Source organism: Salibaculum sp. (genome assembly GCF_035270045.1).
Taxonomy (GTDB): Bacteria; Pseudomonadota; Alphaproteobacteria; order Rhodobacterales; family Rhodobacteraceae; genus Salibaculum.
Map to the genome: position 1 here is coordinate 1 of NZ_DATFIP010000084.1, position 45,955 is coordinate 45,955.

Below are 45,955 nucleotides of genomic sequence, written 5' to 3' on the forward strand. Positions count from 1 at the left end.
CCGCCCACTGCCCGCTTGGGCATTTGCCCATGGCGTGCCGCGCTTCTAGGCGCGGGCCCGGGCATCGTCAAGCGCGAATAGCCGGCTTTGCGGAGGTTTTTGCACGCCGTGCCGGGTGCCCGTGCATCCGCCCATTCTGACGCGGCAGCGGGACCTGTTCATCCCCCTCGTCGCGCGGCAAACGAAAGCACCCCCTGCGTCCCGTGGACGGGCCGCCCAGCTCGCGGCGCAGCCAGATGGTAAGGTCGGGTCCGGGCTCGCTCCCAAGCCCGGCCAAACGGGGGCGCGCAGTCCAACCGGATAGTCCGGCCGACAGCCTGCCCTGATATCCGAGCGGCTTGTTCCGGGGGGGAGAAATTGGTGGGTCGTGAGAGGTTCGAACTCCCGACATCTTCGGTGTAAACGAAGCGCTCTACCAGCTGAGCTAACGACCCGGTCGTGCGGCATTTACCGGCCCCGCAGGGTCATGGCAAGAGCCGAGAGCCGAACCGCACGCAAGGGATCGCGGCGGGCACACCTGTGCGGCTTCCGGTCTCGACCCGCAGGAAGAGGCTTGGTGGGTGATAGAAGATTCGAACTTCTGACATCTTCGATGTGAACGAAGCGCTCTACCACTGAGCTAATCACCCTATCCGGGGGCTGCTTTAGCCCTACTCGGCGGCGTCCGCAAGGGGGTCTTTGTCCTCGGGTGCGCGGGCCTTCGGCTGGCGCACCTTGGTGACGATGACCTTGGCCTTGGACAGGTCCTTGGTGCGATTGATCATGACCTTGCCCAGGGGAGGCAGATTCATTTCCTCGCCATTGGCCAGTCCCAGCCCGAGGACGTTGAGCATGGACTCGACCACCGGCTTGACGTCCTTCTTCTTCATGCCGGTCTCGGCGATGACGCGGTCGATCAGCTCGGGCTTCTTGAGCACCGGGCCCGCGACGGCAGGCTTGCTTTCCTCGACCACGGTGGGTTCGGGCGCCGGGGTAGCGGCGGGCGCCGGGGCGCTTTCAGCCGCCGCCGGTGCCGCCGCGGTGGCCGGTGTCGGTGCGGGTTTCGCTGTGGCGGCCCGCGGTGTCGCGGCCTTGCGTTTCGTTGAAGTCGCGGTCTTGCGGCTCCTGGTCGACTTGCTGCTCGGCATTTTCGCCTCCGATCGTTTCGTATCCGCGCACAGTCTAGCAGGTTTGGCGCGTAGCGCAGGGGGAAAGAAACAATTATTTCAAGACCTGGCCCGCCGCCGCCGGCTTTGGGCGAGACGCACCTCTGACCGCACGGACAAGGGCCCTGAAACGCCGGACTTGACCAGTGACCTGTAAATCGCGGACCCTATCGGGACATCAAAAACAAAGGGTCAGGATCATGAAAACCTTTATCTGCGCGGCGAGCATCGCCACCCTCACGGCCACGACCACCCTCGCCGGTGGCATGGCCCCCGCCATCGAGATGGAACCCGTCGAGGTCGTCGAGGAAACCGGCGGGTCGTCCGCCAACCTGATCGTGCCGCTGATCCTCATCGCGCTGATCGCGGCGGCGTCATCATCTTCGGACTCGGGCCTGCCGCCGGCGGCCAGCGACATGCGGCTCAAGGACAACATCACGCCGGTGGGCACCGCCGCGAACGGGCTTCCGCTTTACCAGTTCACCTATCGCGGCTCCGACATCGTGTTCGAGGGCGTCATGGCGCAGGATGTCCTGAGCCATCGCCCCGAGGCGGTAACGACCCTGCCCGGCGGGGTGATGGCCGTGGACTATGGCCTGCTGGGGATTGAAATGAAACGGGTCAACTGACCGGAAGAAAGGAAGCAGACCATGAAGATCACACTCGCAGCAGCTGCCATCGCCGGGGTCGCCGCAACCTCTGCCGGCGCGGGCGGCATGGCCCCCGCCATCGAGATGGAACCGGACGAGATCGTCGCGCAGACCGGCAGCTCCAGTGCCAACCTGATCATTCCGCTGATCCTGATCGCCCTGATCGCGGCGGCGGCAGGCAGCAGCAGCAATCACGACGCCTAGAGCATAACCCGGTTACAAAAAGGGCGCCCTTTCACGGGGCGCCCTTCTTTCTTGTTGCAGACACGCTCAGTGCGCGACGGTCGCGCTGCCCTCTTCTCCACCCTTGCGCAGGGCGGCCTCGACGGCCGCGGCCTCTTCGGCCTCCTGGTCCCACTCGATGGGCTCGGGCTGACGCACCAGCGCGTGCTTGAGCACCTCTGAAACGTGGCTGACCGGGATGATCTCAAGCCCCTCTTTCACGTTGTCGGGGATCTCGGGCAGGTCCTTCTGATTCTCCTCGGGTATCAGCACCGTGGTGATGCCGCCCCGAAGGGCCGCCAGAAGTTTCTCCTTCAATCCGCCGATGGCCGAGGCATTGCCGCGCAGCGTGACCTCGCCGGTCATGGCGATGTCCTTGCGCACCGGGATGCCCGTCAGGACCGACACGATGGCCGTCACCATGGCCAAGCCGGCCGATGGCCCATCCTTCGGGGTCGCCCCGTCGGGGACGTGAACGTGGATGTCCAGCTTGTCGAAGCGCGGCGGCTTGATACCCAGCTGCGGGCTGACCGACCGGACATAGGAATTGGCCGCGTCGATGCTTTCCTTCATGACATCGCCAAGCGTGCCGGTTGTCTTCATCCGGCCCTTGCCCGGCAGGCGCACCGCCTCGATGTTGAGCAACTCGCCCCCGACGCTGGTGTAGGCCAGCCCCGTGACTACGCCGATCTGGTCCTCTTCCTCGGCCAGGCCATAGCGATGCTTGCGCACGCCAAGGTAGTCGGCCAGGTTGTCCTCGGTCACCTCGACGCGGCTGACCTCCTTCTTGATCAGCTTGGTCACCGCCTTGCGGCAGACCTTGGCGATCTCGCGCTCCATGTTCCGGACGCCGGCCTCGCGGGTGTAGTGGCGGATGATCCCCGTCAGGGCGCTGTCATCGAGCGAGAACTCGGCCGCCTTGAGGCCGTGGTTCTTCATCTGCTTGGCCAGCAGGTGCTGCTTTGCAATCTCGCGTTTCTCGTCCTCGGTGTAGCCCGACAGCGGGATGATCTCCATCCGGTCAAGCAAAGGATCGGGCATGTTGTAGCTGTTCGAGGTGGTCAGGAACATCACGTTACTGAGGTCGTATTCGACCTCGAGATAGTGGTCCACGAAGGTCGAGTTCTGCTCGGGGTCGAGCACCTCCAGCATGGCCGAGGCAGGGTCGCCACGGAAATCCTGACCCATCTTGTCGATCTCGTCGAGCAGGATCAGCGGGTTCGTGGTCTTGGCCTTCTTCAGCGCCTGGATGATCTTGCCCGGCATCGACCCGATGTAGGTCCGGCGATGACCGCGGATCTCGGATTCATCACGCACGCCACCCAGGCTGATGCGGATGAACTCGCGTCCCGTCGCACGGGCCACGGACTTGCCCAGCGATGTCTTGCCGACGCCCGGCGGGCCGACAAGGCACATGATCGGGCCTTTCAGCTTCTTGCTGCGCTGCTGCACGGCCAGGTGTTCAACGATGCGTTCCTTGACCTTTTCCAGCCCGTGATGGTCGTCGTCGAGGATCTTCTCGGCACGGCCCAGGTCCTTCTTGACGCGAGATTTCTTGCCCCAGGGGATCGACAGCATCCAGTCGAGGTAATTGCGCACCACCGTGGCCTCCGCCGACATGGGCGACATGTTTTTGAGCTTTTTAAGCTCGGCCTCGGCCTTTTCGCGCGCCTCCTTCGACAGCTTCGTCGCGGCGATCTTCTCTTCCAGTTCGGCGATCTCGCCTTCGCCGTCCTCGCCGTCGCCCAGCTCCTTCTGAATGGCCTTCATCTGTTCATTCAGGTAGTATTCGCGCTGGGTCTTCTCCATCTGGGACTTGACGCGGGTCTTGATCTTCTTCTCGACCTGCAGCACGGACATTTCGCCCTGCATCAGGCCATAGACCTTTTCCAGTCGCTCGCTGATCGAGAGCGTTTCCAGAAGCTCCTGCTTCTGGTCCACCTCGATGCCGAGGTGCCCGGCCACGAGGTCGGCCAGCTTGGCGGGCGCATCGGCCTCGTCCACCGCCGCCAGCGCCTCTTCGGGTATGTTCTTCTTGACCTTGGCGTATTTCTCGAACTCCTGGCCGACCGAGCGTGACAGCGCCTCTATGGCGGTCATGTCGCCGGGCATCTCGGTCAGGTCCTCGCAGGCGGCTTCGAAGTAGGCCTCGTTCTCGAGGAACTCGGTGATGCGCACGCGCGTCTTGCCCTCGACCAGCACCTTGACGGTGCCGTCGGGCAGTTTCAGCAGTTGCAGCACGTTGGCCAGGACACCGACACGGTAAATGCCGTCGCTGTCAGGGTCATCGACGCCGGGGTCGACCTGGCTCGACAACAGGATCTGCTTGTCATCGGCCATCACCGCTTCGAGCGCCTTGACCGATTTCTCGCGGCCGACGAAGAGCGGCACGATCATGTGGGGGAAGACCACGATGTCGCGCAGCGGCAGAATGGGGTAGGAATTGCTCAGAGGCTCTTGCATGCTCTTTCCTTGGTTCTTGGCAAGACAGCGGGTCCCAGTCTTAGGCAACGCCGCCGTCTCCTGTCATTGATAACAACAGTTGGGTCTTGGCCCCCTGTTTTCAACCACGGCCGTTCACGCGTCCGTGTTACTTTTGTGCCCGCGCTTCGCCGCGCCTGCAAGGCACGGGGCGATCTTTATTACTTTATTAGGGAAAACCTGCGACGCGATCGGCCGGATCACAGCGGCGCGATATCACCAGCCGCCCGGGTCGCATGGAAATCGGCCTCCCACGCCGCGAAGCGCCCCTCGGCAATGGCCGCACGCATCCCGGCCATGATCTGCTGGTAATAGTGCAGGTTGTGCCAGGTCAGCAGCATGCCGGAAATCATCTCGCCCGCACGCATCACGTGATGCAGGTAGGCGCGCGAATAACCGCGACAGGCGGGACAGGTGCAGTCCTCGTCCAGCGGGCGCGGGTCGTCCGCGTGGCGCGCGTTCTTGAGGTTGACCTGCCCGCGGCGCGTCCAGGCCTGCCCGGTCCGGCCTGACCGGGACGGCAGCACGCAGTCCATCATGTCCACCCCGCGCTTGACCGCGCCGACGATATCGTCGGGTTTGCCCACGCCCATCAGGTAGCGCGGCTTGTCTGCGGGCAGCATCCCCGGCGCATAGTCCAGCACGCCGAACATGGCCGCCTGCCCCTCGCCCACGGCAAGGCCCCCGATGGCGTAACCGTCGAACCCGATGGATGTCAGCGCGTCGGCGCTTTGCGCGCGCAGATCGCGCGTCACCCCGCCCTGCATGATCCCGAAGAGCGCGTGGCCGGGCCTGTCCCCGAAGGCGTCGCGCGAGCGCTGCGCCCAGCGCATCGACAGGCGCATGCTTTCGGCAACGGTGGTCTCTTCGGCGGGCAACGCGGGACATTCGTCGAAACACATCACGATGTCCGACCCCAGCAAACGCTGGATCTCCATCGACCGCTCCGGCGTCAGTTCATGGCGCGACCCGTCGATATGGCTGCGGAAAGTCACCCCCTTTTCCGTCAACTTGCGCAGCCCGGCCAGCGACATGACCTGGAACCCGCCGGAGTCCGTCAGGATCGGTCCCGGCCAGTTCATGAACTCGTGCAGGCCGCCCAGCCCGGCGATCCGCTCGGCCCCGGGCCGCAACATCAGGTGGTAGGTGTTGCCCAGCAGTATGTCGGCGCCGGTGGCGGCCACGCTCTCGGGCAGCATGGCCTTGACCGTCGCCACCGTCCCCACCGGCATGAAGGCGGGTGTCCGGATTGTGCCGCGCGGGGTCGAGATGACACCGGTGCGCGCGCCCCCGTCGGTGGCCATCAATTCGAAAGCGACCCTCTGCGTCATCGGGCAGTCCTTTGCAATTGCGCCGGGCCTTGATACCCATATGAGACAAAAAGAAAAGGAGTCCCCATGTCCGAGACCGACACGCCCCCCGAGCCGATCCGCCTGGGATGGGAGGAATGGCTGGGTATGCCGGACCTCGGATTGCCCACCCTGCGCGCCAAGGTGGACACCGGCGCGCGCACCTCGGCCCTGCACGCCTTCGAGATCGAGACCTTCGGGTCGGCCCGTGCGCCAAAGGTGCGTTTTGACATCCACCCGATCCCCGGGCGCGACGATATCTCGATCACCTGTTCGGCACCTGTCGTGGACCGCCGCGAGGTGACCTCGTCCAACGGCGAGATCGAGATGCGCTATGTCATCGAGACGCTGCTGGACGTGGGCGAGGGCCAGTCCTGGCCCATCGAGGTGACGCTGACGGACCGCGCCACCATGGCCAGCCGGATGCTGCTTGGCCGCCAGGGCCTGCGCGAGGACGTGATCGTCCAGCCCACGGAACGGTTTCTGCGTCCAGAACGCGGCTTCGAGGTCTATACCACGCGCCGCATCAAGCAGGTCGCCCCGCGCCGGGCGCTGCGCATCGCCGTGCTCAGCCGCGAGGCCAACAACTACTCCACCAAGCGCCTGGTCCACGAGGGCGAGGAGCGCGGCCATACCGTCGAAATCATCGACACGGCGCGCTGCTACATGGCGATCAACGCGCTGGCCCCCGAAGTGCACTACGACGGCAAGCGCCTGCCCCGTTACGATGCGGTGATCCCCCGCATCGGCGCCTCGATCACGCCCTACGGAACCGCGGTGGTGCGCCAGTTCGAGAACCTGGGCACCTATTGCCTGAACAGCAGCGCGGGGATCTCGGCGAGTCGTGACAAGCTGCACGCCCACCAGGTGTTGGCCGGGCAGAAGGTGGGCATGCCCACCACGGCCTTTGCCGCAAGCCCCAAGGACACCAACAACCTGATCGGGCTGGTCGGCTCGGCACCGCTGATCGTCAAGCTGCTGGAAAGCACGCAGGGCAAGGGCGTGGTGCTGGCCGAAACCAAGAAGGCCGCCGAATCCGTGATCGACGCCTTCCGCGGACTCAAGGCCAATTTCCTGGTCCAGCAATTCGTCAAGGAGGCCGCGGGCGAGGACATTCGCTGTTTCGTGATCGCGGGCAAGGTCGTGGCCTCGATGAAGCGCACCTCGGGCGGCGAGGATTTCCGCTCGAACCTGCACCGGGGCGGAACGGCGGCGGCCGTGCGCATCACCCCCGCCGAGCGGCGCGTCGCGGTCAAGGCGGCCAAGGCCTTCGGGCTGGGCATGGCGGGCGTCGACCTGCTGCGGTCCGAGGATGGACCCAAGGTGCTGGAGGTGAATTCCTCGCCCGGGCTGGAAGGCATCGAGAAGGCCAGCCGCAAGAACCTTGCCGCTCGGCTGTTCGACCACGTCGAGGAAAAGGTCCGCCCCACCCCCGCACGGCGCAGCACCGCCAGGAAGGCCGCGACCAAAAAATAGGTGACCGACGCCCCTTTTTGGTTGCCGGCTTCGTGACCGGATTACGCCACCGGCGGAAAATCCGCCCGTGGGTGTCTTGATCTTTCTTCTAGCTGAGCACTTTCAGTACTAATATTACCTTCAGTCAACCAAAGCGCGGTGCTTGGATGATTTTTGTTGGGGAAAACGATGGGACGCTACTTATTTTCAACGACCGCCCTGGCACTTTTGGCCACGGGTGCGCATGCGCAGGATGCCGGGCATGACTGGAACGGCTGGTTCGCGGGTGTGCAGCTCGGTTTCAACCAGCATACCGCCACATTCGAGGATCCGGATTACGACTGGTATGGATCGACGCAGGATTTTGTCACGCCGGGCGGCAATCTCGGGGTGCAGTTGGGCTACAACATGGTGCGCGACAATGTCCTGACCGGGTTTGTCGCCGACATCAGCGCGATGTCCAACGACGGTTACGAAATATACGCAAACGACAACCAGGTGCCCAACAAGGTCGGTTATCTGGCCACACTGCGCGGCCGCCAGGGCCTGGCCGTGGATGACACCATGGTTTACGGCACCGCCGGTCTGGCCTTCGCCGATTTCGAGCGGTCATGGACGGAATACAACGATGTCTCCGACACCTGGCCGGACTTGGGGGCGACCAAGACCGGTGTTGCGCTGGGCTTCGGTGTTGAACACGCCGTGGGCGGCGGCTGGTCGGTCAGCGCAGAATACCTCGCCAGCATCTTCGGAGAGAACATCAGCATCAATGGCGACGATTATCCCCTGCGCATCAACGACACGATCCACAGCATCAACCTGGCCATGAATTACCAGTTCGGCGGCGACCCGGGAACAGCCGCGGGCGGCTACGGCACGCCCGCCGACTTCAGCGGCGCCTACGTTGGCGCAATGCTGGGCTATGGTGCCTCCGAGATCGCGCGCAGCGATATCGAGTTCGACAACATGGGCGGCACCTACGATGTTGGCGCCGATGGTGGGATTGTCGGCCTTGCCGGGGGCTACAATTGGCAAAGCGGCGCCATGGTTTACGGGGTCGAGGCGCGCCTGGATGCCACAAAAATGTCGGCCCGCTACGATGCCGATTACGGCGAAATCGACGTGTCGGTCGACCAGAGCTTCAGCCTGCGCGGCCGGACCGGCGTCGCGGTCAATGACGCGCTCATGTATGTTCTGGGTGGCGTGACCCTGGCCAACGTGACCAACAGCTACGGCAGCGAAGAAGACCTCGGCGGCCGCTACGGTGGCCTGACCGTCGGCTTCGGTGTCGAACGGATGGTGTCGGATACACTGTCCTGGAATGTCGAGGCCAGCTATACTCGCCTCGACGGAATCGGAGAGTCGGACAACGCCGAAGAAGGCCATGCCGACTACGCCCAGGTGACCGCAGCCCTGAACTACCATATCGGTGGAACGGGCAGTGGCGGAACCGGGGCCCTTGCCCCCGGTCGGGATTGGTCCGGCGGCTTCTACGGCGCCGATGTCGCCCTTCTGGCCAACAAGGCCTCGATCTGGGATCAGGACTACGACGACTATGGTGGCACCTTCGACGTCACGTCGATGGGCGCCGGGATCGGTGGCCATGCCGGCTACAACTGGCAGAGCGGCAGCTTCGTCTACGGTGTGCTGGGCGACCTTGCGCTGTATTCCAACAACGCGACCCGCACGGCGGATGGCTATCGCGAGATCGAATCGCGGCTCAAGTCCATGGCGACGGTGCGCGGGCGAGCGGGTATCGCCACCGGTGACAGCATCTTCTATGCAACCGGCGGCCTGGCCCTGGCCCAGTCGGACCTGACCGCATCGTCCCTCCCCGCCTCGTCCTCCGATTTCGACCTGAGCGATACCCGGGTCGGGGCCGTGGTCGGCCTGGGCGTGGAACATGCCATGTCCGAGACGACCAGCTTCAAGGTCGAGGCGCTGATGACGCGCTTCGACGACAAGAGCTACTTCAACGGCGAGGACTGCAGCGGCCCAGTCGGCTTCAGCGGCGAGGACTGCAACATGGATGGCTGGGACGACAACATCCAGATCAAGGCCGGCCTGTCCTGGGCCTTCTGATCGCCACGCTCCCGGGCGGAAGCACTGCCGCCCGGGCGACCCGCCGACCCCTGTCCTGACCGCCTGCCTTTGCTCCGGCGAGGATCAACTCGGGTTTGTCGCCCCTTTACCCGACCCCCTGAATTCTTATATGAATGCTCAGGAATAATTCGGGATATGTGCAATGACCGACCAGAGCCAGCCCTTGGAAGGCGCCCCGCTGATCAAGCCATCAACCACCGAGCACGCGCTTTACGATCCCATCGTCCAGGCGTGCCAGTCGGTCTATGACCCTGAAATCCCGGTCAACATTTACGATCTGGGACTCATTTACACGATCGACATAACGGAGGCCGGCGAGGTTCACGTCATCATGACCTTGACCGCCCCGGGCTGTCCCGTCGCCGGCGAGATGCCCGGCTGGGTCCACGATGCCGTGTCTGCCGTACCCGGCGTCCAAATGGCCGACGTGGAACTGACCTGGGACCCGCCCTGGGGCATGGACATGATGTCCGACGAGGCGCGGCTGGAACTGGGCTTCATGTAGCGCGACGCGACACGGGGACACTTTCACGAGGGGACAGTTTCGAGGCTGCCGCGGCTCCGCTCTGACCCACCATGGCCGCGCAGGCCCCTTGAGATAAGCGTCCTGACCGCCTAGGTTTTATCACAGAGTATCAACAGGAGCCTCCCATGTTCGGCATCCCCGGAAAACAGGCCGTCACCCTGACAGCGAAGGCGACGGCCCAGATTGTCAGCCTGATGGAGCGGGACGGTCACCAAGGCCTTCGCATCGGCGTCAAGAAGGGCGGCTGCGCGGGCATGGAATACACCATGGACTATGCCGAGGCGATCGACCCCAATGACGAGGTGGTCGAACAGGACGGCGCACGGGTGATGATCGCCCCCATGGCGCAAATGTTCCTGTTCGGCACGGAAATCGACTACGAGGTCGGCCTGCTGGAAGCGGGCTTCAAGTTCCGCAATCCCAACGTGGAAGATGCCTGCGGCTGCGGTGAATCGATCAAGTTCAAGGATGTCGAGGAACTCTCGGCGGAGCAAGGCCACGGCTGATGGGCGTCTCGGCCGCCGAGATCGCCTATGCCAAGGACCTCTTTTCAGACCTCCCGGGCGAGATAACGACCCGCAGGATGATGGGCGGGTTGTGCCTTTATCACGATGGCAGGATCTTCGCGATCCTCCATCCCGAACACGGGCTGATGATCAAGGGGGCGGGCGCATTCCAGGACCACCTCGAGGCCAAGGGCTGCACCCGCTGGGTCCATGACCGGGCCGACGGCACGACCAGCGCCATGCCCTACTGGACCCTGCCCGACGCCGCCCGCGAGGACCCCTCCGAGGCCGGCGCGCTGGCCCGGGAAGCGCTCAGGTTTCTTTGACCTGATCCGCGGCCGGGCGAACGATCTGCCGCGATGACGCCGCGACCCGGATCACACTGCCTTGGCCTTTAAATGCACATAGGTTTCGTCGAACCGCTTTTGCAGGTGATCGGTGGCCCGGATGACCCGCCCCGACCCCATGGGTGCGACGTTCGTGTCGTGGTTCGGGTTGAAGAACAAGGGCACCGATATGCGGTCCTGCGCGCTTCCCTTGACCCGGTGCGGCGTGGCCACCACGCGTCGGGCCGTCCACAATTCGAGCATCTCGCCGAAATTGACGATGAATTCGCCCGGCGCGGCCGTCACCTCTGCCCAGCCGCCGCCCCGCTTGCGCACCTCCAGCCCCGGTGTGCCATCGGTGGCCAGCAGGGTCAGGCAGCCGTAATCGGTATGCGTGGCGATGCCGAAATCGCGGTCGCCGGCCCAGTCGGGGCGCCTAGGGTAATAGTTGCCCCGCAGCAGCGCCATGGGCCGGTCGAACTTGTCGGCGAAATAGGACTTGTCTTCTCCGATGGCCCCGGCGATCGCCCCCAGCAAGTCCAGCGAGAAGGCGCAGGCGTCGCGGTAGTAGCTCTCGATCGTTTCGCGAAACCCCTCGGGCCGATCCGGCCAGAGGTTGGGCGCATAGGTGGCAAGGCCCGTCTCGGGGGCCTCGTAACCGCAATCGAAGACTTGCTTGTAATCGGGGTTGGCCTGCGGGTCGACCTGTTCGGATCGCGCGCCGCCCCAGCCCCTGCTGGCCCCGGTGCGCGCCATGTCCACGGCCGCCTTGTCTGCCTCGGGCCGCTGGAAGAACGCCCGGTAGGCCGCGATCACCTCGCGCACCTGGCGCTCGGGGATGGGCGTGTTGTGCAGCGTCAGGAACCCCACCCGCGCTGCGCCCGCACGCACCGCCTCGACGGCCTTGTCCTCGCCCGCCAAAAGCGCCTGTGCATCCAGTCTCGGAATCATTTTCGTCCCCTTGTCACTTGCATTCATCCCCGAATGCCGTGATCCCTAACACAACCCAAGCCGAAACCCACACGACAGGAGGACGCCCGATGCGCCGCAAACTCGCCGCCGGAAACTGGAAGATGAACGGGCTGGCCGCCGACCTGGCCGAGTTGGAAAAGATGGCCGCGGCCAAGCCCTCCCCCTCGGTCGATACCGCGATCTGCGGGCCTGCCACGCTGGTGCACCGCATGGCGGCCCTTGGCTGGCCAGTGGGGGGCGAGGACTGCCACGCCGCCGCGAGCGGTGCCCATACCGGCGATATCTCGGCCGAGATGCTGGCCGATGCGGGCGCAACCTATGTCATCACAGGCCATTCCGAGCGCCGCGCCGACCACGGCGAAACCGATGCCGACGTCAACGCCAAGACCCAGGCCGCCTGGCGCGCCGGGCTGACCGCGATCCTGTGCATCGGCGAGACCGAGGCGGAATATCGGGCGGGCGACACGCTGGACGTGCTGCACCGGCAGATGGCCGGGTCAATGCCCGAGGGCTGCACCGGCGCGAACACGGTGCTGGCCTATGAACCGGTCTGGGCCATCGGCACCGGGCTGACACCCACCAGTGACGAGATCGGCGCGGTCCACAACGCCCTGCGCGACGCGCTGATCGAACGGTTCGGCACCGAAGCGGGGCTGGCCATCCGCATTCTCTACGGCGGGTCGGTCAAGGCGTCCAATGCCGCCGAGATCTTCGGCATCGCGGACGTGGACGGGGCACTGGTCGGGGGCGCCTCGCTGAAGGCCGTCGATTTCCTGCCCATCGTGGACGCGCTGGAAGCCGCCGACTGATCCCGATGCTGCGCTTGCACCAATCCCCCACCGATCCCGATTTCGTCCAGAACCCCTACCCCTTCTATGACCAGGCCCGCGCCGGGGGGCAGCTTTTCTGGTGGGAGGATTACGGCGCGGTCTGCGCGACTTCCTACGCTGCGGTCATGGCCCTGCTAAAGGACCGGCGCCTGGGCCGCGAGGTGCCAGAGGGGCATACCGACCCGATCCCGGACCGGCTGCGCCCCTTCTACGACATCGAGGCCCATTCCATGCTGGAACTGGAGCCGCCGCGCCATACCCGGCTGCGGTCGCTGGTGCTGCGGGCCTTCACCTCGCGCCGGATCATGGGGATGCGAGCAGAGGTCGAGGCGCTGGCCCATGACCTGGTCGACGATTTCCCGGAGGGCGATTTCGACCTGCTGCCCGCCTATTGCCAGCGCATTCCCGTCATCGTCATCTGCCGCCTTCTGGGCGTGCCCGAGACCATGGCTGGCCAGCTTCTGGACTGGTCCACCGCCATGGTCGCCATGTACCAGGCCGGGCGCACGCGCGAGGTCGAGGCCCGCGCCATGGCAGCCTCGACCGACTTTTCCGAATTCCTGCGCGGCTATATCGAGGAGCGGCGCAGCCGCCCCGGCGAAGACCTGATCACCCAGTTGATCGCCGCCGAGGAAGAGGGCGAGAAACTGACCACCGACGAGTTGATCAGCACTTGTATCCTGTTGCTGAACGCGGGCCACGAGGCAACGGTCCATGCCATGGGCAACGCGGTGAAACTGCTGGTCGAACAGGACCACCGGCAGGTGGACGAGGACGTGGTCGAGGAATGCCTTCGCCTTGATCCGCCGCTGCACATCTTCGACCGCTGGGTCTACGAGGACCTGGCGCTTTTCGGCCATGGCTTCCGGCGCGGCGACCGGGTGAAATGCATCCTGGGCGCGGCCAACCGCTGCCCCGACACCTTCGAGGACGCGGCCCGGTTCGACCCGAACCGCGACGGCGTGCTGTCCACCAGTTTCGGCGGCGGCATCCATTTCTGCGTCGGCGCTCCGCTGGCGCGAATGGAACTGCTGCTGGGGCTGCGCGTGCTGTTCGAGCGCTGCCCGGACCTGACCCTTGTCACGCCACCGCGCTACGCGGACGTTTACCATTTCCACGGGCTTGAGCGCCTGATGGTCTCATGTCGCACACCCTAGCCGAGCTGACCCGCGTCTTCGGGCGGATCGGCCTTTTGTCCTTTGGCGGACCGGCGGCACAAATCGCCCTTATGCACCGGGAGCTTGTCGAAGAGCGCCCCTGGCTGACCGAGGCGCAGTTCCTGCGCGCCCTGTCGTTTTGCATGTTGCTGCCCGGGCCCGAGGCGATGCAGCTGGCCACCTATGCCGGCTGGCGGCTGCGCGGGGTCCCGGGCGGGCTGATCGCGGGCGGGCTCTTCGTGCTGCCGGGGGCCGTGGTCATCGCGGCGCTGGCCCTGGCCTATGGCGCGCTGGCCGACCTGCCGCTGGTGCAGGCGGGGTTTCTCGGGATCAAGGCCACGGTGGTCGTCATCGTCATCCAGGCCATCCTGCGATTGTCGGCCAAGGCACTGGCCGGGCGTGAGCACATGCTGCTGGCAGGGCTGTCGTTCCTGGCGCTGTTCCTGTTCAACCTGCCCTTCCCGCTGGTCATCGCCTTGGCCGCGGCCTGGGGCGGTTGGCGGTTCAGCGGGCCGATACCGCCGGGCGGCACACGCCCCCAAACGCGCCGCAGCCTGCGCCCGCTACTGATCGGCGGGGCGCTCTGGGCCGTGCCCGTCGCGGGGGCCGCACTGGCCGGGGCCGACCTGCTGCTGGCCATCGGCCTGTTCTTTTCCAAGCTGTCCGTGGTGACCTTTGGCGGGGCCTATGCGGTTCTGGCCTACATGACACAAGAGGTGGTGACCGCCCGAGGCTGGATCAGCGCCGGGCAGATGCTGGATGCTCTCGGCCTGGCCGAGACCACCCCCGGCCCGCTGATCCTGGTGACGCAATTCGTCGGTATCACCGCGGGGATGAATGCCGGCGGCGCCGGGCTTGGCCTGCTGGCGGGGGGAATGACGCTCTGGGTGACGTTCGTGCCCTGCTTCATCTGGATCTTCGCGGGCGCGCCCTTGATCGACTGGTTGGAACACCGCCCGCGGATCAACGCGGCGCTATCGGCCGTGACCGCCGCCGTGGTCGGGGTCATCGCCAACCTGTCGGTCTGGTTCGCGGTGCACGTCCTGTTTGCGTCGGTGGACCGTCTGCGCGCAGGCCCCCTGCATCTGCTGGCCCCCGACCGGGCCAGCTTCCAGCCCGCGGCCCTGGCGCTGGTGCTGCTGGCGGCCATGCTACTGCTGTGGCGAAAATGGCCATTGTTGCAAGGCCTTGGCACGGTCACCCTCGCCGGTGTCGGGATCGGATTGCTCTAGCCCCTTTTCCTCCGGTTCGAATCCCGTATGCTAACCCCCACTGATCAAAGGACGGACCCCGTGACCAGCACCATCGACTACGGCAACCTGATGCACGCAGCCATGCGCGGCCTGATCCGAAAGGTTTTGACCCGTGTCGAACAGGAGGGACTGCCGGGCCAGCATCATTTCTTCATCACACTGGATACCCTGCACCCCGACGTCGAAATCGCCGACTGGCTGTCCGACCGCTACCCGGGTGAGATGACGATCGTCATCCAGCACTGGTTCGACAACCTGACCGTGGGCGAGGACGGCTTTGCCATCACCCTGAACTTCGGCGACGCGCCCGAACCGCTTTACATCCCCTACGATGCGATCAAGACCTTCGTGGACCCCTCGGTGGAGTTTGGCCTGCGCTTCGAGACCCAGGAAGAGGAAGAAACCGGCGCCGAGGACGAGGGTGCCCCCATGGACGAGATGGCCGAGCCGGGCGCCGAGGACGACGCGCACACGGAGGCCGAGGTCGTCAGCCTCGACAAGTTCCGCAAGTAACCCCGGCCGGCCCGCGCGGCATTCTGACAGTTGCGGTCACGATGTCGGGGCGGTATCTGGCATACAACGGCATACCGCAAGGACATCCCCATGACCCAGACCCGCCCAGAGACCCGCACCGAATCCGACAGCTTTGGCCCGCTGGAAGTGCCGGCAGATCGTTACTGGGGCGCCCAGACCCAGCGCAGCCTGATGAATTTTCCCATCGGTTGGGAAAAGCAGCCGGTCGCCATCGTCCGCGCGCTTGGCGTGATCAAGCAGGCCTGCGCCATGGCCAACCGCGACAGCGGCAAGCTGGACCCGAAACTGGCCGACGCCATGATCGCGGCGGCCGCCGAGGTCGTGGCCGGCAAGCTGGACGATCACTTCCCCCTGGTGGTCTGGCAGACGGGTTCGGGTACGCAATCGAACATGAACGCCAACGAAGTCATTTCCAACCGCGCCATCGAGATCCTGGGCGGTCAGATCGGATCGAAGGACCCGGTGCACCCGAACGATCATTGCAACATGGGGCAGTCCTCGAACGACACCTTCCCGACGGCGATGCACATCGCCTGCGCCATGACGGTGCATGATACCCTGCTGCCAGGGCTGGAAAAGCTGCTGGCCGGGCTGCGCGCCAAGTCTGATGAATTCAGCGACATCATCAAGATCGGCCGCACTCATACGCAGGACGCCACCCCGCTGACCCTGGGACAGGAATTTTCGGGCTATGCCCAGCAGGTCGAGAACGGGATCGAACGGATCAAGCAGGCCCTGCCCAAGATCCACGAACTGGCCCAAGGCGGCACCGCCGTCGGCACCGGTCTGAACACCGCCCCGGGCTGGGACACCACCGTCGCCCGGCACATGGCCGAGATCGCCGGTCTGCCCTTCGTCACCGCCCCCAACAAGTTCGAGGCGCTGGCCGCTCATGACGCCATGGTCTTCATGTCCGGCGCGGTCAAGACCACCGCCATGGCCTGCTACAAGATTGCCAACGACATCCGGTTCCTCGGGTCGGGTCCCAGGTCGGGTCTCGGCGAACTGATCCTGCCGGAAAACGAACCGGGCAGCTCGATCATGCCGGGCAAGGTGAACCCGACACAGGCCGAGGCGCTGACGCAGGTCTGCGCCCATGTCCTTGGCAACGACGCGGCGATCTCCTTTGCCGGCAGCCAGGGCCATTTCGAACTGAACGTCTACAACCCGATGATGGCCTACAACCTGTTGCAATCCATGCAGTTGCTGGGCGATGCCGCCGACAGTTTCACCGAAAGGATGCTGACGGGAATCCGCGCCAACGAAGAGCGCATCGAGAAGCTGATGACCGAATCCCTGATGCTGGTCACGGCGCTGGCCCCGACCATCGGATATGACAATGCCACCACCGTGGCCAAGACCGCACACAAGAACGGCACCACGCTGCGCGAAGAGGCGGTCAAGCTGGGTTTTGTCGATGAAGAGACCTTCGACCGTGTCGTGCGGCCCGAGGACATGATCGGCCCGAAATGAGCGTCGTGAACCTGGGCAAGCATCGCAAGACCAAGGCGCGGGCGGAACGGAAGGCCCGCGCGGACGAGAACGCGATCAAGCACGGCCGCACCAAGGCACAGAAACTGCTGGACACGGCGCGCGATGAAAAGGCCCGTCGGCACCTCGATCAACAGCGGTTCGAGGACGAGTGACCGGCCGACCCGTCAAGCACTCGCTCACGCTGCGCGGGCACCGGACGAGCGTTTCGCTGGAAGAGGGTTTCTGGCGCGAATTCCGCCGCATCGCGGCGCAACGCGGACAGTCGATCAACGGCTTGGCCATCGAGATCGACGAGTCGCGCGGCGACGTCGGCCTGGCTTCGGCGATCCGCGTCTTCGTGCTGGACGCCCTCAAGGCCGAGGCGGACCCCGGCGCCTGAGGCCACCGCGTGGTCAGTCGTCGCGCGCCTCCAGCGTCAGCCAGATGCCGTCGCGCGATCGCACGGTCAGATGCGCCACGGGCACGGGCGCGCGCCCCTCGACGGGGCGCAACCGATACCGCCGCACCAGCATCGACAGCAGCAACGGCCCCTCGACCATGGCGAAGCCCGCCCCGGTGCAAACGCGCGGCCCCGCCGAGAAGGGGATATAGGCGTCACGTTGACAGGTCTTGCCGTTCTCGGTCGCCCATCGGGCGGGGTCGAAACCGTCAGGATTGTCCCAGAGCCTGGTATGCCGGTGCAGGTGCCAGGGAGACAGCACCACCTGGCTGCCTTTGGGCGCCACGCGGTCGCGCATCTGTTCCGCCTGGCACGTCTCGCGCACCATCATCGGCACCGGGGGGTAAAGCCGCAACGCCTCGCGGAAGACGTCGCGGCTGATCTTCAACTGCGACATCACCTTGAAATCACAGCCCCCATCCAGCGCGCGGGCCTCTTCGGCGACTTTTTCCTGCCACTCGGGGTAAAGCGCCATCAGGTAGAGCGTCCAGGCCAGCGCGCTGGCGCTGGTCTCGTGACCGGCAAGAAAGAAGATCGCGACCTGATCGACCATTTCCGCGGTATCGAAGCGGTCGCCGGTCTGCGGGTCGGCGGTGGTCATGATCTTGGTGGCCAGGTCGTCCGGCGCGGTCCCTGCCGTGATCTGCGCCATTCGGTCGGCAGTCAGGCGGGTGATCAGGGCGCGGATGTCGCGCGCGGTGCTCTTGGTTTGCCGCCTGAAGAACCGCGGCATCCAGCGCGGCCCGCGCAGGAACGCCGCCAGGTTCAGGATCGGCTGCGTGCGCTGGTGAGCGCGGAACGCCTCGAAGACCTGCCGCGCGGTCTCGTGCTCGATCGGGATGGAAAACAGCGTGCGAAAGATCACGTCGGCAGCGGCATGGCTGGTCTCGGGTTCCACGTCGAAGGGGCCGGACCCGCCAACCTCTCCAAGGCGGGCGACCGCCGCCTCACCTGCCGCCCACATGGCCGGGAAGGTATCGCGCAGCCGCCCCCCCTCGAAGGCCGGGTCGATGATGCGGCGCTGGCGTTTCCAGGTCGCGCCGTTGGTCAGAAAGACGCTCTCGCCCAGCAACGGCCTCAGCCCCGCACCGATCCGGTCGGACTTCGGAAAATCGTCGGGCCGTTCCTTGAGAACCCGCCGCACCAGCGCCGGATCGTTGGCCAGGTAGGACCGGAAGAAGGGCGTGCGGAACTCGGCCATCCAGGCACGGTAGAGCTTGGCAGGTTGCGCCGACAGGATGTCCGCGCGAAACAGCCGCATATAGCGCCAGAGCGAGACCCGCTCAGGCCGAGAGGGCGGTTTCGGGGGGATCGGCATCATGGCACATGCTTGTGTATTTCGAGGCCGGAAGGTCAATGCGCGATTTCGACGGCGCGCGGGCCTCGAAACGGCGTGCAAGGGTGCGAGGCCCGGCGGTGATCCGGAAATAATCGTAATCGCCCGGCCGGTCAAAGGCGCAGAGATACTGGAAATGCAGCCGGAAGAACCGCCAGCGCAACTCTTTCCAGCGCGCGGGTGACAGCGTCTGCGTGAAGGCTGCGGACAGCACCAGCGGCCAGCGTTTGCCAGTCTCGGGTGCCACGCCAGAGACTGCCACCGGATCGCACAGCGCAAACGCGCAGCCGTCGCCGGGGGCGGTCACGTCCACCCAGGTCAGTTCAGTGCGCTGGCTCAGGTAATGCAGGTCGGCGCGCAGCCGGCCGGCGCGGGGCAGGAAAGACACCATTGGCACCACCTGCCCAAGGCTGAGAAAGGCCAGTTCGGGGCCGTCCTCGGGCACCTCTCCGGCGCGGATCAGGTCGGCCAATACCGAAACGGCGAGATGCGCGCCCGAGGAATGGCCAACCACCAGAACCTCGTCCACGGGGTCTTGCAGCGCGCGGGCGATGGTGGCGCGGAAATCGGACATGCGCTTTTCCAGTTCGGGCGGGTTGGCGCCCATCCAGCGCGCCGAGAAGGCATAGTCGTGCATGAGGTAATAGGCGAAAAAACGGCCATCCTGGTGCTTGAACCAGGTCAGCATCCGCCAGCACACCAGCCCCCCTAGCGCCCACATCAGCACGGTCCGGGCCACGGCATAGACGGTGTAATCCACCGGCGGCGTGCCGGCCGGAACCGGGTAACGTGCATCAAGCCAGCCGGTTATGGCCTCGAAGCCGCCTGTGAGGCCCCAGCCAAGGGCCCGGGCGGCGAGGACGGCAACCAGCAGCGCCATGAGCGCCTGCGCGATCAGCATCCCCACAGGATAGAGCGCGGCGATCACCGGCCCCTTGCGCAGCCGCATGAGCCGCCAGAGCGCCCCGGTGCCGATATAGACCCAGGAGGTCTGCACAAGCTGGCGATAGGTGGCCGGGATGGATTTGCCCATCGAACGGCGCACGATGTCCGACCAGACAAGCACGTCGATGCGCGCCTTGGTCCGCTTGCCGTCGATCCGGCCTTCGGCGGTCCAGCCGAAGGTCTTGCCGCCCGGTTTGGGCGCCATGGTAACCTCGTAATCGGAAATCGCCGCCTGCGCGTTGGACTCCTTGCGATAAAGCTCGCGGTAACGGCGCGGGTGAATCGGGTCATAGCCGGGGATGTAGAACACCCGGCGCCGCGCCACGTCACGATGGGTTTCACTGGTCATGGATCACGCCCGAAACTGCCTGTCCCGCAGTCTAGCCGCGATTTCTGGCGAAAATAAGGGTGCCCGGCATCGGGCCTCAGCCCAGGGTGGCCAGTGCCGGGAACGCCTCGAGCAGCCAGTAGCTGAAGGCCGTGAACTGCCCGGTAACCATCATCAGCCCCACCAGCACCAGCAGCGCGCCCGAGGTCTTCTCGATGGCGCCCATGTGGCGCTTCATCCAGGCCATCACCCCGGTCAGGCTGGGAAAGAAGGCCGCGACCAGCAGGAACGGTATACCCAGCCCGACGGCGTAGGCGGCCAGCATGGCAACACCACGCCCGATATCGGCCTCGGTCGCCGCCAGCCCCAGGATCGCGCCCAGGATCGGGCCAAGGCAGGGCGTCCAGCCGAACGCGAAAGCCAGCCCCAGCACGTAGGCCCCAAGCGCGGTGCCACCCCGGTCGCCGGCGTCCACGCGCATTTCACGATCCAAGAAGGCGACGCGGTAAAGCCCGAGGAAATGCAGCCCGAAGCCCATGATCACGACACCCGCGCCGATCAGCATCCAGTCCTGGTAGGCCAGCAGCATCCGCCCCAGCCCCGAGGCTGCCGCCCCCAGCAGCAGGAAGATGGTCGAAAGCCCCAACACGAAGAAGAGCGCCGCTCCCACGGCCTTGCGCCGCGATGCCGCGTCGCCCTCGCCCATGTCCGAGAGGCTGACCCCGCCCATGTAGGCCAGGTAAGGCGGCACGATCGGCAGCACGCAGGGGCTGAGAAACGACAACACCCCGGCGGAGATGGCAATCAGCACCGCGGGCAGCAGCGAGGCATCGAGAAAGGTTTCAGCGGCGAACATGGCACCCTCTTGGTCATTTACCCCCAGATAGCGACTGCGAGGGCCGGGGTCACGCCACTCTTTGTCACAGGGCTGTTAGTGGCCTGCAACTGGACAAGCCGGGCCGTTTCGCGCATGGGCAGCGCATGAGCACGGAAACACCCCTTGATGCCCGCGGGTTGAAGTGTCCCCTGCCCGTCCTGCGCGCCGGCAGGGTCTTGCGCGGGATGCCGCCGGGCGCACGGTTGCGGGTGCTGGCGGACGATCCCGTCGCGGTGATCGACATCCCGCATTTCTGCCACGAGGCCGGTCATCGGCTGCTGGACCAGCGCGAGGACGACGGCCACCAGATCTACCTGATCGAGCGCGGCCCGCACCCCTGATCCCCGAACGCGAACCGCCGCGCCCCGGGGGGCACGGCGGTTGTCGGTCTCTGTCGGCGCGCTACCGGCCCAGGGCCCACCAACCGCGCCGCTTGGACTTGGCAGGTTTCTTGGACGCGGTGTCGGCCGTCTCCGGTGCTGCTTCGGCCTTGGCGGACGGCTCTGGCGCGGGCTCGGCCGCGACCGGCTCCGGCGCAGGCGCGGGGCTCGGCTCGGGTGCCTTGGTTTCCGCGGCGTCGGGTGCCGGTGCGGGCGCTGGGTCCGCGTCAGGCGCCGGGGCGCTGTCCTCGGGCGCCGCCTCGACCTTCTTCTTGCGGGTCCGCGTCCGCTTGGGCTTGGGCTTTTCCGCCTCGGCCCCGGGGGTCGCCTCGGGGGTGTCGGGCTGGGCGGGCCCGGCCTCGGGGGCCGCCTCCTCTGCGGGGGCCTCGACCTTCTTCTTTCGGGTGCGGGTCCGCTTCGGCTTTGGCTTCTCCACGGACTCTGCACCGGCTTCCGGCGCAGCTTCCGCATCGGGTGCGGCTGCGCTGTCTGCGGTCTCCGGGACGACCTCTTCGGCGGCCGGGGCCGGGGCGTCCGCCTTTTTACGGCGGCTTCTGGTGCGCTTGGGCTTGGGCTTGGGCGCGTCCTCAGAGGTTTCAGGGGCGATTTCGGCGGGGGCATCATCCGATGGCGCCGCAGCGGGCGTCTCGTCCGCGGCCTGTCCATTGGCCTGATCGGCGGACTGAGCATCGGGGGTTTGGCCCTCGCCGGTGCCACTGCCCTTGCGCCGCCGGCGCCGACGCCGGCGTTTCTTCTTGGGCTGTTCCTCGCTCTCTGCGGCCGGGGCGGCGGCCACGGGGGCCGGTTCCGGTGCAGCCTCGGGCTCGTCCTCGGGTTCGGCCATCACGGCGGTCTCCGACGATATGACGGCACTGTCCACTTCCGCCACGGCCCGGCTGGCCTGCTTGAATTTCTCGATCTGGAAATCAGGCGAGACCAACGCGACATCCGCCTCGAGCCGGACGGACAACCCGTAACGAGCCTCGATCTGGGCGATGTGTTCCCGCTTGCGGTTCATCAGGTAGTTGACGATCCCCACGGGCGCCTTGACCAGCACCTCGCGGGTGCGGCCGCGCACGCCCTCTTCCTCGATCTGACGCAGGATTCCCAGCGCCACGTTGTCGTCCGACCGCAGCAACCCCGTGCCGTGGCAATGCGGACAGGGCTGGGTCGTCGCTTCGAGCATGCCCGGGCGCAGACGCTGGCGCGACATCTCCATCAGGCCAAAGCCCGAGATGCGCCCAACCTGGATCCGGGCGCGGTCTGTCTTGAGCCGGTCCTTCATGCGTTTTTCGACGGCCGCGTTGTTCTTTCGCTCGTCCATGTCGATGAAGTCGATGACGATCAGCCCGGCCAGGTCACGCAGGCGTAGCTGGCGGGCAACCTCGTCGGCGGCTTCCAGGTTGGTCTTGGTCGCCGTCTGCTCGATCGAGCCTTCCTTGGTGGCCTTGCCCGAGTTCACGTCGATGGCCACCAGCGCCTCGGTCACGCCGATCACGATGTAGCCGCCCGAGGGCAACTGCACCGTGGGGTTGAACATGCTGCCCAGATAACCCTCGACCTGGTAGCGCGCGAACAGCGGCAGGCCTTCGGTGTAGTGCTTCACGTTGCGCGCGTGGGACGGCATGATCATCTTCATGAAGTCCTTGGCCGTGCGATAGCCCGCGTCGCCTTCGACCAGCACCTCGTCGATCTCCTTGTTATAGAGATCGCGGATCGAGCGCTTGATAAGGTTGCCCTCTTCGTAGATCGGCGCAGGAGCGATGGACTTCAGGGTGAGTTCGCGGATCTGCTCCCACAGGCGCTGAAGATACTCGTAATCGCGCTTGATCTCGGTCTTGGTGCGCTGGGACCCGGCGGTGCGTATGATGAGCCCGGCCCCCTGCGGCACGTCCATTTCCGTGGCGATCGCCTTGAGTTTCTTGCGGTCGGCGGCATTGGTGATCTTGCGCGAAATGCCGCCACCCCGGGCGGTATTCGGCATGAGAACGCAATAGCGGCCCGCGAGGGACAGGTAGGTGGTCAGCGCGGCGCCCTTGTTGCCGCGCTCTTCCTTGACGACCTGCACGAGCATGATCTGGCGGACCTTCACCACTTCCTGGATCTTGTAGCGGCGCGGGCGCGGCTTGCGCACCAGGCGCACCTCTTCGCTGTCGTCCTCGTCGGCGACGCTCTCGATGCTGTCATCGCGGGCGCTGGCATTTCCCGCGACCGTGGCGCCGTCGCCATCGTCGTCCGTGGCCGCGGGGGTCTCGACCGGGGTCTCGGCCACGGTTTCCATGGGCGAGCTGCCCTCGTCTGGCCCGGCGTCGATCACGCCGCCGTCGAGCACCTGCATGCCCTCGATGTCGCCCGAGATCTCTTCCTCGGGCCTGTCCTGTGTCGGCTCCTGCGCGTCGACTGGGGCGGTGCTGGTCACGGCATCGCTGCCCTCGGTCGCGGCGGCCTTGGGCTTGGCGCGCGAGCGGCGGCGTTTGGGCTTGGGGTCGTCCTCGGCCTCTGCCTCGGCCTTCATGGCCTCGGCATAGGCGCGTTCCTCAGCCAGCAGAGCCTCGCGGTCGGCGGTGGGTATCTGGTAGTAGTCGGGGTGAATTTCCGAAAACGCCAGGAACCCGTGCCGGTTGCCGCCGTAATCGACGAAGGCCGCTTGCAACGAGGGTTCGACCCGCGTGACCTTGGCAAGGTAGATATTGCCCGCTAGCTGGCGGCGGGACTGTGTTTCGAAGTCGAATTCCTCGACCTTGTTTCCGTCAACCACCACGACGCGGGTTTCTTCCGCGTGGGTGGCGTCGATGAGCATTTTCTTGGCCATGTTTTCCGTTCCCACAACGCGAAAGAACGCACCCCGGGGGGCGCGTCCCTGTCAGCGTCATGTCCAATTCTGGCGATGCGCGCGGCGGCGACAGGTGCGGGCCCTTGGGCCGCGCCTGTCCTGCTTGTCCTGCTCGCGCCGTGCATCGCGTTTCTTCTCCGACGGCCGGAGCCGTCAACTCAGTGGCCCGGCGCGATGATCCTGTCAGGGTCCGCGCCCGCGGGCTGTTCCAATGGCCTGCCGGAGCAAGGCCATATCCATCGTCCGTGAAGGTCGGGTCTTTCTCCGCGATGCCTTGACGGAAAATCCATCGGGAGCCGGGGGCAGGATCATCTCCTGACAACGGCCCGTCTCCCTACATAAGGGAGGCGCGAGGCAAATTACAATGTGAAACTGACGCCGGCCCGGATTCAGCCCGGAAGATCGAAGAGCGCCAGCCCCGCGGCAAGGTTCACGCTGACATGCTGGCCCAGGGCGGGAAGGGGCTGCCCCGCCGGGCGCAGGTCGGGAATCTGCACCGTGGTGCAACCCGCGCGCACCGCGGCCCGCGTGCCGGTGTCGCTGTCTTCGAAGGCCAGTGCCTCACCGGGGGCGCAGCCCAGCCGCTCTGCGGCCATGCGGTAGGGGGCCGGGTCCGGCTTCGCCGCCGGGACCTCGTCACCGCCCAGCACGAAGCGGAAATGATCCAGCAGGCCGGCCTGCGCCAGGTAACGGCACGCCCGGTCGCCCGAGGTCGAGGTCACGACGGCCATGTCGTGCCCGGCCCCGGCAAGGGCCGGGATGACCTCGGCCACGGTGGGGCGCATGGCCACACCATCCGCGGTGCGACGGTTGAAATTGGCCTCGATCGCCGCGCTGAAGGCAACCATGTCCACGCCCATGCCAAGAAACCGCCCGACCCGCTCCGAGACTTCGGCCCCGGACGTGCCCACCATGCCCAGGAAGAGATCGTGCACCTCGTTGCCGGCCCGGCCCAGCCGCGCGCATTCCTCGACGAAGGCCGCCTGAATCACCCGTTCGGTGTCCAGCAGCAACCCGTCCATATCGAACAGCAGTGGGCGGGGGGGACGGGTCACTCCAGGTAGTCCGACCTTTGCAGGCTGTACTTTGCCATCTTCTCGTTCAACGTCCGGCGCGGCAGTGACAGTTCCTCCATCACGTTGGCGATCGAGCCCCGGTGCCGGCGCATGGTGTTGTCGATGAGCATCCTCTCGAAGGCCTCGACATATTCCTTGAGCGGCTTTCCTTCCGTCGTCATCGCCTGCTCGGGCACCTCTTCGTCGGCCATGAGAAGCGACGCGATGGACCCGGTCCCCCGCCGGTTCTGAAGCACCGCGCGTTCGGCCACGTTGATCAACTGCCGCACGTTGCCCGGCCAGGGCGCCTGCAACAGTTGCGCGGCCTCCTGCGCGCTGACCTGGGGCGCGTCGCAGCCGTATTCCTCGGCGAACTGTTCGCTCAACCGCGTGAAGAGCGCCAGGATGTCCTCGCCGCGCTGGCGCAGGGGCGGAACGGTGATACGCAGCGCGGCCAACCGGTAAAAGAGGTCCGAGCGCAGCTCGCTCTCGCAGGTCTTGCCCTCGTCCTGAAGGTTGCAAATGGCGACGATTCGGGTCTCGCCCGGGGTCCCCTGATCATTCATCGCCGTCAGCAGCCGCGCCTGGCTGTCGCGGCTGAGGGCTTCGATGTCTTCCAGCACCAGAGTGCCACCGCGCGCCTCTTCCATGGCCGGGATCGGGTCGTCCTGGTCCACCGGGCCGAACAATCGCCGCGCCAGCGCGGCCTCGTCGTAGGCCTGGCAGGATATCAGCACGAATTTCTTGCTGGCCCGCGCCCCCACGGCATGAAGCGCGTGGGCCACAAGCGTCTTGCCGGTGCCTGTTTCGCCCTCGATCAGGACATGGCCATCGGCCTGGCCAAGATCCAGAAGATCCTCTTTCAGGCGCTCCATCACGGGGCTGGCCCCGATAAGCTTGGACATCAGCGCGCTGCCGTCGGACAGCTCGCGCCGCAGGGCGCGGTTGTCCAGCGCCAGGCGCCGCATGGTGGTGGCCTTGCGGGCCAGTTCCGTCATGCGGTCGGGATTGAAGGGTTTTTCCAGGAAATCGTAGGCCCCGACCCGCATCGCCTCAACCGCCATGGGCACGTCGCCATGACCGGTGATCATGATGACCGGCAGGGAACTGTCCTGGCTCTTGAGCTTTTTCAGGAACTGCATCCCGTCCATGCCGGGCATCCGGATGTCGGTGACCACGATGCCGGGATAGTCGCTGCCGATGCCCTTGAGCGCCTCCTCGGCGCTGGCAAAAGCCTCGGTGTCGTAGCCTGACAGCGCCAGCCACTGCGAGATCGACTGCCGCATGTCCTGTTCGTCATCCACGATCGCAATCTTCATGGCCTGTGCCATGGCGCACCTCACTCCGCTGCTTCACGTTCGGCCGTCCAGGCCGGCAATTGCACCTCGAACACCGCGCCCCCGTCGGCGGCGTTGCGCGCCGTCAGCCGGCCGCCGAAGTCGTTCACGATGCCCGAAGAAATGGCAAGGCCCAGCCCGACCCCGTCGCCGGGTTCCTTGGTCGTGTAAAAGGGTTCGAAGAGACTGTCGAGATCGGCGATACCGGGGCCGTTGTCGCGCAGGCTCAGGCGTACCGTCTCGCCCTGGGCCAGAAGAATATCCACGGCGGGGTCCTCGACCGGCTTTGTGGCGTCCAGCGCGTTGCGCAGCAGGTTGATGATGACCTGTTCCAGCCGCAGCCGGTCGGCCATCACCCGCACCGGCCTGTCGGGCAGTGCCTGGGTTATCGCCACCTGGCGCTGACGCAGCTGGGGCTCCATCATCGACAGCGCCGAGAGCACGGCATCCTTTACATCGACGGGTTCGAGCGTGTCGCCGCCCTTGCGCGCGTAGGACTTCAACTGCTTGGTGATCTGGCCCATGCGCTCGATCAGCCCGTCGATGCGCTGGAAGCTGGCCAGCGCCTCCTCCGGGCGATGGCGCGCAAGGAGAAGCCGGGCGCCCGCAAGATAGGTTTTCATCGCCGCCAAAGGCTGGTTCAACTCGTGGCTGACGGCGGCCGACATCTCGCCCAGGGCGGCCAGCTTCGAGGTTTGCGCGACGGTCTGCTCGGCAACTTCGAGGTCCTTCTCGACCTTCTCGCGCTCGGCGATTTCCCGCTGCAAGCGGACGTTCAACTGGCGAAGCTCCGCCGACTCACGCTGAAAGACGCGCATCCGCAGCGCGGATTTCCGGCTCAGCCCCCAGAAGACCAGCGACAGGAGAATCGCGAACCCCATGATTTCCAGCGCCAGGATCGAGTTCACCCGCTCGCGCACCGACGCATAGGTGGTGAAGCTGAACAGCCGCCAGCCCTGGAATGGCACCCGGACCTCCTGCCGCATGACGCCATCGCCGCGCAGATACCCCTCGATCGGCAGGGCAGACCAGCCCGGCGCGCTGCGCAACCCCCGCTCGATCGCGGTCTGGGGCGCAACCAGCGAAAGCGCCTCCGGGGCCCGGCGCCCGCGCCAGCGCGGTTCGGTCGCCAGGATCACGCGACCCTGGCTGTCGGTAACCATGACCGCGTCCGAGATCCCCGCCCAACTGCGTTCCAGCTTGGCCAGGTCCACCTCGACGGCGACCACGCCCAGAGTAACCTGGTTGGCCTCGATCCGGCGCGCATAGGTGAAGGCAAAGCCGCCCTCCTTGCGTTCCTCGACAGTGAAAACGGTCTCGTTCGACCGGATCGCCTCGAAGAAATGCGGGCTGGACCGCTGGGTCTGGCCCAGCCGTTCGCGGTCGGTCGCGGCGACGATGCGCCCGTCGCGGTCCAGGAGCAGCAGCGACGCGGCGCCGATCTCGTCCACGAACCCCAGCAGCCGCGCGGTGGATTGCGAATAATCGCCCGAGTTCAGCGCCCCGATCAGCGCCGGGTCGCGCGCCAGAAGCTGCGGAACGATGGAATTGCGCTGCAACTCGCTCAGCAGGTTGGCCGAGTAGAGCGCCACGCGCACCTCGGCACTGTTGCGGGTGCGCTCGGTGAAGCGTTCCGTCAGCAAACGGTCGGACCAATAGACCACGGCCGACGCCACGGCCAGCAGGCCCAGCACCGTGAGGCGCACCGCCCAGTTGCCGCCCGCGCGGCGCTTCTGATCTGTCCGAGACATGGTCCGAATCTACCCCGCCGCGCGCGCGGCGTCCATCAGGCTCGGGCGAGCTGACCCACCAACGCGGCAAAGAGCGCCACGCCATCGGTGCCGCCATGCGCCGGATCGGCGGCGCGCTCAGGATGCGGCATCATCCCCAGCACGCGTCGGTTCGGCGACAGGATGCCCGCGATATCCGCGACCGAGCCATTTGGATTGTCCTGGTAAGTGAAGGCGATCCGGTCCTCGGCCCGCAGGGTTTCAAGCACCGCATCCTCGGCGAAGTAGTTGCCGTCATGATGCGCGACGGGCACCGTGATCTTGTCACCCTGCCCATAGCCTTCGGTAAAGGCGCTGTCAGAGGTTTCTACGGTCAAGACAACAGGTTTGCAGACGAACTTGATCTGGGCGTTGCGCATCAGCGCGCCGGGCAACAGCCCGGTTTCCGTCAAGACCTGGAAGCCGTTGCACACGCCCAGCACGTACCCGCCGCGCCCGGCATGATCCACCAGCGCGCCGCAGATCGGCGAGTTGGCGGCGATGGCCCCGCAGCGCAGGTAGTCGCCGAAGGAGAAGCCCCCCGGCACCGCGACGAGGTCCGTGCCCGCGGGCAGGCCGTCGTCCTTGTGCCAGACGACCGTGACATCCGCGCCCGCCTTGCGCAGGGCAACGGCCAGGTCGCGGTCGCAGTTGGAGCCGGGAAATTGCAGGACGGCGGCTTTCATGGGCGGATCCTCGGGTCGGTTTGGGGTGGCATAACGGATTGCGCGGGCCTGTGCACGCGCCTAGCCTCGAAAATCGGTGATGACGGCGATGCCCGGCGGTGTCGGACCGTCGAAGGCGGCCAGTTCGGCGCTGGCCCCCGACAGCGCCACCCGGCGCGTGACCAGCGGTGACAGGTCAAGCCCCGCGCCCTCGATGAAGGACAACAGCGACGGGTAGCGCCAGGCGGGCATCCCGCGCGTGCCGAAAAGCGCCAGTTGCCCCGCATAGACCGCATCCATGGGCAGCGCCATGGTGACATGTGCGCCCGCGGGCATGCCAACCTGGACCATGCGCCCAAGCTTGCGCAGGGATTTCAGCGCGTTGGCCGCCGTTTCGGTGCGACCAAGCGCCTCGACGGCGACATCGGCGCCGCCACCCGTGACCGCGCGCACGGCGGCGGCGGGGTCGCCGTCGCGGGCGTCGATGGTGGCATCGGCGCCCAGCCGGGCTGCCTCGGCAAGTTTGTCCGGCACCACGTCGACGATCGCGACGCGTGCGCCCAGCCCCTTGGCCAGCAGAAGCGCCGACATCCCGATCCCGCCGCCACCGAAAACGGCCAGCCATTCACCGGGACGCAGCGCAGCGCGCCCCGTCAGCGCATGCCAGGCCGTGGTGACACGGCAGCCAAGCGCGGCCGCAAGCGCCGGGTCCAGCCCCGCGGGCAGCGCTGTCAGGTTATGATCCGCATGGGGCACCGCGATGAACTCGGCAAAGGACCCCGGACAGGTAAATCCCGGAACGACCTGGTCAGCGCAGGCGGTCTGGTGACCGGCGGCACAATCGGGGCAGTCCCCGCAGGCCAGGATGAAGGGCGCGATGACCCGGTCGCCCACCCTCCAGCGGCGCACCTCGCGGCCCGCGGCGACGACCTCGCCACAGTATTCGTGGCCCGGAACATGGGGAAGCGTAACCGGATCGCCCCCCTCCCAGGCGTGCCAGTCGCTGCGGCAGATACCGCTGGCGAGCACGCGACAGACGACGCCATCGGCGGGGCAGTCCGGATCGGGCCGGTCTTCCAGGCTCAGCGGCTGGCGCAGCTCGCGCAGGACCGCCGCGCGCATCAGTCGATCTCGATCCGGTAGCTCTCGATCACCGTGTTGGCGAGCAACTTCTCGCACATCTCGCGCACTCTGTCCTCGGTCGTGCCCTCGGCCAGGTCCAGCTCGATCACCTTGCCCTGGCGCACACCCTCGACACCGTCGAAGCCCAGCGCGCCGAGCGCATGGCGTACGGCCTCGCCCTGCGGGTCCAGAACGCCTTGTTTCAGCATGACGGTAACGGTCGCTTTCATGGGCGGGCTCCTGTTTTCATATTGGAACGCGATCCTGAACGTCCCGGAAGATCAGTTGATAAGCGTCGGCTTGGGATGGGCGGAATTTGCCGGGATAACGCCAAGGCGGCGGGCCACCTCGGTGTAGGCGTCGGTCAGGTTGCCCAGGTCGCGGCGGAAGACATCCTTGTCCAGCTTCTGGCCGGTTTCGACATCCCACAGACGGCAACTGTCGGGGCTTATCTCGTCGGCCACGACAAGGCGCATGTAGTCCCCGTCCCACAGCCGGCCGATCTCGATCTTGAAATCCACCAGCTTGATTCCGACCCCGTGCATGACACCGGACATGAAATCGTTGACCCGCAACGCCAGCGAGAGGATGTCGTCGAGATCCTGCTGCGTGGCCCAGCCGAAGGCGAGGATGTACTCCTCGGGCACAAGCGGATCGCCCAGGGCGTCGTCCTTGTAGGAATATTCGACGATCGGGCGCGGCAGCGCCGTTCCCTCCTCCAGGCCCAGGCGCTTGGCCATGGACCCGGCGGCATAGTTGCGCACGATGATCTCCAGCGGGATCACCTCGACCTGCCGGATCAGTTGTTCGCGCATGTTCAGGCGCTTGATGAAGTGGGTCGGCACCCCGATATGGCTCAGCCCCACCATGAAGAACTCGCTCAGGCGGTTGTTGAGCACGCCCTTGCCGTCGATGACATCGCGCTTCTCGGCGTTGTAGGCGGTCGCATCGTCCTTGAAATACTGAACCAGCGTGCCCGGCTCCGGCCCTTCGTAGAGCACCTTGGCCTTGCCTTCGTAGATCTTCTTGCGCCTTGCCATTCCATCTCCGTTTCCGCCGGCATCCCGGGGCGGGTTGCGGCATGTGCGCCTCTTACGTCAAGCCCCACTTGCGGGCAAGCCTTCCAGCGGGCATATCAGGGAGGAAGACCCGCCCGGATATCTGCAACGACGAGGTTCGCCCCATGTCCACCTTCGATGACCGAGAAAACGCGTTCGAGAACAAGTTCGCCCATGACGCCGAGATGCTGTTCAGGGCAGAGGCCCGCCGCAACAAGCTGGTCGGTCTCTGGGCCGCCGACCTGCTGGGCAAATCGGGCGAGGCCGCCGATGAGTACGCCAAGGAAGTGGTGAAATCCGATTTCGAGGAGGCCGGCCACGAAGATGTCTATCGCAAGCTGGCCGGCGACCTCGGCGACAAGGCCGACGAGGCGACGATCCGCGCCAAGATGGCCGAATGCATGAAAGAGGCCAAGGCGCAGATCGCTACAGAGAACTGAGCCCGCCCGCCGGCCTCGTTTGACCGCGCTCCGACAGGCGCGGTGGGCCGTCGTTCGACAAGGGTGCCCTTGCCCCGCGCCGGGGCCCGCGCAGACCATACCGGAGCCCGTCCATGTCCCAGACCATGCCGGACAACGCCCTCTCGCGCCTTCTGGCACATCGCGACTGGCTTCTGGCCGACGGGGCAACAGGCACGACGCTTTTCAACATGGGGCTGCAATCGGGCGACGCGCCCGAGTTCTGGAACCTCGACCACCCCGACCGCATCCGCGCGCTCTATTCCGGCGCGGTCGAGGCCGGATCGGACCTGTTCCTGACAAACTCCTTCGGGGGCAATGCCGCACGGCTGAAACTGCACGATGGCCAGGACCGCGTTGGCGAGGTGAACCGCGTCGCCGCCGAACTGGGGCGTGACGTGGCCGATGCCTGCGACCGCGAAGTGATTGTCGCCGGCTCTGTCGGCCCCACGGGCGAGATCATGGCCCCCATGGGCAGTCTTACCCACGAGATCGCGGTCGAGATGTTTCACGAACAGGCCGAAGCGCTGAAGGCTGGCGGCGCCGACGTGCTCTGGCTCGAGACCATCAGCGCGCCCGAGGAATACAAGGCTGCCGCCGAGGCCTTTGCGCGCGCGGACATGCCCTGGTGCGGCACCATGAGTTTCGACACCGCCGGGCGCACGATGATGGGGCTGACCAGCGCGGACATGGTCAAGCTGGTCGGCAAGCTGGACCATCCACCGCTGGCCTTCGGGGCCAATTGCGGCGTGGGCGCCTCGGACCTGTTGCGCACCATGCTGGGGTTCGCTGCCGCCGGGCCCGATACCCCGATGATCGCCAAGGGCAATGCGGGTATTCCGAAATACGTGGACGGGCATATCCATTACGACGGCACGCCGGCCTTGATGGCCGATTACGCCGCATTGGCCCGAGACTGCGGCGCCACGATCATCGGCGGTTGCTGCGGCACCACGCCCGAGCACCTGCGCGCCATGCGCGACGCGCTTGAGACACGGGCGAGAGGCGAGCGCCCCACACTGGACCAGATCGCCGCGGCGCTTGGCGGATTCTCATCCGCCGCCGACGGCACCGAGGACGCGGCCGATGCCCCCACCCCGCGCCGCGGCGGACGGCGCCGGCGGGGGTGACAGACCGCTGCCGCCCGCGGGCGGCAGATCCGGGCACCGCATCCATCCCGACCAGGCGCCGACCGCGCGCGCCCGCAGCGCCTGTCCGCCGCATCAGAAAAGGCTTGGCTGTTCGGCGGTGCCCAGCGGCACCGCGAAGAGATCCGACCGAAGCGCGGGCATCTCGCGCGACAGGCCCAGCCTGTTGCAGGCCGCCCGGAACCGCGACCGGTAAAGCGCCGCCCAGGTCCCCTGCCCCGTCATGCGGCGTCCGAACGCCGGATCGTAGTCCTGCCCGCCGTGCAGGTCGCGCACCCGGCGCATGACCTTGCCCGCACGGTCGGGAAAGGCCTCGGCGATCCAATCCGCGAAAAGCCCCGCAACCTCCTGCGGCAGCCGCAGCGGGATCATGGAGGCTGCGACGGCCCCTGCCCCGGCGCCTGCCTCCAGGATCGCCTCCAGCTCGTGATCGGTCAAACCGGGCACCAGCGGCGAGGCGCAGATGCGCACCGGAACCCCCGCCGCCGCAAGCCGTCCGATCACCTCCAGACGCCGGGCGGGCGTGGGCACGCGCGGCTCCATCTTGCGGGCCACGCCGCGGTCCAGCGTCGTCAGGGAAATGCCGACCGCGCATAGCCCTTCGGCGGCCATCTCGCCGAGGATGTCGATGTCGCGCTCGATCAGGCTGCCCTTGGTCACGATCCCCACCGGATGGCGGAACCGGCGCAGAACCTCCAGCGCCTCGCGCATCAGGCCATGGGTCGCCTCGATCGGCTGGTAGGGGTCGGTATAGGTCCCGATGGCCAGCGGCGCCGGGCGGTAAGCCTTGCGCCGCAGTTCCCGCTCCAGCACCGCGGCGATCCCGGGCCGGGCCACGAGCCGAGTCTCGAAGTCCAGCCCCGGCGACAACCCCAACCAGGCATGGCCGGGGCGCGCGAAACAGTAGATGCAGCCATGCTCGCACCCGCGATAGGGATTGATGGAGCGATCGAAGGACAGGTCCGGGGAGGCATTGCGCGTGATCGCCGAGCGCGGTCGCTGCTCGGCCACCTGCGTGCGCAACGGCGGCGCGGCCTCTTGCGCGCCCCAACCATCATCCACCCGAACCCGCGTGTAGGGTTCGAACCGGCCGACGGCATTATCCAGCGCGCCACGTCCGCGCGCGGCCCCGTTGCCCAGTGGCGTGTCCTTGTTTTCCATACGGTCATCATGAACGAAACAAGAACGTCTGAAAAGCCGTTCCGCGCCACGCCCGGCCCCTTCATTTGCCCCGGCGTCGCATGACAGGCCCCCCGTGTCGCAATCGGCCCAGACCTGATGCGGCATTTCGGCGCAAATCCGGGGCAAGCTGCAGGCAAAGAGGGCAACCCCATGTCGGACGAAGACGAAGACATCATCCTGGCCGATCTGGACGACGGCGAACTTGTCGAGCAAATGTTCGACGACCTCTACGACGGTCTCAAGGAAGAGATTGAGGAGGGCGTCAACATCCTGCTGGACCGCGGCTGGGCGCCCTACCGCATCCTGACCGAGGCGCTGGTCGGCGGCATGACCGTGGTCGGCAAGGATTTCCGCGACGGTATCCTTTTCGTGCCCGAGGTGCTGTTGGCCGCCAACGCCATGAAGGGCGGCATGGCCATTCTCAAGCCGCTGCTGGCCGAAACCGGTGCACCGCGCATGGGGTCCATGGTGATCGGCACGGTCAAGGGCGACATACACGACATCGGCAAGAACCTGGTGTCCATGATGATGGAAGGCGCCGGCTTCGAGGTGGTCGATATCGGGATCAACAACCCGGTCGAGAACTACCTGGAGGCGCTCGAAGAACACAAGCCCGACATCCTGGGCATGTCCGCCCTGCTGACCACCACGATGCCCTACATGAAGGTGGTGATCGACACGATGGTCGAACAGGGCATACGTGACGACTATGTCGTGCTCGTGGGTGGCGCCCCGCTGAACGAGGAATTCGGCAAGGCGATCGGCGCCGACGCCTATTGCCGCGATGCAGCCGTGGCCGTGGAAACCGCCAAGGACTACGTGGCGCGCAAGCACAACCAGATGGCCGCGGGCTGAGGGCGCGGCCTGCACCATTCTCTCGGCCTCGCCCTGGCCCGGGCGGGGCCGTTTCGCATCGGGGGCCAAATGGACGACCAAACGCTGACGGAAACCGGAATGCCCCCCCGCGGCGAGGGCCGCGTGCTGCTGCTGGCCTGCGGGGCGCTGGCGCGCGAGATCCTCGCGCTGATCCGCGCCAACGGCTGGTCCCACATGGATCTGCACTGCCTGCCGGCCATCCTGCACAACACGCCCCAGAAGATCACCCCGGCCGTCGTCGAGGCGGTAAGGAAATACCGCGCCGCCTATGACCGCATCTTCGTGGTCTATGCCGACTGCGGCACCGGCGGCACGCTGGCGAAGACCTGCGCCGACCTTGGGGTCGAGATGGTCCCCGGCCCGCATTGCTATGCATTCTTCGAGGGCAACGACACCTTTGACGCCAGGGCCGACGCCAACGTCACCAGCTTTTATCTGACCGATTTCCTGGCTCGCCAGTTCGACGCCTTCGTGACCGGCCCGCTTGGCCTCGATCGCCATCCCGAGTTGCGCGAGATGTATTTCGGCCATTACGAGACCCTGGTCTACCTCGCCCAGACCGACGATCCGGCGCTGACCGAAAAGGCCCGCGCCTGCGCGGACGGCCTCGGACTCGCGTTCGAGCGCCGGTTCACCGGCTATGGCGACCTTGCCACCGCACTGGCCGAACAGGCCTGACCCTCACCTGGACGAAAACGCCTGCGCCGCAAAGGCGGCCCGGCGTCTGCTCAGCCCACCGTGCCTTCGGTCGCGGCGACGCCGCGAATCCGCTCGATCATGGCACGAAGTCCGTTCGAACGTTGCGCCGAAAGATGCTCGGTCAACTGAAGACGGCCCAGCTCGGCGCGGGCGTCCACCCGGGGCACCTCCTCGACCGGCACCCCGTTGTAAAGCGCCGCGAGCGTGGCGATCAGGCCGCGCACGATCATCGCGTCGCTGTCGCCACGGAAGGAGAATACCCCCCCTTCGACCCGCGGGACCAGCCAGACCTGGCTGGCGCAGCCCTCAACCTTCGTGGCCGGTACCTTCAGCGCGTCCTCCAGGGGGTCCATGGCCTTGCCCATGTCGATCACATGGGCGTAGCGATCCTCCCAGTCGTCCAGGAACTCGAAGGTCTCGACGATCTCTTCAAAGGCATCCGTGGCCATTCGCGCGCTCCTTTCGATCTCGTCCGTGATGTAAGCCCCCGCGCCGCCTGCGTCCAGTGGGTGCTTTTCACGGGCGCCAAGCTGCGCTAAGCCTTTCGAAGGCCGGTATCAGGCCGACAACCCGGGGGACATGACATGCGGCGCGGCATTCTTCTGACAGCACTCGTTCTGGCAACCACCTCCGGTTGCGCCCGGTTGGCCGAAAGCCCCGTCAACCCGCTCAACTGGTTCGGCGGCAACGATGGGTCAGCACGGACAGCCACGACGGCCCCGCAAGAGGTCCGGCCCCTCGTCCCCACCGGTCGGCAGGTCATCGTGACCGACAGCCGCGTGCCAGTGCAACGGATCACCGCGCTCTCGATCGAACGAACGCCCTACGGCGCCATCGTCTCGGCCACCGGTCAGGCCGACAGCCCGGGATATTTCAACGCCGAACTGGTGCCCGTCTCCGTCGAGGGGGGTGAACTGACGCTCGAACTGCGCGCCGAAGCACCGCCGACATTCGAAGCAGGGCGCCCCGCCCGCAGCCGCCAGGTCACCGTGGCCTACACGATGGACGCTGCCCAACTGGCCACCCTCCGAAGCCTCCGCGTCACCGGCGCCGGGAACAGTCTCACGGCGCGTCCCTGAGCGGGAGGCGACCCGGCGCTAGATCTCGCGCGCCACGACGTTGCGGCCCTTGACGACCAGGCCGATTTCACCGTCGCAAAGCCGCAGGGCATCCGCGCCGAACACCTCGCGCCGCCAGCCCCTGAGGGCGGGCACGTCCCGTTGACCGGCCGCCAGCGCATCGAGGTCGGCGGAACTGGCAAGCAGCTTCTGCGCCACGCCCTCGCCCTCGGCCTTCGCCTTGAGCAGCACCCGCAGCATGTCCGCCAGCGCGGGGTTCACCTGCAGCTTTTCACGGGACTGATCCGGCTTGGGCATCTCATCAGGGGGGGTCTCCAGCCCCACCTTGACGGCGCGCAGGATGCCTTCGGCGATTTCACCGCGCCGCGCCTCTCGGAGCAGCAGCCGCGAGCGCGACAGGTCCTTGTCGGATTGCGGTTTGGTCGAGGCCAGTTCAACCAGGGCGTCATCCTTGAAAACCCGGTTACGGGGAATGTTGCGTGCCTGGGCATAGCCTTCGCGGAACCGCGCCAGTTCGCGCACCACGGCCAGGACCTTGCCCGAACTGGTCCGCGTCTTGATCCGTTTCCACGCCTCGGCCGGATCGACCCGGTAGGTGGCCGGGTCCTGAAGCACGGCCATTTCCTCGGCCACCCATTTCTTGCGGCCCGACCGGGCGATCTGCCGGTCCAGCTCCTCGTAGATGACCCGCAGGTGGGTCACGTCGGCCAGGGCATATTTCTTCTGCGCCTCGGTCAACGGGCGGCGCGACCAGTCGGTGAACCGGCTCGACTTGTCCAATGATGCCTTGGCGATCCTGCGGACCAGGGTTTCATAACCCACCTGTTCGCCGAACCCGCAGACCATGGCCGCCACCTGCGTGTCGAACAGCGGTTCGGGGATGATCCCGGCATCGACATGGAAAATCTCCAGGTCCTGGCGCGCGGCGTGAAATACCTTGACCACGCCATGGTCGCGGAAAAGCCCGTAAAGCGGGTCCAGCGACAACCCCTCGGCCAGCGGATCGACGAGGACGGCGGTCTCGTCGCCTTCGCCCGGATAGGCCAGTTGCACAAGGCAGAGCTTGGAATAATAGGTCCGTTCCCGCAGGAACTCCGTATCGACGGTGACGTAGGGGTGCTTGGCGGCCTCGGCACAGAAGGCGGCGAGATCCTCGGTCTTGGTGATGGTTTTCATGGGACTCCCTTAGCCTGTTTCGTCAGGGACCGAAAGTCAGGGCAGATCGACGCGCGACCGGTCGCCTGCCGCAAAGCGCCGCAGGACCATCGGGTAGAGACTGTGTTCCTGTTCAAGCACCCGCGCCGCCAGCGTCTCGGGCGTGTCGCCGGGCCGCAGCGGCACCCGAGCCTGGCCCAGGATCGGGCCGCTGTCGAGGTCGGCGGTGACTTCGTGTACGCTGCAGCCGGCCTCGGCGTCGCCGGCCGCCAGCGCCCGGGCATGGGTGTTCAGACCGGGGTATTTCGGCAGCAAGGAAGGGTGGATGTTCAGCATCCTTCCCGAGTAGCGCGTGATGAAAAGCGGCGTCAGGATGCGCATGAAACCTGCCAGGCAGAGGATATCGGGCGCATGGGCGTCAATGGCGGAAATCAGTTCCCTTTCAAAGCCTTCCCTGTCACCGTTGAAACTCCGATGGTCGACGGTAGTTGTGGCAATGCCACGGGCGCGCGCCTTTTCCAGGCCACCCGCGCCGGGGACGTTGGACAGCACCAGGCAAGGCCGCGCCGGATGATCGCCGGTCATGCTGTCGGCCAGCACCTCCATGTTGGACCCGCCCCCCGAGACCAGGATCGCGACCCGTTCGGTCAAGAAAGCGTGCCCCGGTAGCTGACCCCGTCGCCCTTCGTGACACGGCCCAAGGGCACCACCGTTTCCCCCTCGTCTGCAAGAACCGCCGCCACGCGTTGCGCTGCCTTCTCGGCCACGACAACGACCATGCCGATGCCGCTGTTGAAGGTCTTGAGCATCTCGGCGGCATCAAGGCCGCCCTGGTCGGCCAGCCAGCGAAAGACCGGCGGCAGCGGCCAGGAATCGAGGTCAACCTCGGCCCCCAACCCCTCGGGCAGGACGCGCGGCAGGTTTTCTGTCAGCCCGCCGCCGGTGACATGGGCCAGGCCATGGACGCCGCCCGCACGGATCGCGGCCAGAACCTGCGTGACATAAAGACGGGTCGGCACCAGCAGGGCCGACCCCAAGGGTCCCGGTCCCCAGGGGCAATCGTCGCCCCAGCCAAGGCCCGAGCGGTCGACCACCCGGCGCACGAGGGAATAGCCGTTGGAATGCACGCCGTTGCTGGCCAGCCCCAGCAGCACGTCGCCCTCGGCCACGCCCGACGGCAAGGCCGTGCCCCGCTCCATCGCGCCCACGGCAAACCCCGCCAGGTCGAAATCACCGCCCGCGTACATGCCCGGCATCTCGGCCGTCTCGCCGCCGATCAGGGCACAGCCGCTATCAACACACCCCTGGGCGATGCCCTCGATCACGCCGGCAGCGGTCTCCGCATCCAGCTTTCCGGTTGCGAAATAATCAAGGAAAAAAAGGGGCTCGGCCCCTTGGCAGACCAGGTCGTTGACACACATCGCCACGAGGTCGGTGCCGATGCCCTCCACCTCTCCGGTGTCGATCGCGATGCGCAGCTTTGTGCCCACCCCGTCGGTCGCTGCCACCAACACCGGGTCGTCGTACCCAGCGGCCTTCAGGTCGAACAGCCCGCCGAAGCCGCCCAGCCCGGCCATCACGCCAGCGCGATTCGTGCGCTTGGCCGCGGGCTTTATTCGGTCCACCAGCGCGTTGCCCGCGTCGATATCCACCCCGGCATCCATGTAGGTCAGGCCGTTCTTCGTCATGTCCAACTTTCCTTGCTCGGCGTTCGGCCAAGCCGATACAGGGTTTGACAAATGCGGGCAATGCCGCCGGCGGGGGCGGCACAGGAAACTTGACGGGCCGTCTCGCCGGGGCGATTGTCGATACATGCAAGGGATCTGGGACTTTCTGGTAGAGCATCTTGGACCGACAGAGGTTCTGTCGCCGATCTACCTTGCCTGTTTCTGCCTGATCGCGTTCTGGATCTACCTCGTGCGCAAGGAAGAGGGTGGTTTCATCGCCTTCCTGCTGCCGCGGGACATCTGGCGTCACCAGTCGATCCGGATCGATTTTGCCATGCTGATCATCAACCGGGTCATCGCGGCCATCGGCATCACCGCGCGCCTTGCCGCCGCTCCGGCGGTCGCGGCCTGGGTCGCCGGCCTGATCCCGCGCCCGATCCTGACCGAGCAACAGCTGACGCCCCTGTTGCTGGCCCTGATCGTCTTCCTGATCGGGGATTTCTTCCTTTACTGGGTTCATCGGGCCTATCACCGCATTCACACGATCTGGCCGCTGCACGCGGTGCATCACAGCGCGTCGGTGCTGACGCCCGTGACCACCTATCGCCAGCACCCGGTGGGCGCGCTTATCACCACGGCCCTCAACACGGTGGTTTTCGGGGTGATGTTCGGGGTGATCGCCGGAACCTACGGCCCGCATCTGACCTTTGCTGAAATCGCGGGGGCCAATGCCTTCATATTCCTGGCCAATGCCACGATGACCAATTTCCAGCACTCGCACATCTGGATCAGCTTCGGCCCGGTGCTGGAGCGCATCTTCATCTCGCCCGCCCAGCACCAGGTTCACCACTCGATCGAGCAGCGGCATTACAACCGAAACTTCGGACAGACGCTGGCCATTTGGGACTGGCTGTTCGGGACGCTCTACCTGATCCGCGAAAAGGAAGAGATCCGCTTTGGCCTGACGGACCAAGCCGATGCGCCCCTCATGACACATCGGCTTGGTCTTGTTCTACTGGATCCTCTGCGGCGGATGCTGACCCCGACCCGCTAGGGATCCGGCGGTGCTCAGAACTTCATGAGGATGTCGTCGTCGTCCTGGCTTTCCCGGCTGTCCATGGTGCTCTTGCTGCGCGAGGTGCCTTGCCCGGCACCGTTCATGAGCATGATCGCCCCCACAACCAAAAGCACCAGCAAGGCCCCGTTGGCATCGCCGGAGGAGCTCACGGATGGTCTCTCGGGTGAATAGGACCAGCTCATGCCTGCATGAGCAGAGGTCGCCATAACAGAGGCAACGGCCCCCAAAAGCAGATTCTTCATAGAATTTTCCTCCCCATATGAATGTATGCATATCAGAGACTATCAGGGCGCCAGCAAAACGGAACGCTTTTTTGCATCCCGTTCCAATCCGGCCCGTCGCCCCCTCTTGACGGCTCGCGCAACGACCCCACATACATTTAAGAAATCTAATGTATGAAAGGAAAGCGCATGACCTCGCAATCCCCGTCCCCCGTTGTCAGGGCCTTCTTCGATCGCCCAACCGGCAGCCTGCAATACGTCTTCCACGACGCGGCCACGCGGCGCGCGGCCATCGTTGATCCGGTCTGGAACTACTTTCCCGAGGCCGGCGCCGTCAGCACGCAGAGCGCCGACGAGATCCTCGCCTACATCCGCGAGGAAGGGCTGACCGTCGACTGGGTGCTCGACACACACCCCCATGCCGACCATTTCAGCGCCGGGCCGTACCTGAAGGAAAAACTCGGCGCGCCCCATGCCATCGGGGAAAAGGTCACCGGTGTGCAGCAATTGTGGCAGGGGCTCTACAACCTGCCGGACCTGGCCACGGATGGCGGCCAGTGGGACCGGCTCTTTGCCGAGGGCGAGGAATTCATGGTGGGCGAGATCCCTGTCAAGGTGATGTTCTCGCCCGGTCATACCCTCGCCTCGATCACCTATGTGGCCGGCGACGCGGCCTTTGTTCATGACACTCTGATGATGCCCGCCTCGGGCACCAGCCGCGCCGACTTCCCCGGCGGCAGCACCGAGGACCTGTGGAACTCCATCCGTGCGATCCTGGACCTGCCGGCGCAGACGCGGCTCTATGTCGGGCACGACTATCCGCCCGCGGGCGTCGCGCCGCAATACATGGCCACGGTCGCCGAACACCGTCTGAGCAACCGCCACGTGAAGGACGGCATCGGCAAGGCGGAGTTCATCGCCACTCGCGACGCGCGCGACCAGACCCTGAAACTGCCCGCGCGGATGCTGGAGGCGCTTCAGGTCAACATCCGGGGCGGCCGCCTGCCCCAGCCCGAAGCGGACGGGCACAGCTACCTCAGGAAACCGATCGGCCGGTTCGACCCGCGCTAGCGGTGCAGTGTTGACGCGCCAGCCCTTTCTGAGTAGCGGAAGGGTTGGCGGGCCTGTAGCTCAATTGGTTAGAGCAGAGCGCTCATAACGCTTTGGTTGGGGGTTCGAGTCCCTCCGGGCCTACCAGATTATGTTTCACGCCAGTTCGCCCGAGTCGGTAACCCCTTGTTTTCAAGGCTATCGCGAAACGGCAGGGGTCTATATGTTCGGTGCAGTTCTGTTCAGGTGTGGGAAAGAATGTGGGAACGATTTTCGCGGCGGTAGCCGGATAGGCGGCGCGGGTGGGTAGACTCAACGCGCGCCAGGTCGAGTCGATCAAGGCCCCCGGCCGTCACGGCGACGGCGCGGGGCTCTACCTTGTCGTGCAGCGGACCGGCGCGAAGTCCTGGATACTGCGCACCACGTTGCGCGGCCGTCGCGTCGACCTCGGCCTCGGTCCTGTCCATGCGCTAAGCCTGGCCGATGCGCGAGACAAGGCCCGCAGGTGGCGGGCGCTGGCGTGGGACGGCAAGGACCCCCGAGAGGTCGAGCGGCGCGACGGCATGACGCTGCGCAGCGCGGCGGCCGAGTTTCACGCCGCGCACCGGGCGAGCTGGTCGCATGGTCATGCGGTCCGCTGGTGGGGCCAGCTGGAGCGGCACGTGTTCGACAAGATCGGTGACCGGCCCCTGGGCGAGATCGAGGCCGCCGATCTTGTGACCGCCCTTAGCCCGGTCTGGACCGAGAAGAACGACACCGCGCGCCGCCTGTTGCAACGCCTCGTGGCGGTCTACGAAAGCGCCATCGCCAGCGGGACCCACACTGGCCCCAACCCGACGACCGGGCTGCTGCGCGTCCTGCCTCGGGTCCGGCCAGAAGTCGAACACTTCGGCGCGATGGACTGGCACCTGTTGCCCGAGTTCTACGCGGAGCTGGTCGAGCGTGACGCCATCGCGGCGCGGTGCCTGCGCTTCATCATCCTGACTGCCTGTCGCGGTGGTGAGGCCCGGGGCGCGACCTGGGACGAGATCGACCTCGAGGCCGGGCTGTGGACGATCCCGGCCCGGCGGATGAAGGCGCGCCGGCCGCACGAGGTCCCACTGTCACCGGACGCGCTGGCCATCCTCGAGGGGATGCGCGGCCTGTCGCCTGCCTTGGTGTTCCCCAGCCCGCAGAGCGGCGACGGCACCCGGCCCATGACCTCGGCCGCAATCGAGCGCCTGCTGGGCCGCATGCGGCGCGAGGGCATCACGAGCCATGGGTTCCGCACATCGTTTCGCAGCTGGGCGGCAGACCACGGCGCGGATCGAGAGATTGCCGAGTTGAGCCTCGGTCACCGGATCGGGAATGCCGTGGAACAGTCCTACCAGAGGTCCGCCATCCTGGATCGCCGCCGCGTCCTGATCGAGCGCTGGGCGGCGCATGTCACCGGCACGGCCGGGGCGACGGTGGTGAACATGCGTTAGCGGCGCAGCTTGGCCTCGTGCATGTCGAGCACCGCGCCGACCTTCAGGCCCAAGGTTTCGTCCAGCTCTTTGCGGAATTGCACCAACTTGGCCTGGCGCTCGTCCGGGTCCGTTTCTTCGGCGATGCGTTGCGCCAGCGTCTTGAGCCTGTCCTCGAGGTCCGTTCCCGGCAAGGGTTCGGGATATTTTTCATGCAGGACCGCCAGGATTTCAGAGTTCATGGACCGCCCGCTGGCCTCGGCCGCGCGCTTGATCCGGTCCCGCATGCCGTCCGGCATGCGCAGCATGAACTTGTCAGAGAGCGCGCGATGTTCGGATTCCGTCATAGTGTCAAATGGACAGAGATTGTCGGTTGACACAATGCTGTCCATTGGCCATTAATAGCATATGGACACTATATGGAGACCCACATGCTCAAGCCATTCCAGCTCCGGATACCGGAGGACCTGAAGGCCTTCATCGCGGAACAGGCCGCGAAGAATGTCAGCTCGCAGAATAGCGAGATCGTCCGCTGCATCCGCGAACGCAAAATCGCCCTGACGACGAATGAAACCCCCAACCCCGAAGGAAATCACGACCATGACAAAGGACACTGAAATGCCGCCCGTTGAAGATTTCGAGAGTAGCGTGAGCGAGCTGATCGCTTCCGTTATGCAAGTTCGCGAGGAGCGCATCGAGGAATATGGCCGGCTGATCGAAAATCTGTCGCAAGCCAAAAAGATGCTGGATTCGGGCGACCGGCAGGCGCTCAAAAGCCTCCTGACCGATATGATCGACGACGCCAGGACGCGCCACGTCGTCTTCAAGCGGACCCAGAAACAACTCCGGAAAGACTTGGAGGCGGCCGAGGATGATGGCTGATCGTGAGACGGCCGCGGCCGGCGGCTACAATGGCATCACCCCGGAATTCCGCGAAGCGTCCGAACACCTCGATGAGGAGCTGAACAGGTTGAAGCAAATCCTGTTCGTCGCCCACCGCCTGGCGCATGAGATCGAGGTTACGCCCGAGGCCGAGGCGCTGACCGAGATGGTCGAGCTGGCCGAGCGTGCCACCGAGAGCGCCCGCGCGGCCAAGGATGACGCCTGGCGGGCGCAGGGCGGCACGTAGGGGAAAAGCGCCACTGGAACGCGAAGGGCGCACCGGACAACGTGACCCGAGAGAACATAGGAGATCGACATGACCAAGGATGACAGGATGCTGACCGGCGCACAGGTCCGCGCCCGCTTGGGGATCAGCAAGACCGCGCTATGGGAGGGCTGTCGCCAGGGCACGTATCCCGCGCCGCTGCGCTTCGGCCCCCGGACGGTCCGCTGGCTTGAAAGCGAGATCGAGGACTTCATCGAGGAAGCCAAGGCCGCGCGCAAGGTGGCCTGAAAAGAAGACCGCGCCCGGCGAGGCAAGCACGGGCGCGGTCAGAAGATCGAAGTATCGAAGAACCCTGGCAGGTCTAGGAGGACAATACCGTGTCCCCGATTTCCCGGCAAGAGGAAATCACCCGCCCGGGCCGAATGAGGTCAAAATGGGCGACACGCCGTTCATCAAATTCTACCCTTCCGACTTTCTCGGCGGCGTCGGCGGCCTGTCTCCGGCCGAGCGCGGCACGTATATCACGCTGCTTTGCCTCATCTACGAGGCGGGCCAGCCGATACCCCGAGATGACGCGCGCCTGTCGCGCCGCTGCGGCGCGCCGAAGGCGGCTTTTCGGCGGATGCTCGAGGCCCTGCTGGACCAAGGCAAGATCACCGAGACGGACGGCATGCTGTCCAATCGGCGCGCCGAAAAAGCCCTCATGGACCGCACAAATCGAACACAAAACGCGACCCATGCGGCGCATCAAAAGTGGAGCGCACAGCGGCAAAAAACCAAAGGAAATCAACAGGGGAACGATGCGGGCGCAATGCCGCCGCAATGCGTGGCCGATGCCAGCCAGAGTCCAGAAGCCAGAAGAAAGGAATCCTCTATCGAGGATTCCCAAAGGAAGCGGCGCAAACCCCGAAAGCCCGAGGTCGAATTGCCCGAGGGGTGGGTGCCGAACGCGAAGAATATCGAGGACGCCCTCTTCAAGGGCCTGAAACAGCCGGAGATCGAAAATGAGGCACATCAATTCAGAGATCACCACCATGCAAAAGGCAGCGTGTTTCGAGACTGGGACGCGGCCTGGCGAAAATGGTGCGCCAACGCGGTCAAATTTCGCCGCCATGGCCCCTTGGCCGGCAGGAGCGGATCGACGGGCATGGGTGGCATCGCAGGCGCGGTCGCACGGCGTCGTGATGGCCAGGGATGAGGCACGGCTGGTCGCACGTGGCCCCCGAGCCGGCATCGCCGCCCTGACCCGCGACATCGAGGCGGCCATGGCCCCGGCGACCGAGGATGAGACGACTGCAGACCTGGTGCGCCTGTCGTTGATGACCAAGGGCGCGGCGCGAGACGAGGATCTGGCCGAGCTGCAATTGGCTGCCTACCTCGAGAACCTGCGCGCCTATCCCGGCGACCTGGTGCGCGAGGTGCTGCGCGGCTGGCGTGGCACGTTCTGGCCGAGCTGGGGCGAGCTTGCCGATGAGCTGGACAAGGCCACCGCGCCGCGCCGGGTCTGGCTCAACGCCCTGCGCTGGGCGGCGGTCTGCACCGACGACGAGGCAGAGCACGAGCCGACGACGCCCGAGAGCCGGGCGCGGATGCAGGCGCTCGTTGAGCGGCATTTCCCGGCCCTGCGGCGTGTGCCGGCTGA

Annotated in this window: 51 protein-coding genes and 3 tRNA genes; 30 read left to right on the top strand and 24 right to left on the bottom strand. The window is 66.0% G+C overall.

The window, feature by feature from the left end:
• Nucleotides 1-358: 358 nt before the first annotated feature.
• The 3 genes from VJ897_RS14225 to VJ897_RS14235 form a co-directional block, all read right to left on the bottom strand.
• A tRNA-Val gene (locus VJ897_RS14225) sits at nt 359-434 on the bottom strand.
• A gap of 120 nt (nt 435-554) precedes the next feature.
• Nucleotides 555-629 (bottom strand) — tRNA-Val (locus tag VJ897_RS14230).
• A gap of 21 nt (nt 630-650) precedes the next feature.
• Nucleotides 651-1,127 (bottom strand): HU family DNA-binding protein, encoded by a 477-nt coding sequence (locus VJ897_RS14235; protein ID WP_324056389.1) that lies wholly within the window; start codon nt 1,125-1,127, stop codon nt 651-653.
• Nucleotides 1,128-1,345: 218 nt separating this feature from the next.
• Between VJ897_RS14235 and VJ897_RS14240 the strand changes: the two genes are divergently transcribed.
• Together VJ897_RS14240 and VJ897_RS14245 are read left to right on the top strand one after the other, a co-directional pair.
• Nucleotides 1,346-1,774, top strand: a complete 429-nt coding sequence (locus VJ897_RS14240) for a tail fiber domain-containing protein (RefSeq protein ID WP_324056391.1) — start codon at nt 1,346-1,348, stop codon at nt 1,772-1,774.
• A gap of 21 nt (nt 1,775-1,795) precedes the next feature.
• Nucleotides 1,796-1,999, top strand: coding sequence for a hypothetical protein (locus tag VJ897_RS14245; RefSeq protein ID WP_324056393.1), 204 nt, complete (start codon nt 1,796-1,798; stop codon nt 1,997-1,999).
• A gap of 66 nt (nt 2,000-2,065) precedes the next feature.
• Here VJ897_RS14245 and lon read toward each other — a convergent pair whose 3' ends face one another.
• Together lon and tgt are read right to left on the bottom strand one after the other, a co-directional pair.
• A complete protein-coding gene (lon, locus tag VJ897_RS14250) occupies nt 2,066-4,480 on the bottom strand; it encodes an endopeptidase La (protein ID WP_324056395.1) in 2,415 nt (804 codons plus the stop codon).
• Between the two features lie 218 nt (nt 4,481-4,698).
• The gene (gene tgt / locus VJ897_RS14255; RefSeq protein ID WP_324056396.1) at nt 4,699-5,829 is read right to left on the bottom strand and encodes a tRNA guanosine(34) transglycosylase Tgt; all 1,131 of its coding nucleotides are present in this window, start codon (nt 5,827-5,829) and stop codon (nt 4,699-4,701) included.
• A 66-nt stretch (nt 5,830-5,895) separates the two neighbouring features.
• Between tgt and rimK the strand changes: the two genes are divergently transcribed.
• The 5 genes from rimK (at nt 5,896) to VJ897_RS14280 (ending at nt 10,763) form a co-directional block, all read left to right on the top strand.
• Nucleotides 5,896-7,323 carry a 30S ribosomal protein S6--L-glutamate ligase gene (rimK, locus tag VJ897_RS14260; protein ID WP_324056398.1) on the top strand — a complete coding sequence of 476 codons (1,428 nt, stop codon included), beginning with the start codon at nt 5,896-5,898 and terminating at the stop codon, nt 7,321-7,323.
• Nucleotides 7,324-7,491: 168 nt separating this feature from the next.
• On the top strand, nt 7,492-9,384 hold the full coding sequence (locus VJ897_RS14265; RefSeq protein ID WP_324056401.1) for an outer membrane protein: 1,893 nt from the start codon (nt 7,492-7,494) through the stop codon (nt 9,382-9,384).
• 163 nt (nt 9,385-9,547) lie between these two features.
• The gene (locus VJ897_RS14270) at nt 9,548-9,910 is read left to right on the top strand and encodes an SUF system Fe-S cluster assembly protein (protein ID WP_324056403.1); all 363 of its coding nucleotides are present in this window, start codon (nt 9,548-9,550) and stop codon (nt 9,908-9,910) included.
• 146 nt (nt 9,911-10,056) lie between these two features.
• On the top strand, nt 10,057-10,437 hold the full coding sequence (locus VJ897_RS14275) for a HesB/IscA family protein (RefSeq protein ID WP_324056405.1): 381 nt from the start codon (nt 10,057-10,059) through the stop codon (nt 10,435-10,437).
• Nucleotides 10,437-10,763, top strand: coding sequence for a TfoX/Sxy family protein (locus tag VJ897_RS14280; RefSeq protein ID WP_324056407.1), 327 nt, complete (start codon nt 10,437-10,439; stop codon nt 10,761-10,763). The genes VJ897_RS14275 and VJ897_RS14280 overlap by 1 nt, the downstream gene beginning before the upstream one ends.
• Before the next feature lie 51 nt (nt 10,764-10,814).
• On the opposite strand, the gene VJ897_RS14285 is transcribed toward VJ897_RS14280, so the two are convergent.
• Nucleotides 10,815-11,714 carry an isopenicillin N synthase family dioxygenase gene (locus VJ897_RS14285; RefSeq protein WP_324056408.1) on the bottom strand — a complete coding sequence of 300 codons (900 nt, stop codon included), beginning with the start codon at nt 11,712-11,714 and terminating at the stop codon, nt 10,815-10,817.
• Nucleotides 11,715-11,803: 89 nt separating this feature from the next.
• Between VJ897_RS14285 and tpiA the strand changes: the two genes are divergently transcribed.
• The 7 genes from tpiA (at nt 11,804) to VJ897_RS14320 (ending at nt 17,382) form a co-directional block, all read left to right on the top strand.
• On the top strand, nt 11,804-12,544 hold the full coding sequence (gene tpiA, locus VJ897_RS14290) for a triose-phosphate isomerase (RefSeq protein ID WP_324056409.1): 741 nt from the start codon (nt 11,804-11,806) through the stop codon (nt 12,542-12,544).
• A gap of 5 nt (nt 12,545-12,549) precedes the next feature.
• On the top strand, nt 12,550-13,722 hold the full coding sequence (locus tag VJ897_RS14295; protein ID WP_324056411.1) for a cytochrome P450: 1,173 nt from the start codon (nt 12,550-12,552) through the stop codon (nt 13,720-13,722).
• A complete protein-coding gene (gene chrA / locus VJ897_RS14300) occupies nt 13,707-14,954 on the top strand; it encodes a chromate efflux transporter (protein ID WP_324056413.1) in 1,248 nt (415 codons plus the stop codon). Before VJ897_RS14295 ends, chrA begins: the two co-directional genes overlap by 16 nt.
• Before the next feature lie 60 nt (nt 14,955-15,014).
• Nucleotides 15,015-15,488, top strand: coding sequence for an SspB family protein (locus tag VJ897_RS14305; RefSeq protein WP_324056415.1), 474 nt, complete (start codon nt 15,015-15,017; stop codon nt 15,486-15,488).
• A gap of 90 nt (nt 15,489-15,578) precedes the next feature.
• Nucleotides 15,579-16,982: a class II fumarate hydratase gene (fumC, locus tag VJ897_RS14310; RefSeq protein ID WP_324056417.1), complete on the top strand. Its 1,404-nt coding sequence runs from the start codon at nt 15,579-15,581 to the stop codon at nt 16,980-16,982.
• Entirely contained in the window at nt 16,979-17,155 is a 177-nt protein-coding gene (locus VJ897_RS14315) for a DUF4169 family protein (RefSeq protein ID WP_324056419.1), read from the top strand. Before fumC ends, VJ897_RS14315 begins: the two co-directional genes overlap by 4 nt.
• Nucleotides 17,152-17,382 carry a ribbon-helix-helix domain-containing protein gene (locus tag VJ897_RS14320; RefSeq protein ID WP_324056420.1) on the top strand — a complete coding sequence of 77 codons (231 nt, stop codon included), beginning with the start codon at nt 17,152-17,154 and terminating at the stop codon, nt 17,380-17,382. Before VJ897_RS14315 ends, VJ897_RS14320 begins: the two co-directional genes overlap by 4 nt.
• 13 nt (nt 17,383-17,395) lie before the next feature.
• Here the strand turns inward: VJ897_RS14320 and VJ897_RS14325 are convergent, their stop codons facing one another.
• The 3 genes from VJ897_RS14325 to VJ897_RS14335 all read right to left on the bottom strand — a co-directional run bounded on the left by VJ897_RS14325 (nt 17,396) and on the right by VJ897_RS14335 (nt 20,907).
• Nucleotides 17,396-18,760 (bottom strand): cytochrome P450, encoded by a 1,365-nt coding sequence (locus tag VJ897_RS14325; protein ID WP_324056471.1) that lies wholly within the window; start codon nt 18,758-18,760, stop codon nt 17,396-17,398.
• Complete coding sequence (locus VJ897_RS14330) at nt 18,726-20,072, bottom strand: hypothetical protein (protein ID WP_324056421.1); 1,347 nt, start codon at nt 20,070-20,072, stop codon at nt 18,726-18,728. Before VJ897_RS14330 ends, VJ897_RS14325 begins: the two co-directional genes overlap by 35 nt.
• 76 nt (nt 20,073-20,148) lie before the next feature.
• Nucleotides 20,149-20,907 carry a cytochrome c biogenesis CcdA family protein gene (locus tag VJ897_RS14335; protein WP_324056422.1) on the bottom strand — a complete coding sequence of 253 codons (759 nt, stop codon included), beginning with the start codon at nt 20,905-20,907 and terminating at the stop codon, nt 20,149-20,151.
• A 125-nt stretch (nt 20,908-21,032) separates the two neighbouring features.
• On the opposite strand from VJ897_RS14335, the gene VJ897_RS14340 reads away from it, so the two are divergent.
• Complete coding sequence (locus tag VJ897_RS14340) at nt 21,033-21,269, top strand: sulfurtransferase TusA family protein (RefSeq protein ID WP_324056424.1); 237 nt, start codon at nt 21,033-21,035, stop codon at nt 21,267-21,269.
• 61 nt (nt 21,270-21,330) lie between these two features.
• Here VJ897_RS14340 and VJ897_RS14345 read toward each other — a convergent pair whose 3' ends face one another.
• The 8 genes from VJ897_RS14345 to purC form a co-directional block, all read right to left on the bottom strand.
• Nucleotides 21,331-24,120 carry an Rne/Rng family ribonuclease gene (locus VJ897_RS14345; protein WP_324056426.1) on the bottom strand — a complete coding sequence of 930 codons (2,790 nt, stop codon included), beginning with the start codon at nt 24,118-24,120 and terminating at the stop codon, nt 21,331-21,333.
• Nucleotides 24,121-24,530: 410 nt separating this feature from the next.
• Nucleotides 24,531-25,196: an HAD family hydrolase gene (locus tag VJ897_RS14350; protein ID WP_324056428.1), complete on the bottom strand. Its 666-nt coding sequence runs from the start codon at nt 25,194-25,196 to the stop codon at nt 24,531-24,533.
• Nucleotides 25,193-26,527, bottom strand: a complete 1,335-nt coding sequence (locus VJ897_RS14355) for a sigma-54-dependent transcriptional regulator (RefSeq protein ID WP_324056429.1) — start codon at nt 26,525-26,527, stop codon at nt 25,193-25,195. The genes VJ897_RS14350 and VJ897_RS14355 overlap by 4 nt, the downstream gene beginning before the upstream one ends.
• 8 nt (nt 26,528-26,535) lie before the next feature.
• Nucleotides 26,536-28,284 carry a sensor histidine kinase gene (locus VJ897_RS14360; RefSeq protein WP_324056430.1) on the bottom strand — a complete coding sequence of 583 codons (1,749 nt, stop codon included), beginning with the start codon at nt 28,282-28,284 and terminating at the stop codon, nt 26,536-26,538.
• Nucleotides 28,285-28,319: 35 nt separating this feature from the next.
• Nucleotides 28,320-28,988, bottom strand: a complete 669-nt coding sequence (purQ, locus tag VJ897_RS14365) for a phosphoribosylformylglycinamidine synthase subunit PurQ (protein ID WP_324056432.1) — start codon at nt 28,986-28,988, stop codon at nt 28,320-28,322.
• 60 nt (nt 28,989-29,048) lie between these two features.
• Nucleotides 29,049-30,089, bottom strand: a complete 1,041-nt coding sequence (locus tag VJ897_RS14370; RefSeq protein WP_324056434.1) for a zinc-dependent alcohol dehydrogenase family protein — start codon at nt 30,087-30,089, stop codon at nt 29,049-29,051.
• Nucleotides 30,089-30,319, bottom strand: a complete 231-nt coding sequence (purS, locus tag VJ897_RS14375; protein ID WP_324056435.1) for a phosphoribosylformylglycinamidine synthase subunit PurS — start codon at nt 30,317-30,319, stop codon at nt 30,089-30,091. The genes VJ897_RS14370 and purS overlap by 1 nt, the downstream gene beginning before the upstream one ends.
• A 51-nt stretch (nt 30,320-30,370) precedes the next feature.
• Nucleotides 30,371-31,129 (bottom strand): phosphoribosylaminoimidazolesuccinocarboxamide synthase, encoded by a 759-nt coding sequence (gene purC / locus VJ897_RS14380; protein WP_324056437.1) that lies wholly within the window; start codon nt 31,127-31,129, stop codon nt 30,371-30,373.
• Between the two features lie 143 nt (nt 31,130-31,272).
• On the opposite strand from purC, the gene VJ897_RS14385 reads away from it, so the two are divergent.
• Together VJ897_RS14385 and bmt are read left to right on the top strand one after the other, a co-directional pair.
• Nucleotides 31,273-31,587, top strand: a complete 315-nt coding sequence (locus VJ897_RS14385; RefSeq protein ID WP_324056439.1) for a DUF1476 domain-containing protein — start codon at nt 31,273-31,275, stop codon at nt 31,585-31,587.
• Between the two features lie 113 nt (nt 31,588-31,700).
• Entirely contained in the window at nt 31,701-32,735 is a 1,035-nt protein-coding gene (bmt, locus tag VJ897_RS14390) for a betaine--homocysteine S-methyltransferase (protein ID WP_414706766.1), read from the top strand.
• 93 nt (nt 32,736-32,828) lie between these two features.
• On the opposite strand, the gene VJ897_RS14395 is transcribed toward bmt, so the two are convergent.
• On the bottom strand, nt 32,829-33,914 hold the full coding sequence (locus VJ897_RS14395; RefSeq protein WP_324056440.1) for a PA0069 family radical SAM protein: 1,086 nt from the start codon (nt 33,912-33,914) through the stop codon (nt 32,829-32,831).
• Between the two features lie 171 nt (nt 33,915-34,085).
• Here VJ897_RS14395 and VJ897_RS14400 point away from each other — a divergent pair, with 171 nt between their 5' ends.
• Nucleotides 34,086-34,790 (top strand): cobalamin B12-binding domain-containing protein, encoded by a 705-nt coding sequence (locus tag VJ897_RS14400; RefSeq protein ID WP_324056442.1) that lies wholly within the window; start codon nt 34,086-34,088, stop codon nt 34,788-34,790.
• A 69-nt stretch (nt 34,791-34,859) separates the two neighbouring features.
• Nucleotides 34,860-35,489, top strand: a complete 630-nt coding sequence (locus VJ897_RS14405) for a DUF1638 domain-containing protein (protein ID WP_324056443.1) — start codon at nt 34,860-34,862, stop codon at nt 35,487-35,489.
• Between the two features lie 50 nt (nt 35,490-35,539).
• On the opposite strand, the gene VJ897_RS14410 is transcribed toward VJ897_RS14405, so the two are convergent.
• Nucleotides 35,540-35,959 (bottom strand): SufE family protein, encoded by a 420-nt coding sequence (locus VJ897_RS14410; RefSeq protein WP_324056444.1) that lies wholly within the window; start codon nt 35,957-35,959, stop codon nt 35,540-35,542.
• Nucleotides 35,960-36,094: 135 nt separating this feature from the next.
• On the opposite strand from VJ897_RS14410, the gene VJ897_RS14415 reads away from it, so the two are divergent.
• On the top strand, nt 36,095-36,589 hold the full coding sequence (locus VJ897_RS14415; RefSeq protein WP_324056445.1) for a hypothetical protein: 495 nt from the start codon (nt 36,095-36,097) through the stop codon (nt 36,587-36,589).
• An 18-nt stretch (nt 36,590-36,607) separates the two neighbouring features.
• On the opposite strand, the gene rnd is transcribed toward VJ897_RS14415, so the two are convergent.
• The 3 genes from rnd to purM are packed head-to-tail and all read right to left on the bottom strand — an operon-like array spanning nt 36,608 to nt 39,432.
• On the bottom strand, nt 36,608-37,765 hold the full coding sequence (rnd, locus tag VJ897_RS14420) for a ribonuclease D (protein ID WP_324056447.1): 1,158 nt from the start codon (nt 37,763-37,765) through the stop codon (nt 36,608-36,610).
• A gap of 36 nt (nt 37,766-37,801) precedes the next feature.
• Nucleotides 37,802-38,395 carry a phosphoribosylglycinamide formyltransferase gene (purN, locus tag VJ897_RS14425; RefSeq protein ID WP_324056449.1) on the bottom strand — a complete coding sequence of 198 codons (594 nt, stop codon included), beginning with the start codon at nt 38,393-38,395 and terminating at the stop codon, nt 37,802-37,804.
• A complete protein-coding gene (gene purM / locus VJ897_RS14430) occupies nt 38,392-39,432 on the bottom strand; it encodes a phosphoribosylformylglycinamidine cyclo-ligase (RefSeq protein ID WP_414706767.1) in 1,041 nt (346 codons plus the stop codon). Before purM ends, purN begins: the two co-directional genes overlap by 4 nt.
• Before the next feature lie 124 nt (nt 39,433-39,556).
• Here purM and VJ897_RS14435 point away from each other — a divergent pair, with 124 nt between their 5' ends.
• On the top strand, nt 39,557-40,465 hold the full coding sequence (locus VJ897_RS14435; RefSeq protein WP_324056454.1) for a sterol desaturase family protein: 909 nt from the start codon (nt 39,557-39,559) through the stop codon (nt 40,463-40,465).
• A gap of 14 nt (nt 40,466-40,479) precedes the next feature.
• Here VJ897_RS14435 and VJ897_RS14440 read toward each other — a convergent pair whose 3' ends face one another.
• Nucleotides 40,480-40,731 carry a hypothetical protein gene (locus VJ897_RS14440; protein WP_324056456.1) on the bottom strand — a complete coding sequence of 84 codons (252 nt, stop codon included), beginning with the start codon at nt 40,729-40,731 and terminating at the stop codon, nt 40,480-40,482.
• A 168-nt stretch (nt 40,732-40,899) separates the two neighbouring features.
• Here VJ897_RS14440 and VJ897_RS14445 point away from each other — a divergent pair, with 168 nt between their 5' ends.
• The 3 genes from VJ897_RS14445 to VJ897_RS14455 all read left to right on the top strand — a co-directional run bounded on the left by VJ897_RS14445 (nt 40,900) and on the right by VJ897_RS14455 (nt 43,226).
• A complete protein-coding gene (locus VJ897_RS14445; protein WP_324056458.1) occupies nt 40,900-41,781 on the top strand; it encodes an MBL fold metallo-hydrolase in 882 nt (293 codons plus the stop codon).
• A gap of 49 nt (nt 41,782-41,830) precedes the next feature.
• A tRNA-Ile gene (locus tag VJ897_RS14450) sits at nt 41,831-41,907 on the top strand.
• A 155-nt stretch (nt 41,908-42,062) separates the two neighbouring features.
• Nucleotides 42,063-43,226, top strand: a complete 1,164-nt coding sequence (locus tag VJ897_RS14455; RefSeq protein WP_324056460.1) for a tyrosine-type recombinase/integrase — start codon at nt 42,063-42,065, stop codon at nt 43,224-43,226.
• On the opposite strand, the gene VJ897_RS14460 is transcribed toward VJ897_RS14455, so the two are convergent.
• Nucleotides 43,223-43,552, bottom strand: a complete 330-nt coding sequence (locus VJ897_RS14460; RefSeq protein ID WP_324056462.1) for an Arc family DNA-binding protein — start codon at nt 43,550-43,552, stop codon at nt 43,223-43,225. The two genes, VJ897_RS14455 and VJ897_RS14460, sit on opposite strands and share 4 nt — an antisense overlap.
• Nucleotides 43,553-43,636: 84 nt before the next feature.
• On the opposite strand from VJ897_RS14460, the gene VJ897_RS14465 reads away from it, so the two are divergent.
• The 6 genes from VJ897_RS14465 to VJ897_RS14490 all read left to right on the top strand — a co-directional run.
• Nucleotides 43,637-43,822: an Arc family DNA-binding protein gene (locus tag VJ897_RS14465; protein ID WP_324056463.1), complete on the top strand. Its 186-nt coding sequence runs from the start codon at nt 43,637-43,639 to the stop codon at nt 43,820-43,822.
• A gap of 31 nt (nt 43,823-43,853) precedes the next feature.
• The gene (locus VJ897_RS14470; RefSeq protein WP_324056464.1) at nt 43,854-44,087 is read left to right on the top strand and encodes a hypothetical protein; all 234 of its coding nucleotides are present in this window, start codon (nt 43,854-43,856) and stop codon (nt 44,085-44,087) included.
• Nucleotides 44,077-44,334, top strand: coding sequence for a hypothetical protein (locus VJ897_RS14475; protein WP_324056465.1), 258 nt, complete (start codon nt 44,077-44,079; stop codon nt 44,332-44,334). The genes VJ897_RS14470 and VJ897_RS14475 overlap by 11 nt, the downstream gene beginning before the upstream one ends.
• Before the next feature lie 69 nt (nt 44,335-44,403).
• Nucleotides 44,404-44,601, top strand: a complete 198-nt coding sequence (locus VJ897_RS14480; RefSeq protein WP_324056466.1) for a helix-turn-helix transcriptional regulator — start codon at nt 44,404-44,406, stop codon at nt 44,599-44,601.
• 145 nt (nt 44,602-44,746) lie between these two features.
• Nucleotides 44,747-45,511 (top strand): DUF1376 domain-containing protein, encoded by a 765-nt coding sequence (locus tag VJ897_RS14485; RefSeq protein ID WP_324056467.1) that lies wholly within the window; start codon nt 44,747-44,749, stop codon nt 45,509-45,511.
• The coding region (locus VJ897_RS14490) for a hypothetical protein (protein ID WP_324056469.1) at nt 45,498-45,955 on the top strand (458 nt) is incomplete at its 3' end. The genes VJ897_RS14485 and VJ897_RS14490, both read left to right, overlap by 14 nt.

Excerpts from the sequence above, each read along its gene's own strand:
- VJ897_RS14345 (WP_324056426.1), bottom strand. The coding sequence starts at position 24,120 with ATGGCCAAGAAAATGCTCATCGACGCCACCCACGCGGAAGAAACCCGC.
- VJ897_RS14460 (WP_324056462.1), bottom strand. The coding sequence starts at position 43,552 with ATGACGGAATCCGAACATCGCGCGCTCTCTGACAAGTTCATGCTGCGC.
- VJ897_RS14285 (WP_324056408.1), bottom strand. The coding sequence starts at position 11,714 with ATGATTCCGAGACTGGATGCACAGGCGCTTTTGGCGGGCGAGGACAAG.
- tpiA (WP_324056409.1), top strand. The coding sequence starts at position 11,804 with ATGCGCCGCAAACTCGCCGCCGGAAACTGGAAGATGAACGGGCTGGCC.
- VJ897_RS14410 (WP_324056444.1), bottom strand. The coding sequence starts at position 35,959 with ATGGCCACGGATGCCTTTGAAGAGATCGTCGAGACCTTCGAGTTCCTG.
- purQ (WP_324056432.1), bottom strand. The coding sequence starts at position 28,988 with ATGAAAGCCGCCGTCCTGCAATTTCCCGGCTCCAACTGCGACCGCGAC.
- fumC (WP_324056417.1), top strand. The coding sequence starts at position 15,579 with ATGACCCAGACCCGCCCAGAGACCCGCACCGAATCCGACAGCTTTGGC.
- VJ897_RS14325 (WP_324056471.1), bottom strand. The coding sequence starts at position 18,760 with ATGCCGATCCCCCCGAAACCGCCCTCTCGGCCTGAGCGGGTCTCGCTC.
- rnd (WP_324056447.1), bottom strand. The coding sequence starts at position 37,765 with ATGAAAACCATCACCAAGACCGAGGATCTCGCCGCCTTCTGTGCCGAG.
- VJ897_RS14235 (WP_324056389.1), bottom strand. The coding sequence starts at position 1,127 with ATGCCGAGCAGCAAGTCGACCAGGAGCCGCAAGACCGCGACTTCAACG.
- VJ897_RS14480 (WP_324056466.1), top strand. The coding sequence starts at position 44,404 with ATGACCAAGGATGACAGGATGCTGACCGGCGCACAGGTCCGCGCCCGC.
- VJ897_RS14270 (WP_324056403.1), top strand. The coding sequence starts at position 9,548 with ATGACCGACCAGAGCCAGCCCTTGGAAGGCGCCCCGCTGATCAAGCCA.
- VJ897_RS14275 (WP_324056405.1), top strand. The coding sequence starts at position 10,057 with ATGTTCGGCATCCCCGGAAAACAGGCCGTCACCCTGACAGCGAAGGCG.
- VJ897_RS14315 (WP_324056419.1), top strand. The coding sequence starts at position 16,979 with ATGAGCGTCGTGAACCTGGGCAAGCATCGCAAGACCAAGGCGCGGGCG.
- purS (WP_324056435.1), bottom strand. The coding sequence starts at position 30,319 with ATGAAAGCGACCGTTACCGTCATGCTGAAACAAGGCGTTCTGGACCCG.
- VJ897_RS14435 (WP_324056454.1), top strand. The coding sequence starts at position 39,557 with ATGCAAGGGATCTGGGACTTTCTGGTAGAGCATCTTGGACCGACAGAG.
- VJ897_RS14405 (WP_324056443.1), top strand. The coding sequence starts at position 34,860 with ATGGACGACCAAACGCTGACGGAAACCGGAATGCCCCCCCGCGGCGAG.
- VJ897_RS14240 (WP_324056391.1), top strand. The coding sequence starts at position 1,346 with ATGAAAACCTTTATCTGCGCGGCGAGCATCGCCACCCTCACGGCCACG.
- VJ897_RS14355 (WP_324056429.1), bottom strand. The coding sequence starts at position 26,527 with ATGGCACAGGCCATGAAGATTGCGATCGTGGATGACGAACAGGACATG.
- VJ897_RS14360 (WP_324056430.1), bottom strand. The coding sequence starts at position 28,284 with ATGTCTCGGACAGATCAGAAGCGCCGCGCGGGCGGCAACTGGGCGGTG.
- rimK (WP_324056398.1), top strand. The coding sequence starts at position 5,896 with ATGTCCGAGACCGACACGCCCCCCGAGCCGATCCGCCTGGGATGGGAG.
- VJ897_RS14245 (WP_324056393.1), top strand. The coding sequence starts at position 1,796 with ATGAAGATCACACTCGCAGCAGCTGCCATCGCCGGGGTCGCCGCAACC.
- VJ897_RS14465 (WP_324056463.1), top strand. The coding sequence starts at position 43,637 with ATGCTCAAGCCATTCCAGCTCCGGATACCGGAGGACCTGAAGGCCTTC.
- VJ897_RS14475 (WP_324056465.1), top strand. The coding sequence starts at position 44,077 with ATGATGGCTGATCGTGAGACGGCCGCGGCCGGCGGCTACAATGGCATC.
- VJ897_RS14295 (WP_324056411.1), top strand. The coding sequence starts at position 12,550 with ATGCTGCGCTTGCACCAATCCCCCACCGATCCCGATTTCGTCCAGAAC.
- VJ897_RS14370 (WP_324056434.1), bottom strand. The coding sequence starts at position 30,089 with ATGCGCGCGGCGGTCCTGCGCGAGCTGCGCCAGCCGCTGAGCCTGGAA.
- VJ897_RS14265 (WP_324056401.1), top strand. The coding sequence starts at position 7,492 with ATGGGACGCTACTTATTTTCAACGACCGCCCTGGCACTTTTGGCCACG.
- chrA (WP_324056413.1), top strand. The coding sequence starts at position 13,707 with ATGTCGCACACCCTAGCCGAGCTGACCCGCGTCTTCGGGCGGATCGGC.
- VJ897_RS14415 (WP_324056445.1), top strand. The coding sequence starts at position 36,095 with ATGCGGCGCGGCATTCTTCTGACAGCACTCGTTCTGGCAACCACCTCC.
- bmt (WP_414706766.1), top strand. The coding sequence starts at position 31,701 with ATGTCCCAGACCATGCCGGACAACGCCCTCTCGCGCCTTCTGGCACAT.
- VJ897_RS14445 (WP_324056458.1), top strand. The coding sequence starts at position 40,900 with ATGACCTCGCAATCCCCGTCCCCCGTTGTCAGGGCCTTCTTCGATCGC.
- purC (WP_324056437.1), bottom strand. The coding sequence starts at position 31,129 with ATGGCAAGGCGCAAGAAGATCTACGAAGGCAAGGCCAAGGTGCTCTAC.
- VJ897_RS14385 (WP_324056439.1), top strand. The coding sequence starts at position 31,273 with ATGTCCACCTTCGATGACCGAGAAAACGCGTTCGAGAACAAGTTCGCC.
- VJ897_RS14335 (WP_324056422.1), bottom strand. The coding sequence starts at position 20,907 with ATGTTCGCCGCTGAAACCTTTCTCGATGCCTCGCTGCTGCCCGCGGTG.
- lon (WP_324056395.1), bottom strand. The coding sequence starts at position 4,480 with ATGCAAGAGCCTCTGAGCAATTCCTACCCCATTCTGCCGCTGCGCGAC.
- tgt (WP_324056396.1), bottom strand. The coding sequence starts at position 5,829 with ATGACGCAGAGGGTCGCTTTCGAATTGATGGCCACCGACGGGGGCGCG.
- VJ897_RS14395 (WP_324056440.1), bottom strand. The coding sequence starts at position 33,914 with ATGGAAAACAAGGACACGCCACTGGGCAACGGGGCCGCGCGCGGACGT.
- VJ897_RS14400 (WP_324056442.1), top strand. The coding sequence starts at position 34,086 with ATGTCGGACGAAGACGAAGACATCATCCTGGCCGATCTGGACGACGGC.
- VJ897_RS14485 (WP_324056467.1), top strand. The coding sequence starts at position 44,747 with ATGGGCGACACGCCGTTCATCAAATTCTACCCTTCCGACTTTCTCGGC.
- purM (WP_414706767.1), bottom strand. The coding sequence starts at position 39,432 with ATGACGAAGAACGGCCTGACCTACATGGATGCCGGGGTGGATATCGAC.
- VJ897_RS14330 (WP_324056421.1), bottom strand. The coding sequence starts at position 20,072 with ATGACCAGTGAAACCCATCGTGACGTGGCGCGGCGCCGGGTGTTCTAC.
- VJ897_RS14280 (WP_324056407.1), top strand. The coding sequence starts at position 10,437 with ATGGGCGTCTCGGCCGCCGAGATCGCCTATGCCAAGGACCTCTTTTCA.
- VJ897_RS14440 (WP_324056456.1), bottom strand. The coding sequence starts at position 40,731 with ATGAAGAATCTGCTTTTGGGGGCCGTTGCCTCTGTTATGGCGACCTCT.
- VJ897_RS14340 (WP_324056424.1), top strand. The coding sequence starts at position 21,033 with ATGAGCACGGAAACACCCCTTGATGCCCGCGGGTTGAAGTGTCCCCTG.